At 46.0% G+C, this 57156-nt stretch carries 57 protein-coding genes, 2 tRNA genes and 3 pseudogenes (1 of these 62 only partly in view); 41 read left to right on the top strand and 21 right to left on the bottom strand.

The window, feature by feature from the left end; translation table 11 throughout:
• Positions 1-9, bottom strand: the 5' portion of a protein-coding gene (locus tag QUA02_RS19830) for a DUF5615 family PIN-like protein (RefSeq protein WP_333030082.1). It extends 339 nt beyond the left edge of the window; only the first 9 of its 348 coding nucleotides appear in the window; its start codon is at positions 7-9; the stop codon falls past the left edge of the window.
• Complete coding sequence (locus tag QUA02_RS19825) at positions 10-324, bottom strand: DUF433 domain-containing protein (RefSeq protein ID WP_333030081.1); 315 nt, start codon at positions 322-324, stop codon at positions 10-12.
• A 252-nt stretch (positions 325-576) separates the two neighbouring features.
• Between QUA02_RS19825 and QUA02_RS19820 the strand changes: the two genes are divergently transcribed.
• Positions 577-870, top strand: a complete 294-nt coding sequence (locus QUA02_RS19820) for a helix-turn-helix domain-containing protein (protein ID WP_333030080.1) — start codon at positions 577-579, stop codon at positions 868-870.
• 47 nt (positions 871-917) lie between these two features.
• On the opposite strand, the gene rlmD is transcribed toward QUA02_RS19820, so the two are convergent.
• Positions 918-2330 carry a 23S rRNA (uracil(1939)-C(5))-methyltransferase RlmD gene (gene rlmD, locus QUA02_RS19815; RefSeq protein WP_333030079.1) on the bottom strand — a complete coding sequence of 471 codons (1413 nt, stop codon included), beginning with the start codon at positions 2328-2330 and terminating at the stop codon, positions 918-920.
• A gap of 141 nt (positions 2331-2471) precedes the next feature.
• On the bottom strand, positions 2472-2597 hold the full coding sequence (locus QUA02_RS19810; protein WP_333030078.1) for a hypothetical protein: 126 nt from the start codon (positions 2595-2597) through the stop codon (positions 2472-2474).
• A gap of 205 nt (positions 2598-2802) precedes the next feature.
• On the opposite strand from QUA02_RS19810, the gene QUA02_RS19805 reads away from it, so the two are divergent.
• Positions 2803-3288, top strand: a complete 486-nt coding sequence (locus tag QUA02_RS19805) for a bilin-binding protein (RefSeq protein ID WP_333030077.1) — start codon at positions 2803-2805, stop codon at positions 3286-3288.
• A 225-nt stretch (positions 3289-3513) separates the two neighbouring features.
• Here the strand turns inward: QUA02_RS19805 and QUA02_RS19800 are convergent, their stop codons facing one another.
• Positions 3514-3897, bottom strand: a complete 384-nt coding sequence (locus QUA02_RS19800; protein ID WP_333030076.1) for a hypothetical protein — start codon at positions 3895-3897, stop codon at positions 3514-3516.
• 118 nt (positions 3898-4015) lie between these two features.
• Between QUA02_RS19800 and QUA02_RS19795 the strand changes: the two genes are divergently transcribed.
• Genes QUA02_RS19795 through QUA02_RS19785 form a run of 3 tightly spaced genes read left to right on the top strand, consistent with a single transcriptional unit; the run spans position 4016 to position 5250 of the window.
• Positions 4016-4396, top strand: coding sequence for a helix-turn-helix domain-containing protein (locus tag QUA02_RS19795; RefSeq protein ID WP_333030075.1), 381 nt, complete (start codon positions 4016-4018; stop codon positions 4394-4396).
• A gap of 32 nt (positions 4397-4428) precedes the next feature.
• Positions 4429-4830: a helix-turn-helix transcriptional regulator gene (locus tag QUA02_RS19790; protein WP_333030074.1), complete on the top strand. Its 402-nt coding sequence runs from the start codon at positions 4429-4431 to the stop codon at positions 4828-4830.
• A gap of 18 nt (positions 4831-4848) precedes the next feature.
• Positions 4849-5250 carry a helix-turn-helix transcriptional regulator gene (locus tag QUA02_RS19785; protein ID WP_190655959.1) on the top strand — a complete coding sequence of 134 codons (402 nt, stop codon included), beginning with the start codon at positions 4849-4851 and terminating at the stop codon, positions 5248-5250.
• 214 nt (positions 5251-5464) lie between these two features.
• Here QUA02_RS19785 and mazG read toward each other — a convergent pair whose 3' ends face one another.
• Both mazG and QUA02_RS19775 read right to left on the bottom strand, forming a co-directional pair.
• On the bottom strand, positions 5465-6292 hold the full coding sequence (gene mazG / locus QUA02_RS19780) for a nucleoside triphosphate pyrophosphohydrolase (RefSeq protein ID WP_333030073.1): 828 nt from the start codon (positions 6290-6292) through the stop codon (positions 5465-5467).
• A gap of 6 nt (positions 6293-6298) precedes the next feature.
• Positions 6299-6889, bottom strand: coding sequence for a metal-binding protein (locus QUA02_RS19775; RefSeq protein WP_333030072.1), 591 nt, complete (start codon positions 6887-6889; stop codon positions 6299-6301).
• Positions 6890-6962: 73 nt separating this feature from the next.
• Between QUA02_RS19775 and QUA02_RS19770 the strand changes: the two genes are divergently transcribed.
• The 10 genes from QUA02_RS19770 to QUA02_RS19725 all read left to right on the top strand — a co-directional run bounded on the left by QUA02_RS19770 (position 6963) and on the right by QUA02_RS19725 (position 18322).
• Positions 6963-7034, top strand: a tRNA-Val gene (locus tag QUA02_RS19770).
• A 192-nt stretch (positions 7035-7226) separates the two neighbouring features.
• Entirely contained in the window at positions 7227-7610 is a 384-nt protein-coding gene (locus QUA02_RS19765) for a hypothetical protein (RefSeq protein WP_333030071.1), read from the top strand.
• Positions 7611-7883: 273 nt separating this feature from the next.
• Positions 7884-8963, top strand: a complete 1080-nt coding sequence (gene ygfZ, locus QUA02_RS19760; RefSeq protein WP_333030086.1) for a CAF17-like 4Fe-4S cluster assembly/insertion protein YgfZ — start codon at positions 7884-7886, stop codon at positions 8961-8963.
• Between the two features lie 176 nt (positions 8964-9139).
• Complete coding sequence (locus tag QUA02_RS19755; RefSeq protein WP_333030070.1) at positions 9140-9475, top strand: hypothetical protein; 336 nt, start codon at positions 9140-9142, stop codon at positions 9473-9475.
• 877 nt (positions 9476-10352) lie between these two features.
• Positions 10353-11858, top strand: coding sequence for a mannitol dehydrogenase family protein (locus QUA02_RS19750; protein WP_333030068.1), 1506 nt, complete (start codon positions 10353-10355; stop codon positions 11856-11858).
• A 1-nt stretch (position 11859) separates the two neighbouring features.
• Positions 11860-12564, top strand: coding sequence for an HAD family hydrolase (locus tag QUA02_RS19745; protein ID WP_333030066.1), 705 nt, complete (start codon positions 11860-11862; stop codon positions 12562-12564).
• A complete protein-coding gene (locus QUA02_RS19740) occupies positions 12561-14057 on the top strand; it encodes a mannitol dehydrogenase family protein (protein ID WP_333030064.1) in 1497 nt (498 codons plus the stop codon). Before QUA02_RS19745 ends, QUA02_RS19740 begins: the two co-directional genes overlap by 4 nt.
• A 310-nt stretch (positions 14058-14367) precedes the next feature.
• The gene (locus QUA02_RS19735; protein WP_333030062.1) at positions 14368-15096 is read left to right on the top strand and encodes a carbon-nitrogen hydrolase family protein; all 729 of its coding nucleotides are present in this window, start codon (positions 14368-14370) and stop codon (positions 15094-15096) included.
• 80 nt (positions 15097-15176) lie between these two features.
• The gene (gene xylB, locus QUA02_RS19730) at positions 15177-16619 is read left to right on the top strand and encodes a xylulokinase (protein WP_333030061.1); all 1443 of its coding nucleotides are present in this window, start codon (positions 15177-15179) and stop codon (positions 16617-16619) included.
• 122 nt (positions 16620-16741) lie between these two features.
• Positions 16742-18322: a glycosyltransferase family 2 protein gene (locus QUA02_RS19725; protein WP_333030060.1), complete on the top strand. Its 1581-nt coding sequence runs from the start codon at positions 16742-16744 to the stop codon at positions 18320-18322.
• A gap of 464 nt (positions 18323-18786) precedes the next feature.
• Here QUA02_RS19725 and QUA02_RS19720 read toward each other — a convergent pair whose 3' ends face one another.
• On the bottom strand, positions 18787-19608 hold the full coding sequence (locus QUA02_RS19720; RefSeq protein WP_333030059.1) for an FkbM family methyltransferase: 822 nt from the start codon (positions 19606-19608) through the stop codon (positions 18787-18789).
• A gap of 123 nt (positions 19609-19731) precedes the next feature.
• A complete protein-coding gene (locus QUA02_RS19715) occupies positions 19732-20238 on the bottom strand; it encodes a hypothetical protein (protein ID WP_333030057.1) in 507 nt (168 codons plus the stop codon).
• 110 nt (positions 20239-20348) lie between these two features.
• Between QUA02_RS19715 and QUA02_RS19710 the strand changes: the two genes are divergently transcribed.
• The 7 genes from QUA02_RS19710 to QUA02_RS19680 all read left to right on the top strand — a co-directional run bounded on the left by QUA02_RS19710 (position 20349) and on the right by QUA02_RS19680 (position 27631).
• Positions 20349-20618, top strand: a complete 270-nt coding sequence (locus tag QUA02_RS19710; RefSeq protein ID WP_510182596.1) for a DUF8620 family protein — start codon at positions 20349-20351, stop codon at positions 20616-20618.
• Between the two features lie 314 nt (positions 20619-20932).
• Positions 20933-22015 carry an ATP-dependent 6-phosphofructokinase gene (locus tag QUA02_RS19705; protein ID WP_333030055.1) on the top strand — a complete coding sequence of 361 codons (1083 nt, stop codon included), beginning with the start codon at positions 20933-20935 and terminating at the stop codon, positions 22013-22015.
• 383 nt (positions 22016-22398) lie between these two features.
• Entirely contained in the window at positions 22399-22833 is a 435-nt protein-coding gene (locus QUA02_RS19700) for an acyl-CoA thioesterase (RefSeq protein WP_333030054.1), read from the top strand.
• Between the two features lie 238 nt (positions 22834-23071).
• Positions 23072-24520, top strand: coding sequence for a YcjF family protein (locus tag QUA02_RS19695; RefSeq protein ID WP_333030053.1), 1449 nt, complete (start codon positions 23072-23074; stop codon positions 24518-24520).
• Between the two features lie 149 nt (positions 24521-24669).
• Positions 24670-25278, top strand: coding sequence for a Uma2 family endonuclease (locus tag QUA02_RS19690; protein ID WP_333030052.1), 609 nt, complete (start codon positions 24670-24672; stop codon positions 25276-25278).
• A 245-nt stretch (positions 25279-25523) separates the two neighbouring features.
• Positions 25524-26975 (top strand): DUF697 domain-containing protein, encoded by a 1452-nt coding sequence (locus QUA02_RS19685; protein WP_333030051.1) that lies wholly within the window; start codon positions 25524-25526, stop codon positions 26973-26975.
• Positions 26972-27631 carry a type I restriction endonuclease subunit R gene (locus QUA02_RS19680; RefSeq protein WP_333030050.1) on the top strand — a complete coding sequence of 220 codons (660 nt, stop codon included), beginning with the start codon at positions 26972-26974 and terminating at the stop codon, positions 27629-27631. Before QUA02_RS19685 ends, QUA02_RS19680 begins: the two co-directional genes overlap by 4 nt.
• Positions 27632-27802: 171 nt before the next feature.
• Here QUA02_RS19680 and QUA02_RS19675 read toward each other — a convergent pair whose 3' ends face one another.
• Positions 27803-28492: a hypothetical protein gene (locus QUA02_RS19675; RefSeq protein WP_333030049.1), complete on the bottom strand. Its 690-nt coding sequence runs from the start codon at positions 28490-28492 to the stop codon at positions 27803-27805.
• Positions 28493-28635: 143 nt separating this feature from the next.
• A complete protein-coding gene (locus QUA02_RS19670) occupies positions 28636-29499 on the bottom strand; it encodes a TlyA family RNA methyltransferase (protein ID WP_333030048.1) in 864 nt (287 codons plus the stop codon).
• Positions 29500-29721: 222 nt separating this feature from the next.
• Between QUA02_RS19670 and QUA02_RS19665 the strand changes: the two genes are divergently transcribed.
• Positions 29722-29961 carry a hypothetical protein gene (locus QUA02_RS19665; RefSeq protein ID WP_333030046.1) on the top strand — a complete coding sequence of 80 codons (240 nt, stop codon included), beginning with the start codon at positions 29722-29724 and terminating at the stop codon, positions 29959-29961.
• Between the two features lie 113 nt (positions 29962-30074).
• Here QUA02_RS19665 and apcB read toward each other — a convergent pair whose 3' ends face one another.
• Positions 30075-30584, bottom strand: coding sequence for an allophycocyanin subunit beta (gene apcB, locus QUA02_RS19660; protein ID WP_333030045.1), 510 nt, complete (start codon positions 30582-30584; stop codon positions 30075-30077).
• 336 nt (positions 30585-30920) lie between these two features.
• Here apcB and glnA point away from each other — a divergent pair, with 336 nt between their 5' ends.
• A complete protein-coding gene (gene glnA / locus QUA02_RS19655) occupies positions 30921-32342 on the top strand; it encodes a type I glutamate--ammonia ligase (RefSeq protein WP_333030044.1) in 1422 nt (473 codons plus the stop codon).
• A 240-nt stretch (positions 32343-32582) separates the two neighbouring features.
• Here the strand turns inward: glnA and QUA02_RS19650 are convergent, their stop codons facing one another.
• Positions 32583-33254 carry a hypothetical protein gene (locus QUA02_RS19650; protein WP_333030043.1) on the bottom strand — a complete coding sequence of 224 codons (672 nt, stop codon included), beginning with the start codon at positions 33252-33254 and terminating at the stop codon, positions 32583-32585.
• 108 nt (positions 33255-33362) lie between these two features.
• Between QUA02_RS19650 and QUA02_RS19645 the strand changes: the two genes are divergently transcribed.
• From QUA02_RS19645 to QUA02_RS19630, 4 genes are all read left to right on the top strand, one after another.
• Positions 33363-33689 carry a hypothetical protein gene (locus QUA02_RS19645; protein WP_333030042.1) on the top strand — a complete coding sequence of 109 codons (327 nt, stop codon included), beginning with the start codon at positions 33363-33365 and terminating at the stop codon, positions 33687-33689.
• 2 nt (positions 33690-33691) lie between these two features.
• The gene (locus QUA02_RS19640; RefSeq protein WP_333030041.1) at positions 33692-33916 is read left to right on the top strand and encodes a hypothetical protein; all 225 of its coding nucleotides are present in this window, start codon (positions 33692-33694) and stop codon (positions 33914-33916) included.
• A 142-nt stretch (positions 33917-34058) separates the two neighbouring features.
• The gene (locus QUA02_RS19635; protein WP_333030040.1) at positions 34059-34964 is read left to right on the top strand and encodes a ferritin-like domain-containing protein; all 906 of its coding nucleotides are present in this window, start codon (positions 34059-34061) and stop codon (positions 34962-34964) included.
• Positions 34965-35151: 187 nt separating this feature from the next.
• Positions 35152-35655: a YbjN domain-containing protein gene (locus QUA02_RS19630; RefSeq protein ID WP_333030039.1), complete on the top strand. Its 504-nt coding sequence runs from the start codon at positions 35152-35154 to the stop codon at positions 35653-35655.
• Positions 35656-35708: 53 nt separating this feature from the next.
• Here QUA02_RS19630 and QUA02_RS19625 read toward each other — a convergent pair whose 3' ends face one another.
• From QUA02_RS19625 to QUA02_RS19615, 3 genes are all read right to left on the bottom strand, one after another.
• Entirely contained in the window at positions 35709-36167 is a 459-nt protein-coding gene (locus QUA02_RS19625; RefSeq protein WP_333030037.1) for a divergent PAP2 family protein, read from the bottom strand.
• A 14-nt stretch (positions 36168-36181) separates the two neighbouring features.
• On the bottom strand, positions 36182-37108 hold the full coding sequence (gene crtE / locus QUA02_RS19620; protein WP_333030036.1) for a geranylgeranyl diphosphate synthase CrtE: 927 nt from the start codon (positions 37106-37108) through the stop codon (positions 36182-36184).
• A gap of 197 nt (positions 37109-37305) precedes the next feature.
• A complete protein-coding gene (locus QUA02_RS19615; protein ID WP_333030035.1) occupies positions 37306-38187 on the bottom strand; it encodes a LysR family transcriptional regulator in 882 nt (293 codons plus the stop codon).
• Positions 38188-38297: 110 nt separating this feature from the next.
• Here QUA02_RS19615 and QUA02_RS19610 point away from each other — a divergent pair, with 110 nt between their 5' ends.
• Complete coding sequence (locus tag QUA02_RS19610; RefSeq protein ID WP_333030034.1) at positions 38298-38786, top strand: GNAT family N-acetyltransferase; 489 nt, start codon at positions 38298-38300, stop codon at positions 38784-38786.
• A gap of 82 nt (positions 38787-38868) precedes the next feature.
• The gene (locus tag QUA02_RS19605) at positions 38869-39633 is read left to right on the top strand and encodes a class I SAM-dependent methyltransferase (RefSeq protein ID WP_333030033.1); all 765 of its coding nucleotides are present in this window, start codon (positions 38869-38871) and stop codon (positions 39631-39633) included.
• A 92-nt stretch (positions 39634-39725) separates the two neighbouring features.
• On the opposite strand, the gene folD is transcribed toward QUA02_RS19605, so the two are convergent.
• Positions 39726-40595, bottom strand: coding sequence for a bifunctional methylenetetrahydrofolate dehydrogenase/methenyltetrahydrofolate cyclohydrolase FolD (gene folD, locus QUA02_RS19600; RefSeq protein WP_333030032.1), 870 nt, complete (start codon positions 40593-40595; stop codon positions 39726-39728).
• 144 nt (positions 40596-40739) lie between these two features.
• On the opposite strand from folD, the gene QUA02_RS19595 reads away from it, so the two are divergent.
• Complete coding sequence (locus QUA02_RS19595; protein ID WP_333030031.1) at positions 40740-41165, top strand: DNA-binding protein; 426 nt, start codon at positions 40740-40742, stop codon at positions 41163-41165.
• 221 nt (positions 41166-41386) lie between these two features.
• Complete coding sequence (locus tag QUA02_RS19590) at positions 41387-41809, top strand: NUDIX hydrolase (protein ID WP_333030029.1); 423 nt, start codon at positions 41387-41389, stop codon at positions 41807-41809.
• 99 nt (positions 41810-41908) lie between these two features.
• Here the strand turns inward: QUA02_RS19590 and QUA02_RS19585 are convergent, their stop codons facing one another.
• Positions 41909-42457, bottom strand: a complete 549-nt coding sequence (locus QUA02_RS19585) for a LeuD/DmdB family oxidoreductase small subunit (RefSeq protein ID WP_333030027.1) — start codon at positions 42455-42457, stop codon at positions 41909-41911.
• Between the two features lie 178 nt (positions 42458-42635).
• Between QUA02_RS19585 and QUA02_RS19580 the strand changes: the two genes are divergently transcribed.
• From QUA02_RS19580 to QUA02_RS19570, 3 genes are all read left to right on the top strand, one after another.
• On the top strand, positions 42636-43511 hold the full coding sequence (locus QUA02_RS19580; RefSeq protein WP_333030024.1) for a hypothetical protein: 876 nt from the start codon (positions 42636-42638) through the stop codon (positions 43509-43511).
• Positions 43512-44035: 524 nt separating this feature from the next.
• Positions 44036-46273: a GAF domain-containing sensor histidine kinase gene (locus QUA02_RS19575; protein ID WP_333030022.1), complete on the top strand. Its 2238-nt coding sequence runs from the start codon at positions 44036-44038 to the stop codon at positions 46271-46273.
• Between the two features lie 542 nt (positions 46274-46815).
• Positions 46816-48492, top strand: coding sequence for an ABC1 kinase family protein (locus QUA02_RS19570; protein WP_333030085.1), 1677 nt, complete (start codon positions 46816-46818; stop codon positions 48490-48492).
• A 155-nt stretch (positions 48493-48647) separates the two neighbouring features.
• On the opposite strand, the gene QUA02_RS19565 is transcribed toward QUA02_RS19570, so the two are convergent.
• Positions 48648-48995: a DUF433 domain-containing protein gene (locus QUA02_RS19565; RefSeq protein WP_333030020.1), complete on the bottom strand. Its 348-nt coding sequence runs from the start codon at positions 48993-48995 to the stop codon at positions 48648-48650.
• Between the two features lie 122 nt (positions 48996-49117).
• Between QUA02_RS19565 and QUA02_RS19560 the strand changes: the two genes are divergently transcribed.
• The 5 genes and pseudogenes from QUA02_RS19560 to QUA02_RS19540 all read left to right on the top strand — a co-directional run bounded on the left by QUA02_RS19560 (position 49118) and on the right by QUA02_RS19540 (position 56138).
• On the top strand, positions 49118-49339 hold the full coding sequence (locus QUA02_RS19560; protein WP_333030018.1) for a hypothetical protein: 222 nt from the start codon (positions 49118-49120) through the stop codon (positions 49337-49339).
• Positions 49340-49362: 23 nt separating this feature from the next.
• On the top strand, positions 49363-53208 hold the full coding sequence (locus tag QUA02_RS19555; RefSeq protein ID WP_333030017.1) for a hypothetical protein: 3846 nt from the start codon (positions 49363-49365) through the stop codon (positions 53206-53208).
• A gap of 29 nt (positions 53209-53237) precedes the next feature.
• Complete coding sequence (locus QUA02_RS19550) at positions 53238-54029, top strand: hypothetical protein (protein ID WP_333030016.1); 792 nt, start codon at positions 53238-53240, stop codon at positions 54027-54029.
• Between the two features lie 212 nt (positions 54030-54241).
• Positions 54242-55036, top strand: a complete 795-nt coding sequence (locus QUA02_RS19545) for a hypothetical protein (protein WP_333030014.1) — start codon at positions 54242-54244, stop codon at positions 55034-55036.
• A 73-nt stretch (positions 55037-55109) separates the two neighbouring features.
• Positions 55110-56138, top strand: a pseudogene (locus QUA02_RS19540) (IS701 family transposase).
• A gap of 209 nt (positions 56139-56347) precedes the next feature.
• Here QUA02_RS19540 and QUA02_RS19535 read toward each other — a convergent pair.
• Both QUA02_RS19535 and QUA02_RS19530 read right to left on the bottom strand, forming a co-directional pair.
• Positions 56348-56420: transfer RNA gene (locus tag QUA02_RS19535), tRNA-Glu, on the bottom strand.
• An 84-nt stretch (positions 56421-56504) separates the two neighbouring features.
• Positions 56505-56749, bottom strand: a pseudogene (locus tag QUA02_RS19530) (M42 family peptidase); the annotation flags it as partial.
• Positions 56750-57010: 261 nt separating this feature from the next.
• Here QUA02_RS19530 and QUA02_RS19525 point away from each other — a divergent pair.
• Positions 57011-57156: pseudogene (locus QUA02_RS19525) on the top strand (photosystem II q(b) protein); the annotation flags it as partial.

Below are 57156 nucleotides of genomic sequence, written 5' to 3'. Positions count from 1 at the left end.
GATCGCCACTTACAACAACCCCTTAGCACGCATTCTCACGAAAAATGGTGAAGGCGAAAGCAGAGATTTTTCCTGTTGTACCTGCTCCCATTCCGTCCGAATCTCCTGCTCAATTTCAACTTGAAAGTCGAAGTAATAAGCCATTGCTGCATGAGCCTCTGACTGCATCAAATAAGGATGCTGGCGGCACATCTCTTCCACTGACCAACCGTAAGCTAGATAATCCATGACAATCTGAGCAACCCGCACGCGGGGTATCCGGTGCAACCGTGCGGGTTGACCCGCTACTTTCTCGATATGAGGATAAATTAAAGCTGATGTCATTGCTTTTTGGATCTATCTCTACAGGACATTAGCACAAATAGTATTATAACAGTCCGCCAAATAGGACTTAGCAGGGGGCTCAGAAACCGGGTTTTTTACGAAAATACTTGGTTAGAGCATCGCAAATTGGGTAAAAAACCCGGTTTCTTTGTCGGAGTCCATAAGTTTTGTTATTGATGATTTTAAGCGATCGCCATTACAATAGTACAGTATTCGATTCTCAACAAACCCGATGACCATCAAACCGATTCAATGAGCAAAAATACCATTACCCAAGCCGCTGATAATATCTTTCTAGACCTCGGATTTTCAGCCCAAGAAGCTGATAACTTACTAATCCGATCGCAACTAATGCTAGCCCTGCAAAATCAGATTAAACATCACGGTTGGACGATCGACCAAACGGCTCAACATCTCAAACAGTCAAGCGACGAAATCAAAGCTTTGACTCAAGGTAAAATTGGGCATTTCTCCGTTGATACTCTGATTATAATGCTCAACCAAGTAGGCATGACTGTCAAAGTCGAAATTTGCCCCGCCCGGTAGCTTAGGGCGATCGCCCTTTCATTCCCAAAAACAGATCGCCCTTTCATTCACCTCACCAAAAACACCGCACACTCCACATGAGAAGTCTGAGGAAAGAAATCCGCCGGCTGCACCCGCGCTAACTTATAATCCCCATTTTCGCACAAAATCTTCAGGTCGCGAGCCAAAGTCGCAGGCTTGCAGCTAACATACACAATCCGATTTGGCTTGATTTCCTTAATTGTTTCCAACACCGCGCGATCGCACCCTTTCCTCGGCGGATCTAGCAGCACAATATCCGGTGTCAATCCCAAGGAAGGCAGCAAACTCTCTACAGTTCCCACCTGAAACTCGACATTTCTCAAGTCATTTAACTCAGCATTTAATTTCGCTTGTTCGATCGCCGCCGGTTGCACTTCTAAACCAATCGCTATTTTTACTTGTTTTGCCAGGGGCAAAGTAAAAGTTCCAATTCCGCAGTAAGCGTCAACCAAAACCTCGTTTCCCTGCAAATTCAATTCCCCTACCATCACCTCTAACAATGCTTCAGCCGCCTCTGTATTTACCTGAAAAAAAGTATCAGCTCTTAGCTGAAAATTCATCCCAGCAAAACTTTCTCGCAGATAAGAACGACCCGCAATGCAGCGAGTTTCTGTACCAAAAATCACATTAGTTTGATCGGGATTTATGTTCAAACAAACCCCTGCAAGTTGAGGATATTGTTTCAGCCACTCTGATGCTTGCTCTTCGAGTCCCGGCAAGTCTCCAGTCCTAACTATTAAAGTTAGCAGCATCTCGCCGGTGCGCCGTCCGATTCGCAAGGACAAGTGACGCAATTCTCCTGTATGTTTCTTTTCATCGTAGACAGGCCAATCCCGCCAGTGAATGTCTTCTTTGACTTCCTTTAACAAAGGATTGAGGCGCGGATCTTGCACCGGACACTGATTGAGATTGACTAATTTGTGGGTACTTTTTTGATAGTAACCTGCTTGAACTTGACCTGTCGCAGATATTGCCACGGGATAAGTCGCTTTGTTGCGGTATCCCAAAAATTGGGAAAATCCCTCGATTTTTCCCGTTAAAATTTCATCGACTTGCAGATTGCTAAATCCGCCAATCCTTTCTAAGGCTTGAATGATTTGATTTTGCTTGGCTGCAAGCTGATATTGATAATCTACGTGCTGCCACTGACAGCCGCCGCATTTGTCGGCGACAATGCAGTTAGCTCGGATGCGGTGTTCGGATGTTTCGAGAAGTGTGTCCAGCTTGCCTGTAGCATAGGTGGATTTGACTTGCACGAGGCGCACAAGGACTCGATCGCCCGTCACGGTATCGGGCACAAACACTACTAACTCACCAAAACGACCAACTCCGTCGCCGGTGTCTGTCAAGTCGGTAATCTCTATCTCAATCAGTTGACCTTGCTGGCAAGGGTTTGCCAATTTCGTCGAGTTTGGGGTGGGGAATTTAGATTTGGTCACAAGTAGTCGTGGTAGGATTTAATATGGTAATGCAATATCGCTCCCTCTTTCCTGAGATAAGTCGTAGCGAAGAAGCGGGGCGCAAGCCATCGCACTCAAGCTCAATTGCAGGCTGTCTTCCTGCTGCTGAACGTCTTGCTGCTAAAGCCAAGCTTCAACCGCGGAGTCGAGCTTGCCGCGAGTTGCCTCGATCCCGTCGGTGCGATCGGCTGTTGGGGCGATGTAGCAAAAACTCGTTAAACAGTCAAAGTGTCTGCCGACATCCAAACTCTCACTCGCAATTTTTGAGTTTTTCCCGCAGTACCCTGGAACACAAGGAAACTGGCTTGAACATCAAGCATAACGCTTGGGGAGATTTACCCTCTACTTCTAGGATTGATAAATGTTAGGAGCAAGGCAAGTCTGCGAACCAAGAATCCCGTCGCCAACAGATGGGAATGTTTATTAATGTTATCCTCAAATTTGAATAACAATGAGCGTAGTTAGCCAATTTATTCTCCAAGCCGATGACGAACTTCGTTATCCCAGTACCGGCGAACTCCAAAGTATCAATGATTTTTTCAAAACGGGAGAACAGCGGGTGCGTATTGCTACTGCGCTGTCAGACAGTGAGAGGAAAATTGTTGAAGAAGCTAGTAAAAAACTCTGGAAAAAACGACCTGATTTTATCTCCCCTGGGGGCAATGCTTACGGCCAGCGCGAACGGGCTTTGTGTCTGCGCGACTACGGCTGGTACTTGCGCCTGATTACCTACGGTATCTTGGCGGGTGACAAGGAGCCGATCGAAAGCATCGGTTTGATTGGCGTTCGGGAAATGTATAATTCTCTGGGCGTTCCTGTTCCTGGCATGGTCGAAGCTATCCGCTGTTTGAAGGAAGCTTCTTTGGCTTTGCTCAATCAGGATGATGCTAAGGAAGCAGCTCCTTATTTTGATTATATCGCTCAGGCAATGTCTTAATTGCTTTTGTGATTGTTTCACGGATGTGGCGGAGCATTCGCGGGTGATTTTTGGGGTGATTTTATCTCGCAATTGCTCGCAAATGTTTCGCTTCTGTTTTTGGCAGGGAAGAGTTGACAGTTGACAGTTGACAGTTGACAGAATCAAAGGCAAGGGTTTGAGGAATTAACAGCGTCCTCACGGTTGGGTGCGGTTGCTAGTGTTAGGAAATCTGCTTGATTTCTGCTAGGAAGCAATGCAGTTTGAGCTTTCCCAGATTTCGAGAATGTCTTGTCTTTCAATGCACATTTGAATTAAAAAGTCAAGTGTTTTTGGGAGAGATTGTTTTTTGAATTTCCGGCTGTCATACTGAATGGATGTTTTGAGCTGCGAGAGTTCTCCAAGGGTGGGGCAGGTTTGGATATGATGGGCGATCGCATTTTGCCATTCTTCCAGCCTGCGGTACGAGATAAATTGTCCGCCTCTGTCCCGCCGATGCACGAAAACCACGAAAGCCCAGGATTCGACTCGCTTAATTTGATTTTGGCTGATTTTGAGCAGTTGGGCGATCGACCTGACGGTGATGCGGAGCTTTTTCGAGGGTTGGATGCGGCGAAAGAGTGCTGTCATGGCTGTCTATTTACTGTGTTCCAACATCGTAACACAATATTTAAAAGTTGCAAACTTAAAAAGTGAAACTAGAAAGTCAGGCGTGATAGCTTAGCTTTATGCAGATAGGTGATGACTGATGGTTGTAGCAGAAGCTAGGCGAGAAAAAGAATACTTGAGACGGAGATTTACTGATACCGGGCTGCGGCGGTTGGGTAAATTCCTGCGATCGTGGCGGGAAGCTAGGGGGTGGAGCGTTCACGAACTGAGCGAAAAGACCAAGCAGCATGAGGCTCAATTTTATAATCTAGGGGGAGAGCCTTTGCCGAAAGTTTTGGGGGTCAGCATTGCAGGCATTTCGAGAATCGAAAATGGCTATTACAACAAGCCTGCACCCGATCTTTTGTGGCTGTTCCTCGATGTTCTCGAACCAGTTCACCCGGTTGAAAAGCGGTTGGTTACTCTAGAAGACTTACTGTTGATCGGAACTGAATTTTGGAACCCAAACGTCGAGGCGTAGGATTGACTTAATAGTTAAATTGGATCTGTAAAATGCCGGGATTTCTTGACTTTAAGGCTGTCGTCGATCGGGAAAAACTGCGCCCTGTGCGATTTACGGATACGGGACGCGGTAGATTGGGCAAACTTCTGAAAGCAGCTAGAGAGATTCGGGGCTGGTCAATTATTGAAACAGAAATGGTCACAAAAGAATACGAGGCCGCTCTGTTTCGGACAGCAGCAGAGCCTGTACCAAAAGATGTCGGTATTAGTAATGCTACTGTTAGTCGCTACGAACGCGGGAAGTTAGAAAGTTTGGATTGGCGATCGCTCAGTCTGTTATGCTTTGTGCTCAAGCCGATCGATCCGGTGACAGGGAAAGCCCTGGAACCGACAAATGCTTTATATATCGCGTGCGAACATCCCCCATACAATGAGGCTAAGCTCTATGACTAAATTATTTGCAGATAGGTAATGTCAGGACTCTCTAACAAGGCTGTGGTAGACAAAGAGCAGGAATTGCGTCCCGTTCGCTTCACTGAAACGGGGCGGATGCGTTTGGGGAAGATTTTAAAAGCAGCAAGACAGACAACAGGTTGGTCTGTCAGCGAAACAGAGTTCAAAACCAAGGGATATGAAGAGGCGCTGTTCACAGCTACAAATCAACCCGTACCCAAAGATGTGGGTATCAGTGCCGCAACAGTCAACCGTTACGAACGTGGGAAGCTGGATAATTTGGATTGGCGATCGCTCTCTCTGTTATGCTTTGTCCTCAAGCCGATCGATCCGGTGACTGGGGAAGCCCTGGAACCGACAAATGCTTTATATATCGCGTGCGAACATCCCCCATACAACGATGCGAAGCTTTACGATTAGTTGATTGCTGAAATCTGGCTGTATTGTTAATCAGCTTTTTTTGGGCGGGCTAGAAGCCCACCCCACAAGCAAAATATTGAGTTGTTGTGGAACAGGCATCTTGCTTGTTCTTAACAATAGTGCGGGCTAGAAGCCCACCCCACAATCAAAATATTGAGTTGTTGTGGAACAGGCATCTTGCCTGTTCTTAACAATAGCGATCGGGAGTGAGTTATTACCGATCGCCCTTTTGTTTAGCAATTAAAGCTTTAGCTTGCTGCCACAGAGATTCTAACTCTTCTGGGGCATAATCTGACAAAGGTCGATCGCACGCAGCCTCCACCTTCGCAAACCGCTGCACGAAGCGATCGTTTGTTCCTTGCAAAGCAGCCGACGGATCTAAATCGTACCAGCGAGCTAATTGAATCAACACAAACATAATATCTCCCAATTCTGACTGCTGCGCTGCCTTATCCTCGTGTTTGAGAGCGTGTTCAAATTCGGCCATTTCTTCGTGAAATTTATCCCAAACGCCCTCTACACTGTCCCAATCAAAACTCACTTCCGCAGCTTTTTGAGAGATTTTCATCCCGGCGGCGATCGGCGGCAAAGTGCTGGCATAACGGCTCATTTTCGAGGCTAAAGTTGGCGGCTTTTCCGAAGTTGTGCCTTTTTCTGCTGCTTTGATTTTTTCCCAGTTTTCGTTGACTTCATCGACGCTGTTGAGTTCGACATCGCCGAAGACGTGGGGATGGCGCCGAATCAGTTTTTCGGTAATCCCCGCAGCAATTTCGGCGAAGGTAAACTGATTGGATTCGCTGGCAATTTGAGCTTGCAGAATTACCTGTAACAGTAAATCGCCCAATTCTTCAACGATCGCATCTTTATCTCCTTTGCGAATCGCGTCGGCGGTTTCATAAGCTTCTTCGATTATGTGAGGAATTAGAGTTTGCGGAGTTTGGGCCAAATCCCAAGGACATCCGCCGTCTGGCGATCGCAATTTAGCCACAACTTCTATCAGTTCTTCGAGTGCTGCGAGCGATCTACTGTGGGAATTAGACATCGGAATTTACCTTTTAGATTTGCTAGATGTGCGGCTGCGAGGTTTGCGTTTGCGCTTCTTAATGGAGCTTGGCGGTCGTAACTCTTTTAATTCTTGCTTTTTGAATCTTTTGTAAGCAGAGCCGCCCCAATCGCTGAGATAGTGGCTCATGGCGCCGAATTCTAAGCCGACGTACACAGCTAAAAATTCGAGGGGGTGTTTACAGAGCGATCGCCAACAACCTAAAACCACATCCTCCCAAGTCCACCCAGGGGGGCCAATTTTTTCGGCAATTACCAATCCCAGTATCCCAAAAACCGCGATCCAGGTAGTCAGGTAAAAGATTCGCAAAGCAGTGCCAATTAGAGGGCCGTGGGACAGCAAAGAGCGGTGGCGCAGGTTTTTTTGGTATGGGAGCCAAATCAGTTTGAACCATCCCCAGCGCTGATACTGGCAAGAATAGATATCCAAGTCGGGGCCAAACATCAGCCCGCCGAATAAGAAACTGCCGGAAACAAGCAAAGTCAGGTTGCTGCTCTGAGTCTGGCCAAACGTGAGGGCGGCCACAGCGGGCAAACTCCACAGGGTTATTCGATCGTGGGTGCGGCCAGAGGGCATTTAAAGTTTAGGATTTTTTTTTACTTGATCTTTTTGAGTTACTGTGATATGATAAATCCCTGTGAGTGCAATTGGGCGATTAGCTCAGTGGTAGAGCGCCTGCTTTACACGCAGGATGCCGTAGGTTCAAATCCTACATCGCCCATCGGATAACTCAATATCAACAGTTTCAGCCGTTTTTAGCCTTCAAGCCGAGAACGGCTTTAACTTTTGCTGTTGACGGTTGACTGTTGAATTTGGTGACGACTAAATTTAACATTCTGTGGCGGATGTCTCAAAAGTTGGCACGCAATGCTAGAAAATGAATTTATTGATTTTCTTTTTTAGAACCGTGTATATGAAGCCTAAAATAACTAGCCCGATCGCGTGGCAGCAAGCTGAACTGCTCATGCAGCCCGCCATGATCCGAGTGATCGACAACATCCGCAAACAATTAGAAGAGTCAGTCTGGACGGGCACTTATCAAGAAGTGCAGATTCCGATTCCCGGTTATCAACTAATTTTAAAGCTTCAAGGCGAGCAAAGATCCGTCGATATTTGGGAACTTTGCTATCGAGTCTGCTTTGTCAACTACCAGCCCGCCCACACTCCAATCCAAAGCCAAGAAGTTGTAATTGATACTAGCTTGATTGACGATGACACTGGCGATGTAGATTGGAATCGTCTTGATGCCAAAGCCAGCCAATTAATACAAGAAATCTTCGCCAATTTGGGCAAATAGTCAGTTGACAGTTGACAGTTGACAGTTGTCAGTTGACATTTGACATTTGACAGTTGACAGTTGTCAATGATGAGCTTTCCAGCGAACAGCGAACAGCGAACAGTCAACAGCGAACAGTCAACAGCGAACAGTCAACAGCGAACAGTCAACAGTTAAGACTCAACATTTAACAGTCAACAGTCAACAGTCATCACTCAACAGTCATCAGTCAACAGTCAACAGTCAACAGTCAACAGTCAACAGTCAACAGTCAACAGTCAACAAAATCTTATGCTGATTCAAGAATTGCACGACATTCAAGCCGCAGCCGGTGCTACTTTTGCAGAGTTAACAACCAAAGAAATTGTGCCAGTCAGTTTTGGTAACGACGCAGAAGCGATCGCAGCAACGAAACAAGGTGCGGCTTTGTACGATCGCACTCACTGGGGACGCATTCAAATTTCAGACAGCGATCGCCTGCGGTTCTTGCACAATCAAAGCACCAATAACTTCAATATACTCAAACCCGGTCAAGGTTGCGACACCGTTTTCGTGACTTCCACCGCCCGGACGATCGACCTCGCCACCGCTTACGCTACAGAAGATGCCGTACTGCTGCTAGTTTCAGCCAACCGCCGCCGACAATTGCTGGAATTGCTCGATCGCTATATTTTCCCAATGGATCGTGTCGAGTTAACAGATTTAACCGATACAACTGTTGCTTTCAGTTTCCTCGGTCCGCAAGCCACTCAACTATTAGAAAAAATCGGAGTTACCGAACTTGAAAATCAACCTTACGCTACTCACAAATTGATAAAACCCCCCCCTCTTTCCCCCCCTTACCAAGGGGGGGATGAAGGGGGGGTTCGAGTTGCGGTTGGTAGCGGTTTAGCAACTCCCGGATACACGTTAATTGCGCCCGCAAACGGTGCAGCCAAGTTGTGGCATGAATTAGTCAAAGCTGGGGCCGTACCGATGGGCGATCGAGTTTGGCAACAACTGCGAATCGAACAAGGACGCCCCGCCGTAGATTTTGAACTCACAGACGATTACAACCCCCTAGAAGCCCGCCTTTTACACACGATTACCTACGACAAAGGCTGCTACATCGGTCAAGAAACAATTGCCCGGTTGAACACCTACAAAGGAGTCAAACAGCAACTCTGGGGCGTGCAGTTGAACGGTGCGGTTGAACCCGGAACAGCAATTACAATCGGAGAGGAAAAAGTCGGCAAACTCACCAGTTTTACCGAAACCGAATCCGGCTTTTTCGGTCTTGCATACATCCGCACGAAAGCGGGCGGCGAAGGACTGAAAGTGCAAGTAGGAGAAATTGCCGGGGAAGTAGTCAACGTACCTTTTTTAAGTTTGTAGCGGCGCATCAGCGCCCGTTTGAGGCGCTGATGCGCCGCTGCGAACCTTTTTGTTGAGGTTGATTGGGGATAGATGCTTGCAGAATAAATTCACATAAATTCCTATCTTTAGATAGATGTGCAAAAAAACAACAGCAATTATTCTGTATTAAAATCACAAAAAAACAGATTTTTTAAATGAAAAAGTTTACATTGCGCTTAGCTAGGATTTGCCTGCGAGTCGGAATAATCTTTGCTGTATGTACAGCGCTCCTGTTTAGCTCAGAATTAGAATTTTCTGCCCACAAAATGCAAGCGCTCGCTACACCAACCCCTGAAACTAAGTCTTACGAAATTCCCATTCCCGAGCGGCAGCCAACAAGCGAAATAGAGAAGGAGGCGAGGGATGCAGTTGACAATATTCGAGAAAAGCTGAACCTCGACCAACCCATTGCCTCCAGTACCAAAAAATTTATAGAATCTGTAAAAACTAACGTGGGGGAAGCAGTGACGCCGGCATCGAAAGCAGTATAAAAAGCCGCAGATAGAGCTAAATAATTCGATAAAGTCCAGTTTTTAAATATCGTATTCTCAGTCCGCTAGGGCAGACTTTTTTTCTATAATAGCGATTTCAAGAAGCTCCGAATCATCGAAGGGATTCCGATAGCGGTCAATCGATAGGACATGATATTAGCTCCCCGACTTCTTTCAGACCACTGAGATTTGAGCGTGAATGAATTTGATTCAGAAGTCGGGGAGCTGCCGGAAATCATACCTTCCCATCAGCAACGCCTAAAATTTCCCGGACAGACTGAAACAAACTTGCAGTGCTGTATCAGCCACCAGCTACACACAGGACTTTTCAACGCAAGCATTGTTTTTTGGACGCTTGCTACACAACCACCAAACTCTAACTTACTGCTGGTAGCGAAGTATACAGTTGATTGTTGCTATAAGTACCTCTAAAGAATTGTTTGTAGATTCTCCTGAAGACGGAGGATAGCAGCGACCAATAAAAATAACATGACATAGATATCTATTGGGAATCTAAATACAGAATTTAAAAGCAGTCTATTTGCCCCCGATCAGACAGACATTCGACTTACACACTTGCCAAAGTTTAACTGGCAAATGTTAACAAAGTGGCAGTATGTATGTCCCATACTCTTTTGCCTTACTTCAGGTTAATGATTAGTTGAGCTTGGAGACTTAATTAGCTTTACCTGCTTTTTTCTTTTTCTGTTCTACCTGTCAGACCCTAATTACCCTGTGGCAATACCCTTCTTTGTAAATGCCGCAGAGGATTCCAGAATTTTTCCCGCTTTGAAAGATTTGTGCTGATTGTAGGTCATTGGCTACACCAGACTGACCTACTCTTTTTACCTAATTATCCACTTATCCAAAAAGTCTCATGGTTAACTTACTCAGACCGCCCAGTATTTCAAGTTCTCGCCTCGGTACTGTAACGGGTTTGTGGAGAGAACAATCTCTTTACGACAGAAGAGCGCTTAAGACTGGAATCGTCCATTTCGGGCCCGGCCGTTTTTTTCGAGGTCACCTCGCCGACATCATACATAACTATCTTGCACAGAAGGGGTCTCAAGAGCAGAGATGGGGGATTTGTGGAGTTAGTCTCAAGAGCAAAAACACCATTACTAAGTTGAAACCGCAGAGATTCCTTTACACTTTGACCAAACACTCTAGTTGCGCTCAAAATCGCGAAGAAGCGGAAGTTATCGGTTCGATCAGGGAAATAGTTAATGGTAGAGAGAAGTGCGAGTATGTGCTCGAAAAGATGGCATCTGGCTCGGTGCATCTGGTGACTCTGACAATTACTCAAGGAGGCTACCATCTAGACAAGAGTTTTAATCTCGATACAGCGAATCAAGAAATTGCCCAGGATTTCCAAAATCCTGCCACTCCAACAACAGCTATTGGCTTTATCGTAGAGGCGCTGCGCCGGCGACGCGATCGCGCTCTGACTCCCTTCACCACCCTTTCTTGCGACAACCTGCCCAGAAACGGGGATATCCTGCGAAAAGCAGTGCTGGCTTACGCTGATGCGATCGATCCGACTCTTGCAGAATACATCCGGGATAGCGCAACGTTCCCCAATACGGTGGTAGACAGGATTGTGCCTCAAGAACAGGAATCCGACTGTAACTACCCGGTTCGACTGTTGCAGGTACGCGATCGCGCACCCATTGTAACCGAGCCATTTTGGCAGTTTGTCGTGGAAGACAACTTCAGCGGCGATCGCCCCAAGTGGGAAGATACGGGAGTGATTATGACTCGTGACATCACTCCCTTTCTGTATATGAAGTCGAGATTCTTGAATGCAGTACACTCCTTCATAGCCTGTTTAGCGGTAAGAGCCGGTATAAAGTATATGCACGAGGCGATCGCCCTACCGGAATTCGAGTTGTTTGCTCGGCTTCTGATGGACGATATCGCAGCAGCAACACCCGTCCCCCGCTCCATGTGCCAACAATATATGGAGCAGGTGTTACTAAGGCTCAGTAACGAGGATCTTCCCGATACTACTGAGAGAATTTCTTCAGAAACAGCGAGGAAAGTAGGCAAGTATATATTTCCGATCGTTGAGGATGCTTATAACCGAAAAGTCTGCATCAAGCGGATTGTACTTCCCGTTGCAGCGTGGTTGCTGGCAGTCAGAGAGGGAGCAAGCGAATCTGGTCAACATTATCATGCCAAGGATACCGAAAGCGCAATTACAGCGATTCAAGCAGGCGCATCGCTCGGCCAGATTCTAGGATTGGAGAATTGTCAACAGACAGAGGTAGTAGATCGTGAATGCCACCAAGCAATGCTCGATCTCCAGACCTACGGGCTATTAGCTACACTTAAGAATTACAGTGAGGGACATCTTTTAAATGAAACAGTTTCAGCATCATAAGATGATACTTTTCGATCATGACGGAACTGTGGTTGATAGTGAAACCATAGCACTTAAGAGCGCGTGGAAGCTGACAAATGAAGTGGCGATCGAGTTCCCTAGCCATCGGCGCTATAACCTTGAGGAGTTTGTCAAAAGCTTCGCCGGGAAACCTTACAGGGAAATACTCAAGAAGCTCTACGCAGACTCCTCAAACAGTCTTAACGATCGCGATATTGACCGGCTAGTGGCTGAAGAAGAAAAAAGAGCGATCGAACGGCTTAGTGTAGAGGCAAAACCGACAGAAGGCACGCCCGAAGTGCTCTCTTACCTGCGCGATGGCGGATTTGAATACGCGCTAGTAAGTAACAGCAGCTTGCAGCGTCTGAGTGCTTGCCTGACTGCTGCTGCTTTAACCGACTATTTCCCCAGCCAGCAGGTATTTAGCGCTCACGACTCTCTCCCTGCGGCGCGCCCCAAACCGCTTCCCGACATCTACCTGCACGCAGCGAAGTGTTTGGATGCTGATGTTTCCGGTTGCGTGGCAGTTGAAGATTCTCTCAGCGGGGTAAAAGCTGCCGTTGCCGCTGGAATTGGGCAGATTATCGGTTATGTAGGGGGAACTCATATCAGCGAAGACGAACGAAGCAGCCGTGCAGATGCTCTTGTGTCGGCTGGTGCCGGACAAGTTATCGATCGGATGCAGGATCTAATCGGATTATTATGAACAGCAATATCGGCACAGGCTCAACAATCAAGCTGAATCAAGCATCCCTGTCTCGTTTACCTGGAAACGTGCGCGTACCCAAGTACGATCGCACTCAAATTACTAATGGAATTGTGCATATTGGAGTAGGTGGATTTCACCGATCGCACCAAGCACTTTATCTCGATAATTATTTCCATCAGCATCCTAGTAGTGACTGGGGAATCTGCGGTGTGGGATTGCTCGATTATGACTACGATCGGCGGATGCGGGATGCGCTGCTGTCCCAAGATTGTTTGTATACCTTAGTTGAGCGATCGCAAGAGGGCGATCGCGCTCGCATCATCGGTTCGATCGCTCGCTACCTGTTTGCACCAGACAATCGTCAAGCAGTCATTGAAGCACTAGCAGATCCCAAATGCCGAATTGTAACTCTCACGATCACAGAAAGCGGCTACTACTACATTGAAGGCAGCGGCGAATTTGATGTCAACCATCCAACAATTCAGCACGATTTGCAGCATCCCGACCAACCAATCGGAACCTACGGTTATTTAACAGTTGCACTCGCACAGCGACGCGAACGGGGGTTAGCACCCTTTACAGTTCTGTCCTGCGACAACTTGCTGGGTAACGGCGACATGGTGCGGAAAATGCTGACGACATTTGCCCAAATGCGCGATCGAGAGTTAGCAGCTTGGATTGACCAAAACGTTGCCTTTCCCAACTGCATGGTCGATCGCATTACTCCCCTCACAACTCCCCAAGATATCAAAATGGTGGCAGATCAATTTGGAATTGATGATGCCTTTCCAGGCGTTGCAGAGCCTTATCTCCAGTGGGTAATCGAAGATAGCTTTTGTGCAGGCAGACCAAATTGGGAAACCGTTGGCGTACAGATGACTGACGATGTTCATCCCTACGAGATGATGAAAATTCGACTGCTCAATGCCAGTCATATGCTGATCGGCTATCTCGGTTCTTTGGCAGGTTATACCTACGTTTGTGAAGTGATGGCAGATCCCTTGTTTGTGCAAGCAGTCGCTAACTTGATGGACGAAGTGACGCCAACACTGCAACCAGTTCCTGGGATTGATTTAGAGGATTATAAAAAGACTTTAATTGAACGTTTTTCCAATCCCAAAATTCGCGATCAACTGCCGCGTTTGTGTCTGAGTGGATCGGCCAAAATTCCCAAGTTTGTGTTGGGTTCGCTCCGGGATAAATTACAGCTTGGAGGTGCGATCGATTACCTAAGTTTGACGGTTGCTGCTTGGTGTCGCTATCTCAGCAGTCACGATCCACAAGGGCAACCGATCGCCATTGATGACCCATTAGCAGATATCCTCACTCAAAAAGCCCGTTTAGGTAAAACAGATCCCACACCATTACTCAGCATCTTTGAGATTTTTGGAGATTTAGGAGAGTCGCCGCGTTTCGTCGAGACTGTTGCTGACAAGTTGAGCAGTTTGGATGAGTTTGGTGCTAAAGAAACACTCGTGCGATTCTCGTAGGCACAGTAAGGAGCCGCGCCAAAATAACTTACCGATTTAAGTTGTGTGAGGGGCAATTGAATAGTTCCATAGAGACGGTGTTAGACCGCACTAATTCAGTATAATTCCTGAATTGGCACCAGTTAGACCGCAAATGTGCAGGATAATACCTACGATTAGAGGTCAAAGACCGCTTTCTGTGCGGCATGACCTCTGGATTTTCGGGAGTTAAACCGCAATGAAAGCGGTTTAGTATGCCTAATAAAGGTGCTAAACCACTAGATGCAGCTTAATAGATAGTTCGGCGGCAATTTAAAAAAGGACAACTAAAATGAAAATTTGTGTAGCACAGACGAGACCTATCAAAGGTGACATTCAAAGTAATATTGACAATCACAAAAAATTAATATATCTAGCAGTTCTCAATGGAGCAGACATAGTTATTTTCCCTGAATTATCACTAACGGGTTACGAACCGGAACTATCAAAAGAATTGGCGACTAATCAAGAGGATAGTAGGTTTGACGATTTCCAAATGATTGCCGATACCAAGCAGATAACTATTGGAGTTGGAGTACCAACAAAAAATAATCTAGGCATCTGCATTAGTATGATTCTTTTTCAGCCGCACAAAGCAAGGCAGACGTATTCAAAAAAGTATTTACACTCTGATGAAGAAGATTTTTTTATCAGCGGATCGAATTATACAGGTTTAATAGCTAACAATACCCATATTGCACTTGCAATTTGTTATGAGTTGTCAGTTCCAGAACATTCGGAGAATGCATTTAAAAGTGGAGCCGAATTTTATATAGCAAGTGTGGCTAAATTGGTAAATCAAGTTGACAAAGCCATTGAAACATTATCTGACATTGCAACTAAATATTCAATTACAGTATTGATGTCAAACTGTGTCGGAAAATCTGAGGGGATGGAATGTGGAGGGAGAACATCAATTTGGAATAACAAAGGCTTATTGGTAGGACAAATTGATGACACAAGTGAAGGGATAATAATCATCGACACTGACACACAAGAACTTATAAAAAAAACCCTATAAAAAGTAATAATACTGTTGCTTTATTAAGCAACAAATTTAATTTGGGATTTTTAACTTTTAAGTATTTGAGGATTAACCTAATGCTGCTTGGCATTGATTTAGGAACAGGCTCTGCTAAGGCATTGCTCTTAGAAACAGACGGAACCGCTATCGGTGAAGCGTCAAGCTCGTATTCTGTTCGTGCACCCCATCCAGGATGGGCTGAGTCTGAGCCAGGAGATTGGTGGTTAGCTGTTGGCGAAGCTGTTAGGAAAACAGTAGGAAATCGCGCTAGCCAAGTACAGGCGATCGCACTTTCAGGGCAAATGCACGGTGTTGTCCTAGCTTCGGAGTCTGGTCAGCCCCTGCGTCCTGCTATCCTTTGGGCAGATACTCGCAGTAGTACCGCGCTTAGTGCTTATCATGCCCTCGATGCCGCTATTTTAGAGCGCTTGGGCAACCCGATTACGGCGGGAATGGCGGGCCCAACTTTGCTGTGGCTGCGAGAACACGAGGCTGCTGTCTATACCGAAGCGCGTTGGGCACTTCAGCCCAAAGATTGGCTGCGGTTGCGGATGACTGGAGAAGTCGCAACAGAACCCTCTGACGCTAGCGGTACTTTGCTTTACGATGTTGTGTCGGACGAATGGGCCACTGAGGCAATAAGAGCGCTGAATCTGCGTTGCGATCTGTTCCCCAAAATTATCCCCTCTAGTGCGATCGCAGGCTACCTGACAACTGATGCTTCCGAGCATCTTGGCTTAAAATTTGGCTTGCCCGTTATCGCTGGTGCTGCGGATACAGCAGCGGCGGCAATTGGCAACGGATTGCTAGAGCCTGGATTAGTGCAACTAACGATCGGTACAGGCGCTCAGATCGTTACACCTCGATCGCAACCAATTATCGATCCTCACGGTCGTACACATCTCTATCGATCCGCCGTACCCAATCAGTGGTACACCCTTGCAGCAATGCAAAATGCCGGGTTAGCCCTGGAGTGGGTGCGATGTATCCTCGGCTTGAGCTGGCAGCAAGTTTATACTAAAGCGTTTTCTGTCCCCCCAGGATGCGAAGGCTTGACATTTTTGCCGTACCTCACGGGCGAGCGAACTCCACACCTTGACCCCCATGTACGCGGCGCATGGGTGGGGCTTGGGCTGCATCACACGCAGGCGCACTTGATGCGATCGGCTTTAGAGGGAGTTGCTTTTGCCTTGCGACAAGGTTTTGAGGCGCTTGAGGCGACAGGTATTAAAGCGACACAACTGCGTTTAGCGGGCGGTGGAACGCAAGAAATGCTTTGGCAACAATTACTGACTGATGTATTGAGAATACCCCTCTATGCAACCACTGTTGCTGCTGCTTCCGCGCGCGGTGCTGCTCTCTTGGCTGGTATAGGAATTGGCGTATACGCAGATGCTAATGAGACGATCGAACTAACAGCTAAACCAACGCTTGCTGCAACTGCGCGATCGGTCGATCCAGCCCTAGAAGAGGCTTGGATGCGATATCAATCCCTTTATCCGCGACTTAAAAAAATCTGAGAGGAGTTATGCCTTAAGGAGGAAGCACTAGAAACTATCTACCAATTAATCTTAAGCTAACAATGTTTAATATTCAGTTAAATAGAATCAGTAAGTTTTCTAACAAAATAGGTAGATTTTACATGAATATAGTAGGTGGAATCAAGCTCCCCAAATCTGTCGCGACTTCGGCTTTATACGTACAGTGCAATGAAGCGGCATCTATAAACTACCAGGAAGATGACAAAAAAGTTGTCCTGCGTCAGGGGGGTATTGTATCCTCAAGTTCTTACTTTAATTCATTTTACGAGAAGTATTATACTAAATATACAACTATTAGGTCTATCTACTATGTGCTGAAACTTGAAGGCGATTTTAAAGTTTCTGTTTGCCGAGAAGTTAATGGAAAAAACAACAGAGAAGTTATTGGCGAACATAACTTTGAAAACTGTCAATTTTCAGAGCCTGTCAAAATTCCCCCAATAAATCTGCTCGATAATGAAAACGCTGGCAGAATATATTTTGAAATAACCTGTTCTAGCGAACGGGGTGCTTTTAAAGAGGCGTGGATAGCAACGGATGAAAATAAAATCCGAGAAGTATCGCTAGCAATTACCATTTGCACCTACAAAAAAGAGGATTTTATAAAAAATACCTTAGCTGCGATTTTTCAAAATGAATTACTGCAAACTAAGGACTTCAAATTATTTGTTGTTGATAATGGTAGAACTTTAAACGAAGCTGATTTCACACATCCAAAGCTGAAACTGGTTCCCAATATAAATGCGGGTGGAAGCGGTGGTTTTACTAGAGGGTTAGTTGAATCTTTAGAGGAGAACGTCTACTCTCATTTTTTGCTGATGGATGATGATATAGAGCTAGAAAGTGAATGTATTTATAGGTTGTTTGCTTTGCATGAGTACGCCAAGACAGATTTTGCAGTAGCTGGCGGACTGCTCGATCTGCAGAATAAGCATATGCTGTATGAAGCAGGGGCATCGTACAACGCCTATTCTAAAAATAGAGGATTTGGACCTGGGTCATTAACTGCTTTAAATTATAATATCGATCTACGCAGTTCTAGTTCTCTCAACAAGTTATTGGTTGAAGAAAATATCGATTATGGCGGATTTTGGTTTTTCTCTTTTTCTAAGGAACTTGTTGAACAAATTCAATTGCCGCTGCCTTTCTTTATCAAAATAGATGATGTAGAGTTTGGTTTGAGAATAAAAGAGCTGGGCAAGAACATTGTAGCTTTTCCCTCACTGGCGGTGTGGCATCTACCAGCTTCTGCCAAAAATTTAAATTGGGAAACTTATTATTACACTCGCAACGATCTAGCCGCTTACGCTATTCACTATTCCCTCAAATATACGGATGCAGTAAAGCATCTGACAAAAGTCATAATTCGGGCTTTAGCAACATTTGATTGCGATCGGGCGCTGGTGGCCGTACAAGCTTTTGAAGACTATATGAAAGGCCCAGATTTTCTCAAAAATACAGACCCAGAAACCTTCCACTCAAGCATTCTCAAGCTGAGTAAAAGCTATAGCAATCAACAGCAAGTAGATAAATTAGCTGGTGTTAAACTTTTGACTAGGTGGTTTAAAGTTGCGGCTCAAAGTCGCAGTGAATGGTCATCGGTAAGTACGCAATGGAAAAGTGCTTCAAAGGAGATTACATCTACTATATTTTGGCGGCAATACCTTGGGCTAAAGAACTAGGATTGAAAGCCTTCATCGGTTGATGGCCGACAGCTTCGATCGCCAGCAACTCAACTATTCACAGCAAAAGCGCCTTGGGATTAATTGCGGTAAGCTGTTCTGCATTTAAATTGTATAGCATATTCCATTTATATGTGGTACACACAATCTTCTAGCAAGTAAGGTGCGTCGCCATCAAAAATCTGCAAGTTTTATCCCAGATATCGCAGCGACGCACCCTACAGTTCACTTCGTTTTTATAGGGGCAATCCCACGCCCGGTTGCCCCGGTTTCAACCGCCGAATCATAGAGGGGGTAACAAGGTCGGACACGATCTCAGATGGAACTTAGATATTGCACCATTGTCAATAATCCTTTTATGAACAGGCAAGATGCCTGTTCCACAAGAAAATTTATCTCTTGTGGAACGGGCATCTTGCCCGTTCTTGAGAATGGTGCAAGATATCAGATGGAAGCAACTTGAGTTAAATGATTACATATTCTTCGGTAAATCCAGTTTTACTAACTTGTGGTTCAGCTTCTACAGGGTCGCTATAATGAGTATTAATGTGTGCGATCAAAGCTTCCCGATAAGCTTGGAGATGGGAGTTAAGCGATGCTACATCCTGTTGCTGCGCCACATAACTTTTGTCGGTTCTAAATAAACCTGATTCTTTCACAAAAGCCATATCTATTTGCCACAAAGCTCCATCCAGCAGGCGGTATCCCAAGTCTACAATATCGTAGGCGGCGAATCCTTGGGATTTCATAAAATGAATTATATCATAGATTTGACCGAACAAAGTAACTTCGACAATTACATATTCTGTCTGCTGCAAAATCCCAGTAGCGCCTGCTAAAACATCTAATTCGTTTCCGTCTACATCGACTTTAATTAAATACGGGCCTGGCAAATTTCTTTCGCGGCATATTTCATCCAGCGTAATTGCTCGTATGTTCCTCAAGTAGGGATTGCTGCTGTCAGCATTGACACCTTGGGAAGCAGAAGAGTGTATCAAACCGGGGCTGACACTGAGGGTGAAAATTCCCGATGCTTTGGTAGCAGCGGCAATGATGTATTCTGCGCTTTTGAGCTGGCGGCAAATTTTGGCGAGGTAGGGTTCGTTTTCGGCGATGGGTTCAATTAACAAATGTCGCGCATCGGGGAAAGTTTCGTAAAGGTCAAAAGTTCCCAATGCCGCACCGACATCAATCACAGTTTTAGGTTCAAAACCTAATCTTTTTGCCGCCCGGAGGCTGCCTGACATAGTGTTTCTGGGAATTTCTCTTTGTTGTTGGTTATTCATATTTATCCTGATTTCAAGAAGGCGATCCTCTTCTGCAAGCTTCGCTAACGCGCTTGACCTACCTGTGCGGGTAAGGTGCGCGCTGCACACCCTACAGATAGAATTTTTGCGTAATTCTTGTCCTTATTTCGCCGACTTCTGCGATTTGTTTTCCGGTTCTACAGATTGCAAAGCTTCGTCGAGAATTGCCCGCGCCACCTCGGCTTTGCCCCTAGCATCTCGATAGCGGACGTTAGCTTGAGCGAAGTTTTTCAGAACCTTAAAACCGTCTTTGAGACTGGCAATTTCCTCGGCCGTCACAGCCTCATCTGTAAACAAAATGTCGATCGCCGCCCGGATTTTGAGGGCTTCTTCGCGGGATTCCATGACTTTCAATTTGAGACTTGCCAAATTGCTCAAAATCTGTACGGCTTCAGTAATCGCGTCCTCGCCGTCTGACGCAGCATCTTCGATATCCTTAACTTCAACAAACTGCTTGGGCCCAAATCCCTCCACGAGTTCCGTAGGCAGCTTGCCCTCATCCATGAGTTCCATCAGCCGATCCATCGCTTCTTCGCGGGCTTTGGCTGAATCTTTCCCTTTGACAGTTAAAATAATTTCGGGGCTTTGAGGAAGTGTATAGCGAACCATATTTTGACAGCCTGTGCGCGAAAACAATTGAATGATATTTTATCTTTATTCGATCGCCAGTTGCAGCTATCAATCCGCTCAATTACCAACCGCTTGCCAAAACTTGACACATATACACTCAAAAGGAACCCTCGACAATGAAAGATAAATTTCTTAACTTGCTCAACTTGATTCTAGTAGCTGATGTATTTTTCGTTTTTGCCAGTTTTGCGTGGTTTGCGATCGCAGTTGCGGGTCGATCGACCGGGGTGAATCTCGGTTTTGATTTGTGGTACAGTCTCTGGCAGCCCGTATTTAATCCCGCCCTCGGAATTCTTATGGGCGGTGCTATTCTCAGCGGTATAATTAACCAAGTTTCTAAACGCCTCAATCCGAAGTAAAATTGATGTTTTGTGGCAGACAGTGATTGGCGATGCTACTTAGTTGGCGATCGAACTTGTAGGGTGCGTCAGAGATGAGGCACTAAATTAGGTCGATCGAGCTTGAAAATAAATAAGTAGTCAAAAGCGAGTGAAACGCTCCCCGAAGGAGCGATATCTTATGAAAGCCATCACAAAAGTTATGATAGCTTTACATTCTGTTACAGGGTAAAGTTTATTTTCGCCTACCTATTTTACGTCGAAAATAAGGATTGGACGATCGGGCTCTAAAAATATCAACTCATGTTCTGAGTAACAAAAGTCGGACATTAATTATGGGAGAACAAAAATGTATCGGTATCCTCACCAGCGGAGGTGACTGTGCAGGCTTAAACGCAGTTATTCGAGCCGTTGTCCACCGCGCAACGGGAACTTACAGTTGGAAAGTGATGGGGATTCGTCAAGCCACCAACGGATTGATGAGTCGTCCCCCTCAAGCAATTCCCTTGGATATTGAGAAAGTAGACTCGTGGCTCACCGTTGGCGGTACGATGCTAGGCACGACAAATAAGGGCAACCCTTTTGCTTTCCCGATGCCTGATGGGAGTCTACGCGATCGTTCTGAGGACATTATCGAAGGCTATCATCAACTAGGTTTGGATGCTTTAATTGGCATTGGTGGCGACGGCAGTCTCGCCATTCTCAGGAAAATTGCTCAACACGGCAATTTGAATTTAGTTGCTATTCCTAAAACTATAGATAATGATGTCGGAATTACCGAGCGTTCCATCGGTTTTGATACTGCTGTCAATATTGCCACTGAAGCACTCGATCGCTTGCATTTTACTGCGGCAAGTCACAGTCGCGTCATGATTGTTGAAGTCATGGGACGCGACGCCGGACATATTGCGATCAGTGCCGGAATTGCTGGGGGAGCTGATATAATTCTGATTCCCGAAATTCCTTACAAAATTTCCCAAATTTGTGCCCAAATCCAAGATCGCCAAGACCGGGGAAAAAACTACTGTTTAATTATAGTAGCGGAGGCAGTTCGCACTGAAGCAGGCGAGTTAGTAATGCACACAAATCGCTTAGGTCAAAGTCGATTAGGCGGAATTGGTCAGTATTTAGCTGATACAATCTCTGAGTGCAGCGGTGCAGAAACTCGCGTCACTGTTTTGGGACATATTCAACGCGGAGGAACTCCTTCATCGCTAGAAAGATTAATTGCTTCTGCTTTTGGCGTCGCAGCAGTTGATTTGATTGCCGAAGAGAAATACGACTGCATGGTATCTTGGCAAAAGCGCGAAGTTGTGAGCGTTCCGCTGGAAGATGCGATCGCCAAATACCGACCTGTAGACTTCAATGGTACTCTGGTTAAAACGGCCCGCGGTTTAGGGATTTGTCTGGGAGATTAAACAATTACCCGTCCGATTTCTCAAAGATTTAGTCCGGGACGCCCTCAAAACCAATAAACCGGGTTTGTCAACCGAGACTGAGAGTTTTAAGCCAGTGTATTGTCGTAAAAAAACCAAGCTGATGACCGTCCGTGCTTCCAGGACTAAGATTAACCTGGAAGCAGCACCGGAATGATATAGAGGACACGGCAGTGCCGTGTCCCTACAATCGATCGCGGTAGGGAAACGGCACTGCCGTGTCCTCCGTTTATATCATTCCGATGAAGATCCCAATTGATATCAACTATTTAGTGTAACTTGCAATCAGTTCCGAGCGAGTATCGACCCAGAGTGCGATCGCGCTCGGAACTACAAAATACCGCAACAAGTGGAAAGGTGAGAAATTGACACCATTTACTACACAAATTAGAGTGCGACATTATGAAATGGATGCTCTCGGTCACGTAAATAATGCTGTTTACCAGCATTATTTAGAACACGCTGCGATCGAACATTTAGAACATTTGGGATTTACACTCGATCGCTACCGGGAATTGGGCGGCGTTTTTGTAATGCGGCGGATAGAAATTGACTATTTGCGATCGGCAGCCGCGGGCGATCGACTGGAGATATCCACTTGGATCGAACAAATGCGCGGCCCGCGTGCTGTGCGCCGCTACGAAATTCGCTTAGCTGGAAATGACGAAAAATTGTTAAAAGCAGAGGCGCTTTGGGTTTGGGTTGAAGTTACTACCATGCGCCCGCGAGCAATTCCCAAAGAAATAATTGATGTTTTTCAATCGCAGTTTCAAGCATTACCAACACCCACAAAAAATTAACTCTTATATTTAAAAAGTGCTGTAAAAATCTCCCCGTTTGTAGTGAGGGCTTGGGCCCGATATTCCCCGTTTGTAGAAGTACAAAAAGTTGATGTTCGCCAGGGCCGCAAATCCCGATCGCAAAAAGTCGGATTGCCCGCCTGCCAGTTTGGAGGCCGCAGAGGTACGATGGAATATAGGGAGGGATGCCAAGCCCGGTAAGGTTAAGCTTGGTGACAATACCCACAGGAAGGAAAAAATGACACTTAACTTGCGGCGACCGATTTTAATTGGCGGAATAGGACTTTCAGCAGCGCTGTGGCTGCTGGAAACTTTACAGCATTCGGGCTCAGAAATGGGCGAAACGGCACTCATCGGCTTGGCGGCTGCCGGTGCGGGGTATTGGTGGTGGAAACAACAATCCCCCAAACTCGAACTCGCACTCCCAGACCCCCTAGCCAACAGGGAAGCAGCCGAAAAAGCGATCGCGGCGGCCGAAGCCACAATTAATTTGCTGGCTTCAGAAGCTCAAAAATCGCCAGATCCGGCTAATCTAACAGCAAAGCTCGATCGGCTCAGGGCCGAATTAGACAGACAAGATTTGCGGATTACCGTCACAGGCGGCAAAGCTGTCGGCAAAACTGCCTTAATTCAAGTTTTAAGTTCTAATTGGGCATCTCAACACCCGCAAAAGCTGAGTTTCCCAGAAACAGCACCGCTGTTTGCTAATACAAATGCCGATGCCCAAATCGGCGGTGATTTAGTGCTGTTTGTGACAGCGGGCGATATCACAGATTCCGAATTTAAAACATTATCTCAGCTAGCGTCCGCAGGTCAGCGCGTGCTGCTAATCTGGAACAAACTAGACCAATATTTGCCAGAACAGCAGTCGCAGGTTTTGCACTCTTTGCAGCAGAAAATGCAAGGAATATTGGGGACAGAAAATATAATTGCGATCGCCGCTTCTCCCAATTCTATTAAAGTGCGGCAGCACCAAGCTGACGGCACTGTTCAAGAACGGATCGAAAATCAAGTCTCTCAACTCGACGCGCTGACGGCAAGATTGACTAAAATCTTAACGGAAGAACGGCAACAGTTGGTCTGGGCGAGTGCAGTGCGCGAAGCTGCAAGTATCAAATTAGAGGCGAAAACCTTCTTAAATGCAGTCAGGCGCGATCGGGCAATTCCGATTATCGAACAATATCAGTACATCGCCGCCGCCGCCGTCTTTGCTAACCCAGTTCCCGCTTTAGACTTGCTAGCAACAACCGCCATCAGCACCCAACTCGTAATCGACCTTGGCGCTATCTACCAGCAAAAGTTTTCCTTAGACCAAGCTAAGACAGTAGCCGCAACTTTGGCCAATCAAATGTTCAAATTGGGATTAGTAGAACTGTCTACTCAAACTATTACTGGACTGCTTAAAAGCAATGCCGTCACCTATGTAGCAGGAGGCGCGGTGCAGGGAATTAGTGCAGCATATTTTACCAGAATAGCAGGATTGAGTTTAATTGAATATTTCCAAAGTCAAGAACTGGAAAATGCTGCAATAGGCATTCTAAATATCCACCAGTTGACTAAAACTTTGCAAACAGTATTTACGCAAAATCAGCAAGTTTCCTTCTTGCAATCTTTCATCAACCAAGTGGCGAGTCGCCTTTCATCTCAGGTATCTGGGCCTGAAACCGTTAAGTCGGCGGTCAATTAAGTAAAATAAAGGAACAGGCTCTTGGGCCTGTTCCACAAGACAGTTTTTTTTGTTGTGGAACGGGCAAGATGCCCGTTCCCGGCAGATCCGGGGAACCAGTTAATATTTTCCTTCTTCCTTCTATTATACAATCAAAGAAAGTTTGCACGATGATACAAACTCAACCAAAAATACTAACCTTTGAACAATTTCTAGAAGACAAACCCGAGAACAAATCCTACGAACTTCACGACGGGGTAATGGTTGAAATGCAGCCAACAGGAGAACACGAAGATATCACAGCATACCTTGTTCAAGAATTTACGCTGCTCTATACCCAACTGCAACTTCCATACCGCATTCCCTCGAAAGCGCTAGTTAAGCCACCAGCTAAAGATACAGGATATATCCCTGATGTTTTGTTATTAAACCGTCAGGCTTTAGCATCCGAACCCCTATGGTTGAAGTCAGCAACAATAACCCAAGGAACCTCTATCCCGCTACTTGTTGAAGTTGTCAGTACCAACTGGCGCGACGATTATCTAAAAAAGTTGGCAGATTACGAAATGATGGGAATTCTCGAATATTGGATTGCGGATTATGCTGCATTCGGCGGAATACGTCATATTGGCGACCCCAAAGAACCCACCCTCTCGGTTTGCCAGCTTGTGGACGGAGAGTATAGGATTAGACAGTTCAGAGGGAGCGATCGCATTATTTCACCTACATTTCCCAATATGGAGCTCAACGTTGAGCAAATTTTCCGAGGCGGAGCCTAGTTTTAGGGAAAAGAACAGGCAAGATTCCTGTTCCACAAAAATTTTTTGTTACTGTGGAAAGAACAGGCAAGATTCCTGTTCCACAAAAATTTTTTGTTATTGTGGAACGGGCATCTTGCCCGTTCAATATTTTTTGGAAAACTCACAACTAAAAAGTTATAAATTTATAAAAAATTGTATTAAAATAAGAAATAGAATTTATAATTCGACGCTAAATTATACTTGCTTAAAAAAGCCGATCACCAATGGCTGACAATTCCATTCAAGAAAATCGTTTATCCCTAGCCCGCGCCAGTTTGCGCCAATCCCTGGCGCGCTATTCCCACCTGCGCCAAGGCAAAAAAAACTCTAACAATACAGAATTAGAAGCAACCCTGCAAAATCAGTTAGATATCCTAACCTCCACCTCGGAAAAACTCGACCACAACGTCATTCGCATTGCTACTTTCGGCCTAGTCAGCCGCGGCAAATCAGCCGTATTAAACGCGCTTTTAGGTCAAAAAATCCTGCAAACAGGCCCTCTCAACGGCGTGACTCAGTGGCCGCGTTCCGTGCGCTGGACAATTCCTTATCTTCCCGTCGCAGAAGACAGAGAAAAAATCCAAGTAGAATTAATTGATACTCCCGGACTTGATGAAGTTGGCGGCGAAGTGCGCGGCGAAATGGCGAAACAAGTAACTCGCCAAGCCGACTTAATTCTGTTTGTTGTTGCAGGCGATATCACCCGCACAGAATATCAAGCACTGTGCGAATTGCAAACAGCTCAAAAACCGCTGATTTTAGTTTTTAATAAAATTGACCTGTATCCAGAATTAGACAGAAAAGCTATTTACCAAAGTTTGCAAGCGCTGGGAAATTCTGAAGAGTTAGCAGCCGCTGCGGTAACAGAGGAAACAGATAGCGAAAATTTGTCCGATCGCCCAAACAACCCATCTCATAAATCTACTGCAAAATCACCGCTTAAAACTGCCAAATCTTTAGAAATAGTCATGGTAGCCGCCGAACCCGCGCCGGTGCAAATACGGGTGGAATGGTCAGACGGAAGAGTAACCAACGAATGGGAATCGCCGCCCGCGCAGATAGACGAACTAAAACACATAATTTTGACAATTCTTAACAGAGAAGGTCGATCGCTCCTCGCCCTCAATGCTTTAGTTGAAGCTAGAGATGCCGAAGCAAACATTGCCCGTCAAGTTCTCAAATTGCGACACACAGAAGCCGAAGATTTAATCTGGCAATTTGCAAAATATAAAGCTTTGGCTGTGGGTTTAAATCCGGTGGCATTCTTGGATGTAATGGGAGCAACTGTCGCAGATTTAGCCTTAATTCGCTCTTTATCCAGACTTTACGGTTTACCCATGACTGGTTACGAAGCCGGGAAACTTTGGCAGACTATTTTCTCCAGTGCTGGCGGCGTACTTTTGGGAGAATTAGGTAGCAGTTTCCTGTTGGGATTCGGCAAAAGTGCTGCCGTTGCTGCTCCGCAAATCGGCTTTTCTACTTTTGCCGGAGTCGCTGTCACTCAAGCTAGTTTAGCAGCTTACGGAACCTACGCTGTCGGTCGCGCCGCCCAAGTTTATTTAGAAAAAGGCTGCACCTGGGGCCCCCTGGGACAAGATACGGTAATTCAAGAAATTCTCGCCACCATCGAGCGAAATACAATTATCGATCGCTTGCAGCAAGAGTTTAAAATATGACACAAACAACAGCCATTACTGAAATCATCCAAACTTTAGCAGATGTTGAATCTCGATTCAATATTACGCGAACTGAATCCGAGGGATTTTTCCCTGAATGGTATGCAGATTTACCCGAAATTACAGAAGTCGATAAAGCCGCTCTCAATTTAATTCGGCGGCGATATCTTTATCATTTAAATGATGGAAGCCTTACAGAAGGAACAGTCACGCTAATCATGGGTTCGCCTCTATTGGAACGAGCGGGTTTTTACGATCCACCTTTTAAAATGACTGCTAAAAAATCTGTACAAATTGTTTTAGATGACGAGGATGATGAAGTAGAAACTCTCAAGGGACGGATTGATGTTTTAGTGATGCAAAATCAGTTTTGGGTGACACTCTTAGAGTCGAAGCGCACCACCATTTCAGTAATGTCTGCACTTCCCCAAACACTAGCATACATGACCGCCAATCCCCGCAAGGATAGACCGAGTTTTGCTGCCATGACAAATGGCAGTGAAATTGTATTCGTCAAGCTAGACTTTCAGAATCCACCTAAATATGACTTATCAAGAATCTTTTCACCTGTTCCTCTAATGAATGAACTTTATACGGTTCTTCAAGTCTTGAGAAAAATTGGTCAACTGATATCAATTCCGGTGGCACCGGAATGACATAAACGGAGGACACGGCAGTGCCGTTTCCCTACCGCGATTAATTGTAGGGACACGGCAATGCCGTGTCCTGATTGTGGGTAATATTAATTCCGATGCTACCTGATTTGATATGATTCCCAATTCTTCAATCTAAAATCTAAAATCTAAAATCTAAAATCTAAAATCGAATTACCGTCTCGCGATGCTAACACCTTCCCTAAAATGAGCGATCGTTGCAATTACCGCTATAGAAAAGTAAAATATTCTAATCAGCCAAAAACAAACCCGCATTGACCAAGAAACAATAGTCGGAGCAATACCTGTGAACTGTACAAATCTGGAATTAACTTTTTTTTCAAAACTGTCGAGGTCTTTCATCTCAGATTGTTTCGTCGGAATAACCGGAAACTGACCAGTATATACGTAATAACCGATAAAACCACGCAATCCTACCTTTCTATTCAAAAAAGAGTTAGTTAATGTTGCAGTTTCTGAAGGCGATAAGTTATCCGATTCTCCTACTTTTTCCAGCCAAGAATTATATCTGATGGCTGGCGTAATCATGAAAACTAAGGGAACTATAACTATCAACAAAGCCGCACTAATTTTGCGGCCGTATTTAGGGTGTAGAAGATTGGTCGCCACACCCACTCCCATACCGATAAATGCAAATATCAATATATTTAACAGTTCAATAATTTCGATGCCTCTCAACAAATCGCCGATAATCAGAATTGTATATAATAATTTGTCTGCCAGTAGCAAAGCTGCCCATTTGATGACAATTGAAACGCCTACAATAGTAGCTACAATCGCCACATACCCGATGGCACCTAGAACGTACAGTAAAATAGAACCGACTTGTTTTAATGATTGCATGGAATTATTCACTCTTGTGAAAGTTGAGGAGTCCGATTGACAAAACAACTTTAAATTTTAGATTAATCGGGAGTTCCAAATTTGACTTTTAAAATTGATTAGCTTGAGATATTGAAATCAATCTACAATCTACAATCTACAACCTACAATCGATCGACAAGTTCCCCCGCTGCCGCTTTGGTGACTTGTGCGATCCGTTCCTTCACAACACCCTCTTCGTTAGCGCAGCCCTCGAAGAGGATCGCCCTCGGCTCTGGTTCTTGTTCGCGATCGATCCCCAACCATAAAAGATACTCGATATTACCGGCCGGGCCAAGTAAAGGCGACCACGTTAAGCCCCTTTCCTGCCATCCTAAAGCTGTGGCTGCCTTCCACACTTGAAAAATCGCATCAGCTTGAGTTGCTGAGTCTCGCACTACGCCTTTTTTCCCGACTCTCTCGCGCCCAACTTCAAACTGCGGCTTTACCAGCAACACCGCTTCCTTGGGTGGTGCCAACAATTCCCACAGCGCCGGTAAAATCTTATCCAGGGAAATAAACGACACATCTACTACCGCCAAATCTGCTCGCTCAGAGTCGCCATAAAGCTCAGCAGCAGTCATGTACCGCAAATTGGTGCGTTCTTTCAAAATCACCCTCGGATCGTTCCTCAAGCCCCAATCTGCTTGACCGTAGCCAACATCTATGCCGTAGACTTTGGCTGCGCCGGCTTGCAACAGACAGTCGGTAAAACCGCCTGTGGAAATGCCGCCGTCGAGACAAATTCTGCCTGCAACTGGAATAGCAAAAACTTCTAAAGCTTTGGCTAATTTGTCGCCACCTCTAGAAACATAGCGCGATCGCTCTTTAATCTGAATTTTTGCTGCAATGTCAACCTCAGTGCCCGGTTTGTCAACTACCTGCTGGTTGATAGAGACTTTCCCAGTCCGAATCAAGGCCTGAGCTTGCTGTCTGGAACTGCACAAATCTAGGCTGACCAATAAAGTGTCTAGTCGCTGTTTAGCCAAGGTTTTTAATCTGTACGGATAGGGTTAAGAACAGTACCAGATTAGCACTTACGCACAAACCAGACTGCGAATTTTTGGCGACCATTTTGGTTTTTCGAGCGTCGCGGGGCGATCGCCCCCACCTCACATTATGTGACTGAGATCGCTCCGATTGTGTAGTTTTATCACAGATAAACCGTCATAGAATCACACCAAAATTTGGGCGACTGGCGGATGATTTAGATGCAGCTAAAAGCGCTACAAATAACATCAGGGCGATCGAGCATGAAAACAATTAATTTTCCTATCAGAAATGCGGGCAATTGTCAAGAAAATCCCCTGGCTTTCATCAGCGGTGATATCATTCACATTCTTTACCCCAACGGCGAAGTAGAAGCAAGAACCGCCGAACAAGTCGATCTGGGCCAAACCCAAATTCCCCTCGACAAATGCCTCGTCTGGGGATGTGTTGGCGATTTTTAACCCATAAAAAAAGATCGCTTGGAGGCTGTGATGCCAAAAAGAGCGATCGATCCAACTGCTGCTAACTGCAAGCGAGAAGTGCAATTTGCTGCTAAAAGAACTAGCAAATTGACTTAAATATCTTGTTCGCTCAATTCGCGAATCAAGTAATCAAAAGGCTGCTCCAAAAAAGACCCTACAGACAAGCCAGCAGCTTGCACTTGAGCCTTAACCATCTCCTTCATAATGCTAATCCCCATCACCGTCGGGCCAATGGGAACGCTGAGAGAATTGTAAGTTTCCCGCAAACCTTGCAGCACGCGCTCGTCGAGCACATCCGTACTTCCAGCCACCAGGGCGTAAGTAGCATAGCGCAAGTAGTAGTCCATATCCCGCAGACAAGCCGCGTAGCGGCGAGTCGTGTAGGCATTTCCGCCCGGACGGATCAGTTCCGGCTGTTCGGCAAATAGCTGAATACCAGCTTGCTTGACAATTGTCGCAGCATTGCTGTTAATCGCTGCCGCAGCCTGTACCCGTGCCGTGCCCGTTGCAAAATAAGATTTCAACCGATCGATACCATCCCGGTCTAAATACCTACCAGCAACATCATAATTTTCAATCAGACTCGTCACTGCATCGCGCATAAGTTTCTCTCCCAAAAATCTTTATCAATACTTTGCTATCTGAGACAGACCGCCTATTGTAGACTACTACAAATCGGCGTTTGATTAAGATTTGAGATAAGATTTTCTGACTACCGGTTAATCCCCGGCAGAAAAACCCCAATTCTGGCAAATGCCTTGTATCTTTTGCCGAAAGTATCTACAGGGCAAGAGTTAGGAACTGTTGGGCCACACAGGGCAGCAAATTTCAAATTTTTGTAGCAAAAGATACAAAAATCGAGGTAATGAATGCCTATCATCGCCCAAATAGTCTGAAATCTGCGATCGCCAAGAAACAACCAATATCAGGAGTAAGTCATGTTCCAGACACCCCAAGAAGCCTTAAACTACATAAAAGAAAATAAGATCCAGATCGTTGACCTCAAATTCATCGATATGCCGGGGATCTGGCAACACCTTTCCCTGTACCACGACCAAATCGACGAAACCGCATTCACAGACGGCGTACCCTTCGACGGTTCCAGCATTCGGGGCTGGAAAGCCATCAACGAATCAGACATGACGATGGTCATCGATCCTACCACCGCCTGGATCGACCCGTTCATGGCAGAACCGACCATCAGCTTCATTTGCAGCATCAAAGAACCCCGCACGGGGGAACCGTACAGCCGCTGTCCCCGCACCATTGCCCAAAAAGCCATAGACTACTTGCTTTCGACCGGTCTCGGCGATACAGCATTCTTTGGCCCGGAAGCAGAATTCTTCATTTTTGACGACGTTCGCTTCGACCAAACCCAAAATTCCGGCTACTATTACGTAGATTCGATCGAAGGTCGCTGGAATTCCGGCAAAGAAGAAGCAGGCGGCAACCTCGGCTACAAACCCCGTTACAAAGAAGGTTATTTCCCAGTAGCACCAACCGATACCTCTCAAGACATGAGAACGGAAATGCTGCTGACAATGGCAAAATGCGGCGTACCAATTGAAAAGCACCACCACGAAGTCGCCACCGGCGGCCAGTGCGAACTCGGTTTCCGCTTTGACACTTTGGTAAAAGCCGCCGACTACTTGCTGACTTACAAATACGTCATCAAAAACGTCGGCAAAAAATACGGCAAAACCATCACCTTCATGCCCAAACCGCTGTTTAACGACAACGGTTCCGGGATGCACGTTCACCAGTCGATTTGGAAAGACGGCCAACCTCTATTTGCAGGGGATCAATATGCAGGTTTCAGTCAAATGGGACTGCATTACATAGGCGGCATTCTCAAGCACGCACCGGCACTTTTGGCACTTACAAACCCCACCACCAATTCCTACAAGCGTTTAGTTCCGGGCTTTGAAGCGCCTGTAAACTTAGCTTACTCTCAAGGGAATCGATCGGCATCAGTGCGGATTCCGCTGTCGGGAACCAACCCCAAAGCCAAGCGGTTAGAATTCCGCTGCCCCGATGCCACTTCCAACCCCTATTTAGCATTTGCAGCAATGCTGTGCGCCGGCATAGACGGCATCAAGAATCAAATCGATCCGGGCGAACCTTTGGACGTGGATATCTACGACCTTTCCCCTGAAGAATTGAGCAAGATTCCTTCAACTCCCGGTTCCTTGGAAGGCGCTTTAGAAGCTTTAGAAAAAGACCACAGTTTCTTAACAGAAACCGGGGTATTTACCGAAGACTTCATCCAAACATGGATTTCCTACAAACTCGACAATGAAGTCAACCCGATGCGGCTGCGTCCTCACCCCTACGAGTTTGCTCTCTACTACGATTGTTAGATAGTGAATAATCCAACCTGAACAATTGAGAATTCTCATTGTTTGTCGTTGATGTCTAATCGAAAAAAAGGTCGCCCTTGCAGGCGACCTTTTTTAATAATTTATGCGAGCTCAAAATTTTCTATCAAGTCCGGTGGCATCCTTCATGTATTGATCTGTGAGCGTCCATAACCGTGCTGTACTTCTTCAATTTGGTTAACCCACATTAGCTTCTGAGCTAATCTTTGATCGACCTGCGCTCTAGGGTAGCTCTCTCTCCTCCAACAACAACTTTTCAGCGACTTGAGAACCATACACATGGGTTAACAACGTTGGCAACCATTTATTTCGAGTGATGTCTGGGGGATTCACACCACAAGCCAACAGAAGGTCTCGCAAACGCTTAAACAAACCATACACCTGCTTGTCTAAATCCGGGACAGATCCTCGAATCTCTTCGATAAACTCTAGCGATCCACCCAGCAATCCAAAACGTTCATGTGATTTCATCAGCCCCCACTTACCTTGGGCTGAATAGATAAGGCTGTCTGAAGTATAAGGATTTATACCCAACCTCGGTCCAATTAGCCTATCTTCTTCTGTTCCAGAGTACCCCTCAAGAAACTCTGATAATGAGATATAACAGTGACTGAATTGATCGCTTGGGTATCCTGTAGGTAGTAGTGAGATATAGGAGCCAGTATCACCTAAATTTACTGCTGCATTAATTAGTGAATCAATCAGGAGAAGGTCATTTTTACCGTCACAAGGATAGATAATTGTACGTCCTATCACCTGTGATGAAAAAGGTTCCTTAAACGGATTGTCGTGAACAAAAATTTTCCGAAGGAAAGGCTCTGCTTCTAAATGAAATTCATCTTCAGTGAGAGTGTGCATATAATTGAGTCTTGTTATTATTTCCATTAAGTCCATAATCTCAAATCTAAAATCTCAGATGGGATGACCGTCTATCCCCCTTGCTGGCGCGGTGTTGCTGTTGTGGTAAATTAGCAATTTGCAGCAATTAGCAACTAGCAGATAATGTCGGATATTTTTGTGATGGTACGCAATCAAAATAACCTGGCAATGACTTCAGTTGATGGCATTGCCTTCATTACTTTACTAAATCGGGACGGACGGGTACTGGCCGAAGAGACAGTGGCTTTGATGGAGGCAGATGCGGGATTTGATGACTTGGCAGCAGGACAATATACTGTAATAGTTAGGCATGAACGGGTTGAACCGCGATCGGCCACCTGGGATGTCACAATCACCAATGAAGATCAAGTAATCATACTGACATTTGTCTATCTAGAACCGGAACGGGTACTGCTTCGCATTCTAGCTACTGTTGAAGAGAGGTTATGACAATGACAGCTAAAGTTATTCCATCACACTCAATTAAAATGTTTCGCTATCGAGTGCATTTCTTGGCAAAAGACCTTTGGAAGGAGAAAAACCCGGTTGGTCGAATGAATCTGGCTTTGCAGTTGGCGGATGCGGCGAGTACGCTGGCTAGGCTGGAAGTCGAGGAGGCACGAAAATTTCAAGAAGAGTCGGCTTCGGATCTGGTTTCAGACTCAACTGAGACTTAATATCAACTTTGGACATCGGGCATCGGGAATAGGCCATTGGGAATAGGGTATTGACAACAAAATTCTAACTTGCTTTGTGAATTAGCAACCCAAAAAACTGCGTTACACTTATATAGGTATCTTTACAAAACAACATAAAAATATGACAGTTGCCTATCCCCGCAAGCTGCGCAACGCAATGGGAGCGCGCGAGATTTTAGCTCAAGTAGTGCGCGATCGCGAAATTCACCTGATCACCCTCAACCGCTACCGCTACAGCGAACAGCGCAGTTGCAAAGACCTCACCGACTTGATCGAACGGCTAGACGGCAATCCGCCAAAACTCGTGCGCGACCTCTCTCGGCACATTTCCGACGAAGCGCGGCACGCTATGTGGCTTACCGACTTGCTGGTAGACATCGGCCAAAATGTGGGAACGCCGCCGGGAGTCTCCTACATTGACGAATTTGAAAGGTTGCTCGACAGCGAGCAAAAAGACCCCGCCCAAGACCGCGAAGACTTTGTAATTTCTTCCCTAGCCGCGATTAACGTCACCGAGAAGCGCGGATGCGAGTATTTCGGCGCGCACATCCACGCCCTCAAACAGGCTCCCCAAACCGACGAAAACGTCAAAATCCGGGAAACAATCGAAAAGATTTTTCCCGAAGAAGCAGGCCACGTCCGCTGGGGCAACCGCTGGCTGGGAAAAATAGCGGCCGAAAGCCCGGAAAAGCGCCAGAAAGTCGATCGGGCAAAACGCAAGTATGCGGCGATCGAACAAGCAGCTTTTGAATCGGGAATGGATATCATGCTGGGGGCAGAACTCCGCCGCGTCACCCGCCTGGTAGACATTGCCAACACCATGCCCATGTGGGAACGCCCGCAATACCTGATGGAACGCTTGCCCAGAACCCTGCTGGCCCCGGATCTGCAAATGACCAGAGTCGATGTAGCTCAGCGGGCCTGGAACCGCGACCCGCAGGCATTTGTGGAGAAATTGGTGCCCATGTTCCTCAACGGCTTGAATACCATTGAGAAGAAGCCGGCGGCGGCTAAGCCCAAGGCTTAAAAACGATTGCTGGCCCGGTTTATGACTCGGCGGTTGATACCGCTCCTACACAAACGAAGTCTGCCGGCGCAGACTAATAAATTTACTGGTTCCCAGGCATAGCCTCGGAACCAGTTATTTAAAGTCATAATTTTAAGCTTTAGCAAGTAAACTGATTATTGGAATAGTTTTCCGTCTAAATATAATCATGACTACCAGCGAGCCGAACCCACAAACAGTTTCCGCAGAAAGCCTCTCAAGTGAAAGCGCGATCGCCGATGCCCAGGTCGAAAAAGCCACAGCAGTCAGCTATGCAGAAGAAATTGAAACTGTGATCGCCAGCATGGCTGTAGACCAAAAAGTGATGGTCGGTCAAAATGAAGCTGGCGGACATCTTTGGAAATTCAAGTATGGCAGTGTCGAAGTGTTCGTGCAACTCACGGGCGAAACCGAAGATGATACTTTAACTGTTTGGGCTTTTGTACTGCAATTGCCGGCGAAGAATGAAGCTCAATTAATGCGGAAAGTTCTAGAAATGAATTGGCTGTCTACTTTGGAATCTCATTTTGCGATTGTTGACAATCAAGTTGCGGTAATATCGACTCGGACGATCGCCGAAATCTCGGCCGGGGAAATTTCTCGGGTTATTACTATTGTCGCCACGATCGCCGATGATAACGACGACGCGCTCCAAGCAGAATTCGGTCAGTAGTCATTAATTAACAGTTAACAGTCAACAGTTAACAGTTAACAGTTAACAGTTAACTAATATGCAGGTCCTGCGAGCCACGAAATAGCGATTCCCAGCCCTAAACCGACAAGCACTTGAAAAGGAGTGTGTCCCAGCAACTCTTTCAGGCGAGCTTCGTTAAGGTTGTGATCTGCCTCAAAAAATTCATCAACAATTTGGTTGAGGATGCGAGCTTGCTTGCCGGCTGCTTGGCGGACGCCAGCAGCGTCGTACATCACAATAATCGCAAAGATCGCAGCGATCGCAAAGTCTGGACTTTCCCATCCCATCGTTTGTCCGACTCCAGCAGCCAAAGCGCCCACAAAAGACGAGTGAGCGCTGGGCATTCCCCCCGTTGTTACCAAATACCGAAGATTAAACTTGCGATTTTTGACCAACTCGATCGGCAGCTTCAGGATCTGAGCCGCCAGACAAGCCAGCAAAGCAACCACGAGTACATGATTGTTTAATATGCCGCTGCAAATTTCCTGCATAGTGTTTGGTTATTCTAGTTACTGCGGCTGGTAATAAAATCGGCGATCGCCAGCAGCGGTAGAGCTTTGCTCCCAAACACTGCCAATTGAGCCTTAGCATCAGCAACAAGCTGCGAAGCTTGGCGCCGAGACTCCTCAATTCCCCACAAACTCGGATAAGTGACTTTCCCTGCTTGAACATCTTTGCCAGCAGTTTTGCCCAGTTCTTCTTGGGTAGCAGTAATATCCAGAATGTCGTCAATTATCTGGAAAGCCAGCCCAATATTTTGAGCGAAACGAGACAGCCGCTGCAAATCGGCAGCCGAGGCCCCAGCCAGAATTGCCCCACAAACTACGCAGGCCTCTAACAGCGCGCCTGTTTTGTGAGCGTGAATGTAATTCAAAGTTTCCAGAGAAACATCTGTCTTTCCTTCCGATTCCAAATCAACCACTTGACCGCCTACGAGTCCAGCAGCACCCGATGCCCGCGCTAAATGGGCGATCGTCTGCAACACCTGCTGGGGGGGTACGTTCTGAGTTTTAGTGGCGATAAATTCAAAAGCATAGGTCAGCAAACCATCGCCAGCCAAAATGGCGATATCTTCACCGTAGACTTTGTGGTTCGTCAGTTTGCCGCGCCGATAGTCGTCATTGTCCATTGCCGGCAAATCGTCGTGGATCAGCGACATCGTGTGGATCATTTCCAAAGCGCAAGCTGTCGGAATTGCCATGTCGGCAGTGCCGCCTGCGAGTTCGCAGCTAGCCAGACACAGGATCGGACGCAGGCGCTTGCCCCCCGCTAGCAGCGAGTAGCGCATTGCTTCGTAAATTTTCTCTGGGTAGATGACCGGGAGTGCACTGTCGAGAGCTACCTCGATCGCCTCTTTGCGCTTGACTAGATAAGTAGATAAATCGAAAGAGGATTCCGGTTGGGACGAACCCAATTCTGTTGCCAATACCATCCCTTGCTCTCTTGTACTGAATAGTTACGTGGGATATTGTGAGCCGTTCGGGTCGGATCGTGCCGACTTTTACGGCGGTAGTTGCTCGAACTCCGAGCATCAATTAATCATTCTACGGGTGTTGTTGCACAGAAAATCTTTGAGTTTTGATAACTTTGTCAAATTACCAGTCAATCTAAAATTTACAATCTCAAATATCAAATCCGCTGCTGCAGTCTGGCGACTTCCAAAAACCGCTGCACGGCCTCCGTTGGATCGCTGCGCCAAATCAGAGCGATCGCCACAATGCAGGTTGATTCTGGCAGCGCTTTGTAAACAACCCCGCTGCGCTGGAAATTTTGCATCGACGCCGGGACGATCGCCACTCCCATCTCGGCGGCTACCAGACTCACAATGGTTTGCATTTGAATTGCTTCTTGAGCTGCGATCGGGCTAAAACCTGCTTGTTGACAAAGACTGACGATCGCATCGTAGAGTCCCGGAGCCTGGGAACGCGGAAACAAAATGAACGGTTCCGTGGAAAGTTGGCGTAATTCCACCTTCGCGCGATCGGCCGCCGGATGCGTTTCTGGCAGTGCCACGATCAGCGGTTCTCGAAAAACGATTTCAGAATTTATCCCGTCTTCCTCAACCGGAGGGCGCACGAAGCCGATATCAATTTGCCCGAACCGCAGGCGCTGCAACTGTTCGTTTGTCGTCTGTTCGTGCAGTTCGAGCTTGACGGCGGGACACCGAGTGCGAAACGCCTGCAAAATCGCTGGAACAACATTGTGGGCTGCAGAACTCACAAAGCCGATCGTCAGTTGCCCGAGTTCGCCCCGACTGGTTTGTCGGCCGAGTTGAATTGCTCGATCAACTTGCAGCAGAATTTTCCCGGCCTCCTCGAAAAAAACCTGTCCCGCAGCCGTTAACTGCACCGTCCGCTTGGTGCGGCGAAACAATTGAAACCCCAATTCTGCCTCCAAATGCTGGATTTGTTGGCTCAGCGGAGGTTGGGCAATATGCAGTTTTTCCGCTGCACGAGTGAAATTCAGTTCCTCTGCAACTGCAATGAAATAACGCAAATGCCGAAGTTCCATAAGTCCCCACGATTGATATTTTAAAAGTATAAGTGGTTAGTTAAACATATATTGGACATTGATGATGATATTTCATACAGTGATTAGTAGGCGAAGTTGAGAATTAAACAATGGCTAATTTGGATATCAAAATTAGAGAAGCAGAGCTGGCAGATTTGGAATTAATCGTGGATTTTATTTCGCAAAAAAGCGACTTTGATGGATCTAAAAATTTCTTAGCAGCAACAGCAGATAAATTGCAGCCAACTTTGTTTTGCCAGCCTCCGCTAGTGCGGGTTTTGTTGGCGGAAGTTGCGGGAAAAGCGGTAGGATTTGCTATGTTTTATTCCTCCTATTCAAGTTTATTGACGCAGCCGTGCCTTTGGCTTGATGATTTATTTGTGCAAGCTCCTATGCGCGGTATGAGAGTCGGTACAGCGCTGTTAAAGTATTTGGCACAAATTGCTGAGTCAACAAATTGCGGGCGTATGGAATGGACTGTTAATACTGCCAATGCGCCGGGAATTGCTTTTTATGAAAAGCAGGGAGCGCGCATTTTGGAAAATATTAGAGTTTGCCGTATTGATGGGGATGCAATTGGTCTGCTTGCTGGCCAATAATTTAATAACTAACCGCTTTCGTCGCGTTAGCGGGCGCGTTAGCCTAGGAAACGAAGAGAAGGAAGAGAAGAGGGAACAAGAGATGTCACAAACTTATTGGAATACAAGTCTTTACGAACAACAGCACGCTTTTGTTTGGCAATACGGTGAATCGCTGTTGAAATTACTTGCTCCTCAAGCTGGAGAACGTATTCTAGATTTGGGCTGCGGTACGGGACAATTAACTCAAAAGATTGCTCAAAGCGGTGCTTCTGTGCAAGGTATTGATTCATCTTTGTCGATGATTTCCACGGCAAAACTTAACTATCCTCACATTAACTTCTCTGGCGCAGATGCGAGGAGTTTTCAAGTAGAAGAGCCGTTAGATGCTGTGTTTTCTAATGCGGTTTTGCACTGGATTAAACAGCCGGATGCTGTGATTAATTGTGTGCAAAAAGCGCTGAAGCCGGGAGGGCGTTTTGTCGCTGAGTTTGGCGGTAAGGGGAACGTGGGGGCGATCGTCCGCGCACTTTTGAGTGTTTTGTCAGAAATTGGCTGCCAGGAGCCTGAAGCGCTTAATCCTTGGTATTTTCCGAGTATTGGCGAGTATGCTGGGCTTTTGGAAAAGCAGGGATTTGATGTGGGTTATGCGGTTTTGTTCGATCGCCCGACTCCCCTAGAAGGTGGCAGCGCGGGTATGGTAAATTGGATTGAAATGTTTGCTGGCGGGTTTTTGTCGGGGTTGTCTGATGATGTGCGATCGCAGGTAATTAACGCAGTTGAAGAACGTTTGCGGCCGGCGCTTTACCGCGATGGTAATTGGATTGCAGATTACCGCAGAATTCGCGTTGTTGCTATCAAACAGTAGGGTGCGTCGCTTCCTGAAAACTAGATCGATTTTTCACCAGAATTTTCGACAGGGATGCACCCTACGTTAGGTGTATTTATAATGACTAATTACTACTTAATACTGTAACTCGAAACGGTATTTTCCAAAAGCATAGCAACAGTCATCGGCCCGATTCCTCCCGGCACCGGCGTGATAAATTCGGCTACTGTTTTAACAGCATTAAAATCAACATCTCCGGCCAAACGACTCGTACCGTCTGGATTGACAACGCGGTTAATACCGACATCAATTACTACCGATCCAGGTTTGACCATATTAGCTGCAATCATTTCTGTGCGGCCGACTGCAGCTACTAAAATATCGGCTTGGCTGGTAATCGATTCTAGGTTTTGCGTCCGCGAATGAGCTACAGTAACAGTACAATCGGCTTCTAACAGCATCAGCGCCATCGGTTTACCCACCAAAATACTCCGTCCCAAAACTACAGCGTTTTTTCCTTTCAAATCAATCTGGTATTCTTGCAATAACCGCATCACTCCGGCGGGAGTACAACTCCGCAAACCTTCTTCCCCGCGCACCAAGCGGCCTAAATTTACAGGGTGAAGTCCGTCAGCATCTTTATCGGGGGCAATTTGGTACAGCAGCGCAATTGCATCTAAGTGTTCTGGTAGCGGTAATTGAACTAAAATGCCGTCTACCCGATCGTCCTCGTTGAGCGCATGAATTGCAAGTTCCAGTTCGGCTTGAGTGGCGTTTGCTGGGTAATGCTGGCCGAAGGAAGCTATGCCAACTTTAGCGCAGGCTCGCTCTTTGTTGCGCACGTAAGCCGCGCTGGCCGGGTTGTCCCCTACCATCAGCACCGCAAGTCCCGGAGGACGCCCGTTTTGGGGCTGTAGGGCGCGGACTCGATCGCTCAGCTCGGTTTGAATCTTTGTCGCTAAAGCTTTGCCATCTAGTATTTGAGCAGTTGTGGCATCCATTGTAGACTCTGGGTTAGGGGCTGACGATTTTAGATTTTAGCTTAATCCCCGTCAAGGATTACACTAGAGAAATTTCTTACTTGCGATCGATTCTTGGGATTCTGTTAAAGTAAGTCGTATCTCAAATCTCAAATCAGTTGACCAATGACTACTGCAATTAAGCAAGTTTGGGTTCAAAGATTCTGCACCGGCTCTTTGTCGCTAATCCTCGCCAGCGGTTTTTTCAGTTGTGGCAATTTACCTCTGTCTCAACTCAATCTTGGTTTTAATGTGGCTAGCATTAGCGACGTTCAACAAAAGCGGCAAGTGGATGCTGAAGTTTATCTCCGGGGAAAGGTGGAAAATCGCGCTCCGTTTGTGGGGAATGCGGCTTATCAACTTGAGGATGGTACTGGCAGTATTTGGATTTTAACTAAGCAAGCTTTGCCCCAGCTTGGCGATGAAGTGTTGCTGAAGGGAGAAGTCCGCTACAAGAGTATTACTCTTAAGGAATTGGCAGGAAAGGATTTAGGTGAAGTTTATGTTGAGGAAATGGAACAATTAAAGCGCACTCCCGCAGCTAATAAATAACAATACGAAGATGCTAATTTATTTCCACAAGTAAGTCTATTTCATAAAAATTAAAGGTTTCTAGTTGTGATTGGGCGAGTGGGAGCTGTTTATTTATCTTCAAAGTTCATTAACCCTAATATTATGGTCTGGGCGGGTTTACCTATATTTTTGGTTAATTTTACAGATGTTGGTGAACCGGCTCCTACAGCAATTTGTTCCTTCTCTCTTCTTTGTAACACATGACTAAAATTCACGTTGCGATCGCGATTTTGTACCGAGACGGCAAGTTTCTCTGCCAGTTGCGGGACGATATTCCTCATATCAGGTATCCCGGACATTGGGCTTTGTTTGGCGGACACATTGAACCTGGGGAAACTGCGGAAGTTGCTGTACTGCGGGAATTGAAAGAAGAAATTAGTTATGCTCCTGCAAGTGTTTCTTTTTTCTGTTGCGATACAGAAGCAGATGTTGTTCGCCACGTTTTTTATGCACCACTTAGTGCGGATGTCAAGGATTTAGTTTTGCTGGAGGGTTGGGATATGAAGTTGTTGACACCGGAGCAGATTCGGGCTGGAAAATGCTTTTCTCAGAAGTCAGGAGATGTGCGACCTTTTGGCATTGCTCACCAGCGTATTTTATTGAATTTTATTGAGTCGATTTGAGAAAATTCCGCCGCGCACCCTACTTTGGAGGGGTTGGAACAGGGAGATATTCGTAAGGTGCGCCCGGTCGTGCACCCTACATTGCAGGGGTTTTAAAATTTAAGACCGAGCCGCAATCATTCCCGTTTGGCGCGCGTAGTCAAACAGCCCTCCGGCATCAATTACGGGCCCTACTTCTCCTAAAGGTTTGAGCGAGCAAGTTCGATCGAGAGTGTGGTTGACAATTACCTCTGCTGTAAAGTCGATCGTCACTTCTTGACCGGTTACAAATAAGTCGCAGAGCCGATCGACCGATTCGATCGGGTACAATTCTCCAGTAGCCGAGCAATTGCGAAAGAAAATGCGCGCGTAAGACAAAGCTACCACCGCTGTGACGCCTGCGGCCCCCAGAGCGATCGGAGCGTGCTCCCGCGAAGAACCGCAGCCAAAATTTTCGCCCGCAATGATAATCGGATACCGGGTTTTCTGTTCGCCGGATTCGATAAACTTACCGTAGCGATCGGGCAACCCAATCATCGCGTAACTGCCTAGTTTCTCGTACTCGTCCGGCTTTGAGGGAACCAAGGTTAGGTATTCGGCTGGGATAATTTGATCTGTATCGATGTTGTCGTCTACAACAAAAATTTGACCGCTAATTACTTTACCCATAGTATATTTCCTGTTGGCCTCGCTCGATGCTGTGGTGATAAATTTAAGTGGATCGGTATGCAAGATTTGCACCTGTTCATTTTAACCTGGCAGTGTCAGTGATAACCTGTATGAGTAAAAATTAGATCCGAGACTTTGGGTTAACAATTAACAGATTGCTAAGCGTCAAGATAGTTTTATGGCAAATCCAATAGATGACATTGCTCGACAAGCTCGCGAGGGATCGGTTGCAGCGATTATTCAAATCCTTAATGACAAACTCGCACAGGTAGGTGTCAGAGCCAGAGCCGTGTTTGCAGAGGGGGTGATGCAACTGCTGTGCGAAGCTGCAACACCCCAACTGCTCGAACAGTCTAGCTTGGTCGATCGAGTCCGAGAAATTTTGGAGGGCATTTCGCCCCACAATATTCGCCGAGTTAACATCAACAGCCGGCTTGTCCGAGAACATCAACTGCTGTGGCTCGAAGAAATAAGCCGCGATCCCGATAATCAACTGTTGTGGTCTCAAGAAATTAAACTCAGAAAGCCGAATTTGTTCAAGCGTTTGGCCACCGCCCATCACGAACGCCAAGCTCTCTCCGGCAAGCGGGCTTTGCCGAGAATGGCTGCACCTCGCTCGATGCAGGAACCGCGGCAATTTCAGCGCGGTATCGTCGGCGGCGTCAGCTTGACCGTGCTGTTGCTCGCCGCAGCGGTCGCCATCTACAAAGGACTCAATTCCCAAGTTGCAAACAGCACACAAGCCACCACCCAAGCAGTTGCCACTGCCGCTCCCTCGGAGGCAAAACCTGCTTTGAAAATTTCTAAGGAGACTGCTAATTCTGCTGTTGACTCTTTTGCACAAGCAGTGCGAATGGCCGAGCAAGCAGCCAACGACGGCAAAACCGCTCAATCTCGCCAGGATTGGTTAGTCGTAGCTGCTAAGTGGCAGCAAGCTTCAGATTTGATGGCCGCCGTGCCCTCCAAGCATCCCCGCTACACAACGGCTCTGAACCGGACGGCACTTTACCGCGAAAATAGCGATAAAGCCCAACAGGAAGCACAAAATAAGTAAGTAGGAAAGTCGGATAAATTTAACAATCTGGGCTTGAAGGGCGTCTCCTGGAGTTGCGATAAATGAGTTTTTGAGCAAAAACTCGGAAACTCTCACATCTGTTATGAGTGAGGAATTTTGAATTTTGAATTTTTGCGATCGCCGTCACTCGATCGGCGGATTTGTATCACAATAAAAATTTGTTAGGATCACAAACTTAAATAGGAAACATCACAGAGTGAGGAGAGGGGTGTCACTAAGCGGTCTCTAGAAAAGCTTTATACTACTAATAACGGTCAAAATTAGCGGGAATGGGATCGATCCTCATCCGGTAAAAGATGGTAAAGTTCATCCCGCACAGATCGAAGGGTAGAAAACAGGAAAACAGCACTCGGTCATATCTGGGTATATTTTCACCACATATTTAGTGACCCGCCTACGGGCTGCCAAACACAGAAAGCAGGCTCATAACAGTCAAGCGGGCAGTTATGGATAGGTTCTATCTTTGCAGCGCGAGTCGGCTCAAACATCATTAAAATAAAGGCTTGATTGCCACGATCGATCGCCAGGGAAATCAAGACTTTACTCCGAGCCACCGATCGCCAAGAGAGTCTTGCACTTTGCCTTTACCGCAAATCCCAGAACCAGTATCAGTCCAAAACTTTTTGGATCGTCTTATGCAGTACCAGGTCGATCCTGCCCTTATCGGGCGACAAATTTACCAAATTCTCGCGACCAGCTTCGATCGAGAAATCCTGCTGCTGCAAATAGCAAATACTTTGGGGGTTGCTTGTCAGGCTGATTTCTGTTTTGTTGCTGCTGTAGCTGACCAGAAAATAGTAAATCCGAATGCTTGCTGGCAAAATAGGAGCGATGGCCCCAATGCTGTCGGTGCTGGCGCAGATTCAACTCAAACACCAGAACACTCCCAAACCACAAGATTAAAATCGCCTAGCATATCACTCGAACATCCCGTCTTGGCAAACGTGCTAGCAGACGGCGAGATAGTGGCGATATCCGACTATCTGGAGAGTCCGGCAGCTTCAGATCCCAATTCCCCCGTGACACCGCTGCGGTGTCGGGCAATTTTGGCAGGAGCTGCGCGATTCTCCGGGGCTGTAAATGGCATAATGATTCTTGGTAAGTCGCACCCTCACGAGTGGACGGGGGCCGATCGGCAGCGCCTAGAAGCAGCATCGGACGCGATCGGCATCGCGATTTCCCACATTCAAAAAAATCAAGAAATTGCCACTTTAAACGAACAGTTACAGCGACAAGCTAAATACAAAAATCTCCTCGGCTCAGCAGTTGCAGCAGCGATCGACACGACTTCAGAAATCGAGCAAATTTTGCAGCAACTTATTGAAAATACCGTCGATACCCTGCAAGTAGATAGAGGTCAAATCCTGCTGTTGAAATATACAGACCCCCTCTTAAAAACTTCCTCCCCCAATCAAACACCCAAAGCAAAAATTGTATTAGTTTGCGAATCGGCGTTGACAAAAAATCAAAGCCGATTCGCAATTGAACAAAGCGATGCGAAACAAAGCTCGACAGCCAAAACAAAAAACAAGGAGAAAACTTCTAATTCCACATCCAAAATCCCCAACTCAAAAGCAAATAACTCTCCCGCTTTTTGGATGTCGGAATCTAGTTTGTGCGACAAAGCATTCCACAGCGCACCCAAACCCCTCGTCCTCGCTGCCTCCGTCGAATTAATCGGCAACGAACCGCAAAGCGTCGCAGAAATCTTGAAACTCCAAGGCATTCGCGCCGGGGTGATGGTTCCCCTCACTGGCGGTCGCTGCCAGGAAACCGTCTTGGGGTTCTTGATTTTGCAGCACTCCGAGCCCCGCGCTTGGAGTCCTGAAGAATTGGAAGTTCTGGAATTAGTCTGCGCTCAAGCGAGCAGGGCGATTATCCAAACTCAGACGCTCAAGGAAGCGCAAACCCTAGTCGAAGACAGAACCGCTCAGTTGCAGCAAAGTCTCGACGTGCAGGCGAAACTGTACGAACAATCTGCCATTCAACTAGAGCAACTGCGCAAATTGAAGCTGATTAAAGACGAGTTTGTCAGCACTATGAGTCACGAGTTGCGCACCCCTTTAACAATCATGAAGCTGGCGATTCTGATGCTCAAACAAGCTGAACAGCCGTCAGCGAGTCGGGCTAAGTATCTCGACATTCTAGAGCAGCAGTGTTCTAAGGAAACCGCTCTGGTTAACGATTTGCTGGCCCTCCAGCAGTTTGAGCCTCAGCAACTCCCTATTTCTCTAATCAAAATCGATCTCAAGCGTTTAATTCAAGATTTAGCTGGGGATTTTGAGAAAAAGTGGGCGGATAAGGAATTGACTCTAAAGGTGGATTTGCCCAAGTTGGCCCCTTGCTTGGAAACCGACCCGGACAGTCTCAAGCGCGTGCTGCTGGAACTGCTGACGAATGCTGGAAAATACTCGGCTTCTGGAACGGCGGTAGTTTTCGAGGCGTCTGAGGTGGCCGGCTGTATTTTCCTGAGCGTTTCTAATTTCGGGCCCGGCATTTCTGCTGCTGATTTGCCCCACATCTTTGACAAGTTCCGCCGCGGCACAGGCATTACTGACCAAGCGATCGCCGGTACAGGTTTGGGTCTGGCGCTGGTAAAGTCTTTAGTGCAGCACTTGAATGGTACTATTGATGTGTCTAGCACTCCGGCAGAAAGTTCTGAAGCTGACGAGTTGTGGCGCACATCTTTTACTCTGACTCTGCCGCAATCTCCAGCGGAACTGTGTAATCTAGGAGAATAGTTGGGTTGAGAAGTGGCTCTTAATTGGCAGCGCGCGGCGGCGAAACCAGAAGACTTGCCTTTATAGGGAGATTTGGAAATGTGGCAAACGCTACCAAATTCTCCTTTTTGACTTGTTTGTCTGGTTGCGGGCCTAAATTGCCGGTTCTCCCTAGAACTTACAGCAGATTCTACGTTTGTGAAGTACAGCCGCCTATCGTTCGATTCCCTTATGGACAAAGGCTTTCGCCGTGTCCCTACACTCCATAAACCTGGAATATGCTGTATATGATGTCCGGTTATTTTCCCGTAATTAGCGCGTGTTTGTAGTGAGGAATTTAGTCCTCTATTTATAAATTAATAAGGACTTGCATTCCTTACTACGAACTTAATTATGGTTGTATAACTGGATCGGCTTATTACCCAGTCTTGACTAAAGAAACCGAGTTTTTTAACTCTTTCAAAGGCCTGCAACGCGTCTTTTTGTACATCGAAACCGGTTTCTGCGTCCTGGAATGTCCCCTAAAAATCGTCGCGCTGCATGGAACTCTCAGAGTGAATATTATGCTGACAAAAGCTGCACCGAAACTCCTGCGTTGGCAACGTTCTAAATATTCGCCGCTGGCACGACAAATAGACGTTTTTGCTGCGGCGGGAAAGTTTATGTTTTTTTTGTGGTGGGATGGACTGCTGCAAAACAATTCGCCTCATACTAGAAGAATTCGCGCTCATTGGTTGGTCAATACTTTGCTGAATTTAGGCCCGACTTTTATTAAAATCGGGCAGTCTCTCTCGACTCGGGCGGATTTGCTGCCGCTTGAGTATGTGAAGGAGTTGGAACAGTTGCAGGACCGGGTTCCCGAGTTTAGTTCCGAAGAGGCGATCGCTCTTGTAGAATCAGAGTTAGGCAAGGATATTTATGCTTTGTACCGCGATTTTGACCCGTTTCCGATCGCGGCGGCGAGTCTGGGACAGGTACACAAAGCGAGGCTGCACACCGGGGAAGATGTGATTGTGAAGGTGCAGCGTCCGGGTTTGGAAAGTTTATTTGATTTGGATGTGAAGGCGGTTCGCCAAGTTTTGCGTTTTTGCGATCGCCATTTGCCTGGGACGCGCAAGTACGACCTAGAATCTATTTATCACGAGTTTTTTAAGATTTTATATCAAGAAATTGACTACGTGCAAGAAGGTAAAAATTCCGATCGCTTTAGCCATAATTTTCTAGAATATCCTCAGATTATTGTCCCGAAAGTCTACTGGCAATACACGACTAAAAAAGTGCTGACTCTAGAATACGCACCAGGCATTAAGGTGGACGACCGCATTAGTTTAGAGGCGATTGGAGTAGATATTGCGAAGCTCAATCAACTCGGAATTTGCTGTTACTTGAAGCAGTTGTTAATTGACGGTTTTTTTCAAGCTGACCCGCATCCGGGAAATTTGGCGGTGACAGAAGATGGTAGCTTGATTTTTTACGACTTTGGGATGATGGCAGAGGTGAAGTCTCTGGCTAAAGACCAAATGGTCAAGACTTTTTTTGCTGTGATGAGAAAAGATACTGATGAGCTACTCGATACTTTAATTACGATCGGCTTAGTTGAACCGATGCCGGATATGATGCCGGTACGCAGGCTGATTGCTTTTCTGTTGGATAAGTTTATTGATAAGCCGATCGACTTTCAAGCTTTTAATGAAATTAAGAACGAACTTTATATCATGTTCGAGCAGCAACCGTTTCGGTTGCCAGCAGAAATGATGTTTATTATCAAGTCGGTGACGACTCTCGACGGCATTGCTAGAACTCTCGACCCTAACTACAATTTCCTAGCATCCGCTCAGCCTTTTGTCAAGAGTATTGCGGTGAGCAAGGGGCGGGGAAATGCGATCGGAGAATTGGCAAGGCAAGCGCGAAGTTTTATTACATATAAGTTACGGCAGCCGAGCAAATCGCAAGTTTTTCTCAAGCGTTTGGAGCAGCGAATTGAAGAGGGCGAACTGCAAATTAGAGTGCGAAATATCGAGAGCGAAAGAGCCTTGAAACGCATTAATCTAGCCCTAAAAACTCTAATTTTTGCTTGTCTGACTGGTTTTGTGTTTCTGTCTGGTGCAGTGCTGTTGGTGGGAGGATATCAAACGGGGGCGATCGCAGCTTTTGCTGTTTCGGGATTCGGCGGCTTGTTTTTGTTGCGCTCGTTGTTAGATTTGTTGGTTAGGGAAAAGCTCGATCGAATGGTCGAGTGATAAATATACTTGGTAATTGCGTTCGTAGTGAGGACGAAGAGTCCTCATTTAAAGGACTAAATGCTGGCTCATGTCTTCTGCATTTGTAGGTTATATCAAATCCGGTAGCATCGGAATGATATAGAGGACACGGCACTGCCGTGTCCCTACCGCGATTAATTGTAGGGACACGGCACTGCCGTGTCCTGGCTGTGGGTAATATTAATTCCGGTGCAACCGGAATTGATATTATTTAATGCTGCCAACCGTTCATATTCTGCTTGTTCTGCTGCTAAATTTGCTTCAATTTCTGCTTGATTTGCTTGATAATAAGTCAGTGCAGCATAAACCTGCGCTAAGGTGAGATGATCCAAATCGGCTGCTATTTCCTCAGCATTATTAGCTTGTTTGTATAAAGCTGCAATTCGCTGCACTGATGTGGCAGTACCTGCTACGATCGGGATGCCACCGCGAAGATGCAGAGCGCGGGTAATTAAAGTGCCAATATCAGTTAAAGTTGGCATAGGTGAATCTGGGGTTAAAAATTCTAATTTTAGTATAGCTCAAAAATTTAATAAATTTTTGAGCTATACTAAAATCAACCTTCCCTAAGTGTTCCACAAGATAAGAAGCCGCAGGATTTGGTATGTCAATCACTGTTCAAGAAATTTACGATCGCTTTCTCTATACCCTTTCGCCAACCGAGAGATTACGGTTGGCAACTCTTATTCTCAACGATTGGATGCAGCAAAATCTGTCTATTGTCGATGAAAGTGAGACTTGGTGGAATGAAGAAGATAAATTTGATGTTACCACATTTTATTTGCATTACGCCACCGCCCTTTTTCCTGAATTACTTTGCAGTTAGCTAACGGTCAGGAGGTTTATTCTATGCAATCGCTCAATCTTGCAGATATCCAACCTTTTTTAGATAATCCCGAACAGTTAGCCAATCAGTCAATAAGTTTTCAAATCTCAGTTACAAATTATCTTCCAACGCCGCGCAACTTGCTAGAAGTGCTGGTAAATAGTTCAAATTCCCAAGTAGCGGAAGCTGCAAGACTCCATGTAAATTGGGGAGGAGAAATCACAGAAGATTGGCAAGAGGTGGCAGATGCAGTGTTGCGAAATGCTCAACTAGAACAAAATGATAGACTCGCAGTAGAATTGCTGAAATTTGCTCCGGTTCCCGACTATTTTCTAAGCGAGTGGGTTCCGGCAAATCCACTCTTGGAAGGACTTCGCAACCCGTATTTACCTAATCGGTTTCGCCTCAAAATATTCGAGCGCTTGTCGAGAGAACCTTCTCTGGAACCGCGTCTTCAGATGACAGAATTGGCGGATGCACCTTTAGCAATTTTAGAGCAATTAGCGGGCGATTTGGAGTTACCAATTCGCCTGGCAGTTCAGTATAATCCCAATTGTCCGACAGAGTTAATTCTGCGTGTGGAAAGTCAGCACAATGCTGCTCAAGATTGGAATACAGAGCCGCAACAGTTGGCGACTTTAGCAGAGAGTAGTTGGTCTTGGGTGCGTTTAGCAGTTGCTCAAAATCCTCATGCGTCGCCGGAAGTTTTGGTGAAGTTGGCGGGTGATGCTTATGAGAAAATTCAATTAGCAGTAGCTATTAACCCCGCATCGCCAGAAGGCGCGATCGCGATGCTGGCAAATCATCCCGAAAACTCGGTTCGGGATGCTGTGGCGAAACATCCTAACGCTTCCGAAGCAACTTTGCTGCAATTACTTCCTAGCTACAGCAATGTTATTATCAACAGAAATAACCTACCTATCAGCGTTTTAGAACAATTAGCTGGCGATCGCAACTTGCACTACTCGCTGCTTAAACAGCCAAACCTACCAGGAGCAATCTTGGCACAAATGCTTGATAGCTCATCTGAATCTAATCGCGCGAAAATTGCCGAACATCCGCAAGTTTTAGCGAGTACCTTAGAGCAATTGGCACGAGATGCCGATCCTAAAGTGCGGTTGGCGGTTGCACAAAATCTCAATACACCCGATGCTTTGCGATCGCAACTTTTACAGCAGTTGGCAACTGAGTCTGACGAGAAGATTCGCGTCGCTGTTGCTTCCCACCCTAGTACCCCTATTCCCGTTTTAGAAGAGTTGGTGAATTCTACCCTCTACGGCGGCGATCTGTGGGACAGACTCCATCAATATATTTCCAATGAATCCCAAATGCAAGAAATCCGCACCCTGCTTGACATTGCGCCAGCAACTCAGTTATTGTTTTGGCTAAATCAAGATCCCAATTTGCGCCAACCAATTCTGCAACAATGGGAGCAAATCGCCGCCACTGTGAGCGAACAGAAACTTCAGGAGTTGGGTAGATTATCAGCATTGATGATTGGTATGTCTGGCGGAACCGGGATGATGGCAGGAGTAAACTCTATCCTCAGACAGCGGGACGATCTGCTCCCTCTGTACGGTTTGCTAATATTACTATCTTGGGGCGATAATGCCAGAAGCCGTTCTATTTTAGTCGCTCTTGCAGGTAATCCCAATACTCCGCCAAACGCACTGGCAAAATTGCAGCAAATAGATCCTCAAGCGGAGTCAGGGAATTGGAGGGTGCGCGTGGCTTTAGGGTATAACCGAGCGATTTCAGAAGCGCAGCGAATCGAATATTTGCAACAGGCGATCGCTTCTGGTTGGGGCGATATCAGGGAAACGATCGCCAAAAATCCCAATACCCCCGTATTTATTCTCGAACAACTCGCCCAGTACAGTACACATATAGTACAGGCGATCGCAGCTAATCCCAATGCTCCTGTCAGTATACTCAGACAAGCCGCCCAACAGGATAACTCTAGCACCCTGAAACTGTTAGCAAAAAATCCCAGTACACCGACAGATATCTTAGAAGAACTTGCTCTTAATAAGGGAAAAGACGGCGTTCGAGAGGAAGCTTTCAAAAATCCTAATCTAGATCCGCTAATCATTTATCGGTTTGAGTTAGAGTCGCAAGCAGCAGAAGAAATCGCCAAAGCTAATGAATTCTTCGCCAGTCGGCTGCACAGTCCCTACGCGATCGCACAGGTGCTCAGGAACGGCGATCTAGCTTCCCGCATGAAAATTGCCCGCGATCGCAGAACGCCCGTTAATATCCTAGAGCAGCTAGCAAGAGATCCCGATGAATCCGTCCGACAAGTAGTAGTAAATAATCCCAACTTACCTCTAAGCATTCACTTGGAATTAACCCACGATCCGAGCGATCGCGTCCGGCGGGCTCTTGCAACAAAATCCTCTGGCAGGTCAACTCCTGTTGAAATTTTAGAACAGCTAGCTAATGATAAGTCAGACTGGGTTAGGGAATTAGTTGCTGAAAACCCAGAAACTCCCTTAGAGATTTTAGTGCAACTGGCGAATGATTCTAGCCCCCAAGTCAAGGCTAAAGTAGTCGCTAATCGCAATACGCCTGTGGAAATTTTAGAGCGCTTAGGTTTGCAAGAAAGGATTTTTAATAAAAATAACCCCAACACTCCCGGCAGCGTTCTAGCAGCGGCCGCTACTCGCGCCCGCTCTAACTCTAATCCCGACCCGCTAGTCGATTTGCTAAAATACCCGGTTAAAGGTTCCCAAATGCCCGCCAGCACCTTAGAAGAGTTAGCGACTCACAGGAATACTTCCGTTCGCCTTCAAGTGGCAGAACACCCCAACACTCCAGCTAGCGCTTTGGAAAAGTTAGCCAGCGATCCTGTCTGGTACATTCGCACCAATGTATGCCAACACCCAAACACTTCTACTGGCGTATTAGAAGCGCTGCTGATGCGGGAAGATCCGAACGGACAGGATTACCATAGGATCTGCAACAGCCTAGCATCCCGTAAAGATCCACCCCCTAGCATTCTGGAGAGGTTGGCCAGCGATCGGTATCCGCAGATCCGAGGGCTGGCTGCATTGTGTTCAAATACGCCCCTGACAATCTTAGAGCGCTTGGCTACTAACGAGTCTAATGAGGATGTACTGCAAAGTTTAATCCGCAATCGCAACCTTACGCTGCAACTACTGTGGCAACTCGCTCAAAATCCTAATCCGAAGGTTCGCATTTATGTGATTGAAAGTTCCAAAATTACCCCGGAAGTTTGGGCGCTGTTAGCAAGGGATGAAGATGTTGCTGTGCGGCTGGAACTCGCAGAGCGATCGCACTGCCCCATTACAATTTTGGAAGTATTAGCCAGCGATGAAAATAAGGACGTTCGCCAGAAAGTAGCCGTTAATCGCAACACGCCTGCGATCGCATTAGAAATCTTGGCAACTGACGTAGATGCTGCGGTTCGCACCGCCGTCGCCAATCGCAACACGCCTGCGCCAGCTTTGGAACAATTGGCCCAAGATCGAAGAGTCGAAGTTCGCCTCGCCGTATCTCGAAATCCCAATAAACCTGCATCTGTGGGAGAATCGCTGAGGGAATTGCAGCCACCGACTCGCCAGGTTAGCCCCACCCTGCGCGGACTCAGCCGCATATACAATCCCAATACTGACGATTTGCCGTCACTGCTTTCTGAATACGTCCAATCTTCCAGGCCTTTTGTCTGGTTTGTAGCATTAATGCACCCCCTGACTCCTGCTGAGGCATTGCGTCAGGGTTCCGAGTCGGTATCTTGGCTAGAGCGGTATGCTGTTGCTAACAATCCAGCTACTCCGCCAGAGATTCGTCAGCTACTCGCTGAAGATAGCAACCGCATTGTCCGAGCTACGGCTAAAGCTTATCTCTGAATATTAATTAGTTTGGAACTTTTGTCAAGATGAAATTGGAAACAGAACAGCTACTCGCCACTTTAGAGGTTTTCTGCAAATATCTCAACAGCGATTTGTTTTGCGAAATTGAAAAAAACACCGATGAATATCCCACTCGCGCTTTCTTTTGGGAAACTGAGGAACAGGGAGAACTTAATGTTTGGAATCTGACGATCGCTAATGGCTTAGCCAGACTCACTGATGTAGAATTAGCAATAGAAAGTTGGCAACTTACAGAGCGCATAGGAAAAACAGTTAAGAACAGCATTTACTCGCCAGATTGGGAAGAAAGCGATAATATCTTGGATGCTGATACAGAAGCCGATAGAGCAGAAAAGTATCAATCTCTCTGGAAATTACTCAATTCAAATTTAAGAGATATTCAAGCTTTTAATCTCAGCGCTCACCACCGATATTTAAACTTTTGCATTATTCTTTGCAAAACAAAGAACGGTGACTGGATCTGTTTAACTCCCACTATGGCCAACCAATTTAACTTTCGCGATGCCCGCGCTCCTAGTTACAATGAGGCGCAAATGCTATGCGATCACTCTCTGGGAGAAACTACTTTAGCATTAGCCTCTCAAATTCAAACAATTCTTGCTGAATTAACTCCCATCAGTATTCATCGATACGACGGCGGTGGCTATAAATATACTTATGAACATAAAATTGTCTATGCGGCTGGCACTACAAAAACTCTAGCTTTTGAAAAAGCTTTACAGGTAGCAAAAATGCTAATAGTTACAACTTCCAATCTTGATTATTATATCCAAACAAACCAGAAAAACAGAGGCTAGTCGAGTTTCTAAATTTAAAATTACGCCATCTCAAATTTTATACACTTTGCTTTTGGGATATGGGTTACATTTACAAAATTGGTGAAGCTGCAACAGGAAACTGGCTGGGTATAAATGCGATCGCTGATTTTGAATACAGAGGATAGAGACATTGTGTTAGCTATGGGTAAAGCTTATCTCTGAATATTAATTAGTTTGGAAAATTTGTCAATATGAAATTGGAAACGGAACAACTACTAGGCACTTTAGAGGTTTTCTGCAAAGAAATTAACAGCTATTTATTTTGGGAAACGGAGGAAAACATCGATGAATATACGAACAGCGCTTTCTTTTGGGAAACTGAGGAACAAGGCGAATTTAATGTGTTAAATCTGATGATTGCTAATGGCTTAGCCCGACTCACTGATGTAGAATTAGCAATAGGAAGTTGGCAACTTACAGAGCGCCGAGGAGCGGCATGCGATGACGATGGTTACGCGCCAGCTCGCGAAGAACGCGATAATATTTTGGATGCGGATACAGAAGCGGAGAGAGCAGAAAAGTATGAATCTCTCTGGCAATTGCTCAATTCAAATTTAAGGGAAATTCAAGCTTTTAATCTTAGCGCTCACCACCAATTACCTGACAATTTAAACAGGAGTCATCCCTATTTTGATTCTTGCACTGTTGTTGGCAAAACAGATGACGGTGACTGGATCTGTTTAACTCCCACTATTCCCGATCAATTTAACTTTTGCGATGCCCGTGATTCTAGTTACAATGAGTCGCAAATGCTATGCGATCGCTCTCTGGCAAAAACTACTTTAGCATTAGCCGCTCAAATTCAAACGATTGTTACTGAACTAACTCCCATCAGCATTTATGGATACTACGGCGGCGGCTATGATTATACTTATGAGCATAAAATTGTCGGTGCTGCCGCTGCTACAAAAGCTGTGGCTTTTGAACAAGCTTTACAGGCAGCAGGAATGCTAAAAGTTACAACTTATCATTCTGATTATATCTAGGACTTACGCATTGACAAAATAACCAAACAGTGCATTGATAAATAATTGTCGTCTCCTTTCTAAGTATGGAACAATGAGAAAAATAACTAAACCCTCTACGGCACAATGCAACGCCGACCTTTACACCTCCTGCATTGTTGTCAGAACCCAAACTGGGAGGATGTAGCAGATTATCAGAGATATTGGGAGATGTTTCTCACGATTCTATCAATCGGTTTTTGTTAAGAGAAAGGTATGAGCCGAAAGACTTATTCAGTCAGATAGAGAAAATAATCAACTTGACAGGAGGGGTACTAAGTGTAGACGATACAGTCATAGAAAAGATTTACAGCTACCCTAACAATGCCGAATTGATTAGTTATTTTTGGTCAGGAAAAGCTCATAAAACTATTATTGGTTAAAATTTAATCACCCTATATTACAGCGATATTAATGGTAACGAGCGTCCCAATAAATTACATAATATATGATAAAAAGGAGGGAAAAACCAAAAACGATTACGAAGAGAGAAATGGTGAGTGAAATAATAAATTGGGGAGTCAAGCCAAAAATAGTAACAGGAGATGGTTGGTATTCAGGAGTGGAAAATTTAAAATTTCTAAAAAACCAGAAAGTGGGTTTTCTCTTCGGAATTGAAAAAAATAGGACGGTCTCAAATGAGCCACATAATAATTGCCAGGTAAGCACTCTGGTCATTCCTGATTCAGGATTGAGAACTCATTTGAAAGAATTTGGATTTTAAAAATTGTTTAGGAAAAGCTTTAAAGAACAGGTATCTAGACACTATATTTTGTATTTGCCAGACTCGTCAAAGATTCAGGAGATAACAAGAGATGAATTTCTCGCAATTCATGATAATCATTGGGAAATTGAAACATTTCATAGAGCCCTCAAACAAGTATGTGGAATTTGTCGTTTCATGGTGAGAGACACCTCTGCAATCAAGACTCATATATTTTGTTCACTTCAAGCATTTGTAAAATTGGAGTTTATGCGGTCTGAAAAAATAATTGGTAACTGGTATGAAGTGCAAAGGAATCTATTCACTTCAGTTATACGTGAGCATATTTTGGCAAACCGATTCAGTCATGGCATTGTCTAGAATACATAGATGATATTTTTTGTCAATGCGTAAGTCCTAGAAACTAAACTAAAGAAACCCGGTTTTTGACGTTTCTACTGGCTGTGACGCAGTATTCTCGCAAAAAAACCCGGTTTCTGACCACCCGTAAGTCCTAATAGCAATAGGGGCAGGCAAGATGCCTACCCCACACACTAGATATCACTGTGATATCAGACTTAAATTTTCAATACCCCCAGGGGAATTCGAATCCCCGTCGCATCCGTGAAAGGGATGTGTCCTAGGCCTCTAGACGATGGGGGCGCGTTGCGTTTGCTTGTGTTCCGCACCTTTATTACCTTAACTAATCTTTCCCAATCTGTCAACTACTTTGCGAAAGTTTTTTTTCTAGTCGTCCCAAAGCTGCTCGCAGTAGGCTTTGAGGATGCTGGCGCAGTTGCCGATCGCCCCCAAGCGAGCAATCTCGAACCCCCACGGGTGTTCTGGGTGGGGAAGCCCAAACAAGCGGCGCGGGGGACATGGCCGAACTTCATGGCGATCGAAGCGTCGCTACTAAAACCGCTAATTGGCGCCAACTGCACCTCTACGCCCCCTGCTGCGGCTGCTGCGCGCAATTCCCCGTTCAATCCTTCACTTTAGATGATAGTAGCCAGAATTTAAGACCCCACTGATAGAGTGAGGCTTTGGGACTGTCAAACGGGAATCCCTAAAAATGTACGTCAATGGTATGGGTTTCCCGGCGATTAACGAGTTAAGGGAGTCACGCTCATCAGCTTTCCTGATGACGCTCATCAGTTTAACTGTCGCTACACATCTTTACAAACGTTAACAATACCGTTAATAATATAAACATCATCCGAACATTGACAACCAAATACAGCAATCATAAACAAATGACAACCACCTTACAGCAGCGCGAAAGCGCCAACCTTTGGTCGCAATTTTGTAACTGGGTAACATCAACCGACAACCGCATTTATGTAGGTTGGTTCGGCGTCTTGATGATTCCCACCTTGCTGAGCGCCACCATCTGCTACAT

Origin of the sequence: Microcoleus pseudofavosus SVA1_A4, from assembly GCF_036700565.1 — a bacterium.
Classification (GTDB): Bacteria; Cyanobacteriota; Cyanobacteriia; order Cyanobacteriales; family Microcoleaceae; genus Microcoleus.
Note: the sequence above shows the minus strand (reverse complement) of the source record. Positions and strands in the feature narration are given on the sequence as shown.

Bases quoted from the DNA above. Each gene is read 5' to 3' on its own strand.
- QUA02_RS19825 (WP_333030081.1), bottom strand. From the start codon at position 324: ATGACATCAGCTTTAATTTATCCTCATATCGAGAAAGTAGCGGGTCAA.
- QUA02_RS19820 (WP_333030080.1), top strand. From the start codon at position 577: ATGAGCAAAAATACCATTACCCAAGCCGCTGATAATATCTTTCTAGAC.
- QUA02_RS19805 (WP_333030077.1), top strand. From the start codon at position 2,803: ATGAGCGTAGTTAGCCAATTTATTCTCCAAGCCGATGACGAACTTCGT.
- QUA02_RS19800 (WP_333030076.1), bottom strand. From the start codon at position 3,897: ATGACAGCACTCTTTCGCCGCATCCAACCCTCGAAAAAGCTCCGCATC.
- QUA02_RS19795 (WP_333030075.1), top strand. From the start codon at position 4,016: ATGGTTGTAGCAGAAGCTAGGCGAGAAAAAGAATACTTGAGACGGAGA.
- QUA02_RS19790 (WP_333030074.1), top strand. From the start codon at position 4,429: ATGCCGGGATTTCTTGACTTTAAGGCTGTCGTCGATCGGGAAAAACTG.
- QUA02_RS19785 (WP_190655959.1), top strand. From the start codon at position 4,849: ATGTCAGGACTCTCTAACAAGGCTGTGGTAGACAAAGAGCAGGAATTG.
- mazG (WP_333030073.1), bottom strand. From the start codon at position 6,292: ATGTCTAATTCCCACAGTAGATCGCTCGCAGCACTCGAAGAACTGATA.
- QUA02_RS19775 (WP_333030072.1), bottom strand. From the start codon at position 6,889: ATGCCCTCTGGCCGCACCCACGATCGAATAACCCTGTGGAGTTTGCCC.
- QUA02_RS19765 (WP_333030071.1), top strand. From the start codon at position 7,227: ATGAAGCCTAAAATAACTAGCCCGATCGCGTGGCAGCAAGCTGAACTG.
- QUA02_RS19755 (WP_333030070.1), top strand. From the start codon at position 9,140: ATGAAAAAGTTTACATTGCGCTTAGCTAGGATTTGCCTGCGAGTCGGA.
- QUA02_RS19750 (WP_333030068.1), top strand. From the start codon at position 10,353: ATGGTTAACTTACTCAGACCGCCCAGTATTTCAAGTTCTCGCCTCGGT.
- QUA02_RS19745 (WP_333030066.1), top strand. From the start codon at position 11,860: ATGATACTTTTCGATCATGACGGAACTGTGGTTGATAGTGAAACCATA.
- QUA02_RS19740 (WP_333030064.1), top strand. From the start codon at position 12,561: ATGAACAGCAATATCGGCACAGGCTCAACAATCAAGCTGAATCAAGCA.
- QUA02_RS19735 (WP_333030062.1), top strand. From the start codon at position 14,368: ATGAAAATTTGTGTAGCACAGACGAGACCTATCAAAGGTGACATTCAA.
- xylB (WP_333030061.1), top strand. From the start codon at position 15,177: ATGCTGCTTGGCATTGATTTAGGAACAGGCTCTGCTAAGGCATTGCTC.
- QUA02_RS19725 (WP_333030060.1), top strand. From the start codon at position 16,742: ATGAATATAGTAGGTGGAATCAAGCTCCCCAAATCTGTCGCGACTTCG.
- QUA02_RS19720 (WP_333030059.1), bottom strand. From the start codon at position 19,608: ATGAATAACCAACAACAAAGAGAAATTCCCAGAAACACTATGTCAGGC.
- QUA02_RS19715 (WP_333030057.1), bottom strand. From the start codon at position 20,238: ATGGTTCGCTATACACTTCCTCAAAGCCCCGAAATTATTTTAACTGTC.
- QUA02_RS19705 (WP_333030055.1), top strand. From the start codon at position 20,933: ATGGGAGAACAAAAATGTATCGGTATCCTCACCAGCGGAGGTGACTGT.
- QUA02_RS19695 (WP_333030053.1), top strand. From the start codon at position 23,072: ATGACACTTAACTTGCGGCGACCGATTTTAATTGGCGGAATAGGACTT.
- QUA02_RS19690 (WP_333030052.1), top strand. From the start codon at position 24,670: ATGATACAAACTCAACCAAAAATACTAACCTTTGAACAATTTCTAGAA.
- QUA02_RS19685 (WP_333030051.1), top strand. From the start codon at position 25,524: ATGGCTGACAATTCCATTCAAGAAAATCGTTTATCCCTAGCCCGCGCC.
- QUA02_RS19680 (WP_333030050.1), top strand. From the start codon at position 26,972: ATGACACAAACAACAGCCATTACTGAAATCATCCAAACTTTAGCAGAT.
- QUA02_RS19675 (WP_333030049.1), bottom strand. From the start codon at position 28,492: ATGCAATCATTAAAACAAGTCGGTTCTATTTTACTGTACGTTCTAGGT.
- QUA02_RS19665 (WP_333030046.1), top strand. From the start codon at position 29,722: ATGCAGCTAAAAGCGCTACAAATAACATCAGGGCGATCGAGCATGAAA.
- apcB (WP_333030045.1), bottom strand. From the start codon at position 30,584: ATGCGCGATGCAGTGACGAGTCTGATTGAAAATTATGATGTTGCTGGT.
- glnA (WP_333030044.1), top strand. From the start codon at position 30,921: ATGTTCCAGACACCCCAAGAAGCCTTAAACTACATAAAAGAAAATAAG.
- QUA02_RS19650 (WP_333030043.1), bottom strand. From the start codon at position 33,254: ATGGACTTAATGGAAATAATAACAAGACTCAATTATATGCACACTCTC.
- QUA02_RS19645 (WP_333030042.1), top strand. From the start codon at position 33,363: ATGTCGGATATTTTTGTGATGGTACGCAATCAAAATAACCTGGCAATG.
- QUA02_RS19640 (WP_333030041.1), top strand. From the start codon at position 33,692: ATGACAGCTAAAGTTATTCCATCACACTCAATTAAAATGTTTCGCTAT.
- QUA02_RS19635 (WP_333030040.1), top strand. From the start codon at position 34,059: ATGACAGTTGCCTATCCCCGCAAGCTGCGCAACGCAATGGGAGCGCGC.
- QUA02_RS19630 (WP_333030039.1), top strand. From the start codon at position 35,152: ATGACTACCAGCGAGCCGAACCCACAAACAGTTTCCGCAGAAAGCCTC.
- QUA02_RS19625 (WP_333030037.1), bottom strand. From the start codon at position 36,167: ATGCAGGAAATTTGCAGCGGCATATTAAACAATCATGTACTCGTGGTT.
- crtE (WP_333030036.1), bottom strand. From the start codon at position 37,108: ATGGTATTGGCAACAGAATTGGGTTCGTCCCAACCGGAATCCTCTTTC.
- QUA02_RS19615 (WP_333030035.1), bottom strand. From the start codon at position 38,187: ATGGAACTTCGGCATTTGCGTTATTTCATTGCAGTTGCAGAGGAACTG.
- QUA02_RS19610 (WP_333030034.1), top strand. From the start codon at position 38,298: ATGGCTAATTTGGATATCAAAATTAGAGAAGCAGAGCTGGCAGATTTG.
- QUA02_RS19605 (WP_333030033.1), top strand. From the start codon at position 38,869: ATGTCACAAACTTATTGGAATACAAGTCTTTACGAACAACAGCACGCT.
- folD (WP_333030032.1), bottom strand. From the start codon at position 40,595: ATGGATGCCACAACTGCTCAAATACTAGATGGCAAAGCTTTAGCGACA.
- QUA02_RS19595 (WP_333030031.1), top strand. From the start codon at position 40,740: ATGACTACTGCAATTAAGCAAGTTTGGGTTCAAAGATTCTGCACCGGC.
- QUA02_RS19590 (WP_333030029.1), top strand. From the start codon at position 41,387: ATGACTAAAATTCACGTTGCGATCGCGATTTTGTACCGAGACGGCAAG.
- QUA02_RS19585 (WP_333030027.1), bottom strand. From the start codon at position 42,457: ATGGGTAAAGTAATTAGCGGTCAAATTTTTGTTGTAGACGACAACATC.
- QUA02_RS19580 (WP_333030024.1), top strand. From the start codon at position 42,636: ATGGCAAATCCAATAGATGACATTGCTCGACAAGCTCGCGAGGGATCG.
- QUA02_RS19570 (WP_333030085.1), top strand. From the start codon at position 46,816: ATGCTGACAAAAGCTGCACCGAAACTCCTGCGTTGGCAACGTTCTAAA.
- QUA02_RS19565 (WP_333030020.1), bottom strand. From the start codon at position 48,995: ATGCCAACTTTAACTGATATTGGCACTTTAATTACCCGCGCTCTGCAT.
- QUA02_RS19560 (WP_333030018.1), top strand. From the start codon at position 49,118: ATGTCAATCACTGTTCAAGAAATTTACGATCGCTTTCTCTATACCCTT.
- QUA02_RS19555 (WP_333030017.1), top strand. From the start codon at position 49,363: ATGCAATCGCTCAATCTTGCAGATATCCAACCTTTTTTAGATAATCCC.
- QUA02_RS19550 (WP_333030016.1), top strand. From the start codon at position 53,238: ATGAAATTGGAAACAGAACAGCTACTCGCCACTTTAGAGGTTTTCTGC.
- QUA02_RS19545 (WP_333030014.1), top strand. From the start codon at position 54,242: ATGAAATTGGAAACGGAACAACTACTAGGCACTTTAGAGGTTTTCTGC.